The 57,020-nt window shown below is 69.5% G+C and carries 53 protein-coding genes, 2 tRNA genes and 1 pseudogene (1 of these 56 running past the window's edge); 37 read left to right on the top strand and 19 right to left on the bottom strand.

All coding sequences use genetic code 11. The features are described from left to right. Positions 1-492: the 3' portion of a 4-(cytidine 5'-diphospho)-2-C-methyl-D-erythritol kinase gene (locus tag AB0H88_RS39680; RefSeq protein ID WP_357653724.1), read on the top strand. The gene continues 411 nt to the left of window position 1, outside the view; only the last 492 of its 903 coding nucleotides appear in the window; its start codon lies off the left edge, out of view; it ends in the stop codon at positions 490-492. Between the two features lie 217 nt (positions 493-709). Here AB0H88_RS39680 and AB0H88_RS39675 read toward each other — a convergent pair whose 3' ends face one another. After that, complete coding sequence (locus AB0H88_RS39675; RefSeq protein WP_357653723.1) at positions 710-1,645, bottom strand: CU044_5270 family protein; 936 nt, start codon at positions 1,643-1,645, stop codon at positions 710-712. Beyond that, positions 1,645-2,208 (bottom strand): RNA polymerase sigma factor, encoded by a 564-nt coding sequence (locus AB0H88_RS39670; RefSeq protein WP_357653722.1) that lies wholly within the window; start codon positions 2,206-2,208, stop codon positions 1,645-1,647. The genes AB0H88_RS39675 and AB0H88_RS39670 overlap by 1 nt, the downstream gene beginning before the upstream one ends. Before the next feature lie 158 nt (positions 2,209-2,366). Between AB0H88_RS39670 and AB0H88_RS39665 the strand changes: the two genes are divergently transcribed. After that, the gene (locus tag AB0H88_RS39665) at positions 2,367-4,166 is read left to right on the top strand and encodes an ABC-F family ATP-binding cassette domain-containing protein (RefSeq protein ID WP_357653721.1); all 1,800 of its coding nucleotides are present in this window, start codon (positions 2,367-2,369) and stop codon (positions 4,164-4,166) included. A 68-nt stretch (positions 4,167-4,234) separates the two neighbouring features. On the opposite strand, the gene AB0H88_RS39660 is transcribed toward AB0H88_RS39665, so the two are convergent. Then, positions 4,235-4,735, bottom strand: a complete 501-nt coding sequence (locus AB0H88_RS39660) for a MarR family transcriptional regulator (RefSeq protein WP_357653720.1) — start codon at positions 4,733-4,735, stop codon at positions 4,235-4,237. Positions 4,736-4,843: 108 nt separating this feature from the next. On the opposite strand from AB0H88_RS39660, the gene AB0H88_RS39655 reads away from it, so the two are divergent. The 3 genes from AB0H88_RS39655 to AB0H88_RS39645 are packed head-to-tail and all read left to right on the top strand — an operon-like array spanning position 4,844 to position 7,585. Further along, complete coding sequence (locus AB0H88_RS39655) at positions 4,844-5,614, top strand: trans-aconitate 2-methyltransferase (protein WP_357653719.1); 771 nt, start codon at positions 4,844-4,846, stop codon at positions 5,612-5,614. A 22-nt stretch (positions 5,615-5,636) separates the two neighbouring features. Then, positions 5,637-5,972, top strand: a complete 336-nt coding sequence (locus tag AB0H88_RS39650; RefSeq protein WP_357653718.1) for a glyoxalase — start codon at positions 5,637-5,639, stop codon at positions 5,970-5,972. A gap of 53 nt (positions 5,973-6,025) precedes the next feature. Next, positions 6,026-7,585: a CYTH and CHAD domain-containing protein gene (locus AB0H88_RS39645; protein WP_357653717.1), complete on the top strand. Its 1,560-nt coding sequence runs from the start codon at positions 6,026-6,028 to the stop codon at positions 7,583-7,585. A 43-nt stretch (positions 7,586-7,628) separates the two neighbouring features. Here AB0H88_RS39645 and AB0H88_RS39640 read toward each other — a convergent pair whose 3' ends face one another. From AB0H88_RS39640 to AB0H88_RS39625, 4 genes are all read right to left on the bottom strand, one after another. Further along, on the bottom strand, positions 7,629-8,462 hold the full coding sequence (locus tag AB0H88_RS39640) for an NUDIX hydrolase (RefSeq protein WP_357653716.1): 834 nt from the start codon (positions 8,460-8,462) through the stop codon (positions 7,629-7,631). Beyond that, positions 8,455-10,515 (bottom strand): RNA degradosome polyphosphate kinase, encoded by a 2,061-nt coding sequence (locus tag AB0H88_RS39635; protein ID WP_357653715.1) that lies wholly within the window; start codon positions 10,513-10,515, stop codon positions 8,455-8,457. The genes AB0H88_RS39640 and AB0H88_RS39635 overlap by 8 nt, the downstream gene beginning before the upstream one ends. 53 nt (positions 10,516-10,568) lie before the next feature. Next, positions 10,569-11,435: a TetR family transcriptional regulator gene (locus AB0H88_RS39630; protein WP_357653833.1), complete on the bottom strand. Its 867-nt coding sequence runs from the start codon at positions 11,433-11,435 to the stop codon at positions 10,569-10,571. Positions 11,436-11,529: 94 nt separating this feature from the next. After that, positions 11,530-12,468 (bottom strand): acyl-CoA desaturase, encoded by a 939-nt coding sequence (locus AB0H88_RS39625; protein ID WP_357653714.1) that lies wholly within the window; start codon positions 12,466-12,468, stop codon positions 11,530-11,532. Positions 12,469-12,699: 231 nt separating this feature from the next. Between AB0H88_RS39625 and AB0H88_RS39620 the strand changes: the two genes are divergently transcribed. From AB0H88_RS39620 to AB0H88_RS39565, 12 genes are all read left to right on the top strand, one after another. After that, positions 12,700-12,771, top strand: a tRNA-Gln gene (locus tag AB0H88_RS39620). 119 nt (positions 12,772-12,890) lie between these two features. Beyond that, positions 12,891-14,342 (top strand): bifunctional UDP-N-acetylglucosamine diphosphorylase/glucosamine-1-phosphate N-acetyltransferase GlmU, encoded by a 1,452-nt coding sequence (gene glmU, locus AB0H88_RS39615; protein WP_357653713.1) that lies wholly within the window; start codon positions 12,891-12,893, stop codon positions 14,340-14,342. 64 nt (positions 14,343-14,406) lie between these two features. Then, positions 14,407-15,384 carry a ribose-phosphate diphosphokinase gene (locus tag AB0H88_RS39610; RefSeq protein WP_357653712.1) on the top strand — a complete coding sequence of 326 codons (978 nt, stop codon included), beginning with the start codon at positions 14,407-14,409 and terminating at the stop codon, positions 15,382-15,384. A gap of 93 nt (positions 15,385-15,477) precedes the next feature. Beyond that, a complete protein-coding gene (locus AB0H88_RS39605) occupies positions 15,478-16,086 on the top strand; it encodes a 50S ribosomal protein L25/general stress protein Ctc (protein WP_357653711.1) in 609 nt (202 codons plus the stop codon). A 76-nt stretch (positions 16,087-16,162) separates the two neighbouring features. Beyond that, a complete protein-coding gene (gene pth / locus AB0H88_RS39600; RefSeq protein WP_357653710.1) occupies positions 16,163-16,747 on the top strand; it encodes an aminoacyl-tRNA hydrolase in 585 nt (194 codons plus the stop codon). A 199-nt stretch (positions 16,748-16,946) separates the two neighbouring features. Continuing rightward, positions 16,947-18,299: a sugar transferase gene (locus tag AB0H88_RS39595; protein WP_357653832.1), complete on the top strand. Its 1,353-nt coding sequence runs from the start codon at positions 16,947-16,949 to the stop codon at positions 18,297-18,299. Beyond that, positions 18,299-19,075: a 3'(2'),5'-bisphosphate nucleotidase CysQ gene (locus AB0H88_RS39590; protein WP_357653709.1), complete on the top strand. Its 777-nt coding sequence runs from the start codon at positions 18,299-18,301 to the stop codon at positions 19,073-19,075. Before AB0H88_RS39595 ends, AB0H88_RS39590 begins: the two co-directional genes overlap by 1 nt. A gap of 18 nt (positions 19,076-19,093) precedes the next feature. Continuing rightward, a complete protein-coding gene (gene cysD / locus AB0H88_RS39585; protein WP_357653708.1) occupies positions 19,094-20,008 on the top strand; it encodes a sulfate adenylyltransferase subunit CysD in 915 nt (304 codons plus the stop codon). Positions 20,009-20,012: 4 nt separating this feature from the next. Further along, positions 20,013-21,275 (top strand): sulfate adenylyltransferase subunit CysN, encoded by a 1,263-nt coding sequence (gene cysN, locus AB0H88_RS39580; RefSeq protein WP_357653707.1) that lies wholly within the window; start codon positions 20,013-20,015, stop codon positions 21,273-21,275. Between the two features lie 276 nt (positions 21,276-21,551). After that, positions 21,552-22,460, top strand: coding sequence for a sulfotransferase (locus AB0H88_RS39575; RefSeq protein WP_357653706.1), 909 nt, complete (start codon positions 21,552-21,554; stop codon positions 22,458-22,460). A 199-nt stretch (positions 22,461-22,659) separates the two neighbouring features. Beyond that, positions 22,660-23,580 carry a glycosyltransferase family 2 protein gene (locus tag AB0H88_RS39570; protein ID WP_357653705.1) on the top strand — a complete coding sequence of 307 codons (921 nt, stop codon included), beginning with the start codon at positions 22,660-22,662 and terminating at the stop codon, positions 23,578-23,580. A gap of 220 nt (positions 23,581-23,800) precedes the next feature. Continuing rightward, positions 23,801-24,607, top strand: coding sequence for a WecB/TagA/CpsF family glycosyltransferase (locus tag AB0H88_RS39565; RefSeq protein ID WP_357653704.1), 807 nt, complete (start codon positions 23,801-23,803; stop codon positions 24,605-24,607). Between the two features lie 219 nt (positions 24,608-24,826). On the opposite strand, the gene AB0H88_RS39560 is transcribed toward AB0H88_RS39565, so the two are convergent. The 6 genes from AB0H88_RS39560 to AB0H88_RS39535 are packed head-to-tail and all read right to left on the bottom strand — an operon-like array spanning position 24,827 to position 31,316. Beyond that, positions 24,827-25,723 carry a sulfotransferase gene (locus tag AB0H88_RS39560; protein WP_357653703.1) on the bottom strand — a complete coding sequence of 299 codons (897 nt, stop codon included), beginning with the start codon at positions 25,721-25,723 and terminating at the stop codon, positions 24,827-24,829. Further along, the gene (locus AB0H88_RS39555; RefSeq protein WP_357653702.1) at positions 25,720-27,000 is read right to left on the bottom strand and encodes a polysaccharide biosynthesis C-terminal domain-containing protein; all 1,281 of its coding nucleotides are present in this window, start codon (positions 26,998-27,000) and stop codon (positions 25,720-25,722) included. Before AB0H88_RS39555 ends, AB0H88_RS39560 begins: the two co-directional genes overlap by 4 nt. After that, positions 26,988-27,833, bottom strand: a complete 846-nt coding sequence (locus AB0H88_RS39550; protein ID WP_357653831.1) for a sulfotransferase domain-containing protein — start codon at positions 27,831-27,833, stop codon at positions 26,988-26,990. The genes AB0H88_RS39555 and AB0H88_RS39550 overlap by 13 nt, the downstream gene beginning before the upstream one ends. A gap of 5 nt (positions 27,834-27,838) precedes the next feature. Then, the gene (locus tag AB0H88_RS39545; protein WP_357653701.1) at positions 27,839-28,744 is read right to left on the bottom strand and encodes a hypothetical protein; all 906 of its coding nucleotides are present in this window, start codon (positions 28,742-28,744) and stop codon (positions 27,839-27,841) included. Beyond that, positions 28,741-30,018 (bottom strand): hypothetical protein, encoded by a 1,278-nt coding sequence (locus tag AB0H88_RS39540; RefSeq protein ID WP_357653700.1) that lies wholly within the window; start codon positions 30,016-30,018, stop codon positions 28,741-28,743. The genes AB0H88_RS39545 and AB0H88_RS39540 overlap by 4 nt, the downstream gene beginning before the upstream one ends. Continuing rightward, complete coding sequence (locus AB0H88_RS39535) at positions 30,015-31,316, bottom strand: Wzz/FepE/Etk N-terminal domain-containing protein (protein ID WP_357653699.1); 1,302 nt, start codon at positions 31,314-31,316, stop codon at positions 30,015-30,017. Before AB0H88_RS39535 ends, AB0H88_RS39540 begins: the two co-directional genes overlap by 4 nt. Positions 31,317-31,663: 347 nt before the next feature. Between AB0H88_RS39535 and AB0H88_RS39530 the strand changes: the two genes are divergently transcribed. Beyond that, on the top strand, positions 31,664-32,707 hold the full coding sequence (locus tag AB0H88_RS39530; protein ID WP_357653698.1) for a hypothetical protein: 1,044 nt from the start codon (positions 31,664-31,666) through the stop codon (positions 32,705-32,707). Here AB0H88_RS39530 and AB0H88_RS39525 read toward each other — a convergent pair. The 3 genes from AB0H88_RS39525 to AB0H88_RS39515 form a co-directional block, all read right to left on the bottom strand. Further along, positions 32,652-33,533: a sulfite exporter TauE/SafE family protein gene (locus AB0H88_RS39525; protein ID WP_357653697.1), complete on the bottom strand. Its 882-nt coding sequence runs from the start codon at positions 33,531-33,533 to the stop codon at positions 32,652-32,654. The genes AB0H88_RS39530 and AB0H88_RS39525 overlap by 56 nt on opposite strands. Continuing rightward, positions 33,530-34,744 carry an adenylyl-sulfate kinase gene (cysC, locus tag AB0H88_RS39520; protein WP_357653696.1) on the bottom strand — a complete coding sequence of 405 codons (1,215 nt, stop codon included), beginning with the start codon at positions 34,742-34,744 and terminating at the stop codon, positions 33,530-33,532. The genes AB0H88_RS39525 and cysC overlap by 4 nt, the downstream gene beginning before the upstream one ends. 178 nt (positions 34,745-34,922) lie before the next feature. Continuing rightward, complete coding sequence (locus AB0H88_RS39515) at positions 34,923-35,639, bottom strand: methyltransferase domain-containing protein (RefSeq protein WP_357653695.1); 717 nt, start codon at positions 35,637-35,639, stop codon at positions 34,923-34,925. Positions 35,640-35,701: 62 nt separating this feature from the next. Between AB0H88_RS39515 and AB0H88_RS39510 the strand changes: the two genes are divergently transcribed. The 18 genes from AB0H88_RS39510 (at position 35,702) to AB0H88_RS39425 (ending at position 51,689) form a co-directional block, all read left to right on the top strand. Further along, the gene (locus AB0H88_RS39510) at positions 35,702-36,157 is read left to right on the top strand and encodes a signal peptidase I (protein WP_357653694.1); all 456 of its coding nucleotides are present in this window, start codon (positions 35,702-35,704) and stop codon (positions 36,155-36,157) included. A gap of 51 nt (positions 36,158-36,208) precedes the next feature. Next, positions 36,209-39,697: a transcription-repair coupling factor gene (gene mfd / locus AB0H88_RS39505; protein ID WP_357653830.1), complete on the top strand. Its 3,489-nt coding sequence runs from the start codon at positions 36,209-36,211 to the stop codon at positions 39,695-39,697. Between the two features lie 27 nt (positions 39,698-39,724). Then, positions 39,725-40,342 carry a SurA N-terminal domain-containing protein gene (locus AB0H88_RS39500; RefSeq protein ID WP_357653693.1) on the top strand — a complete coding sequence of 206 codons (618 nt, stop codon included), beginning with the start codon at positions 39,725-39,727 and terminating at the stop codon, positions 40,340-40,342. A gap of 2 nt (positions 40,343-40,344) precedes the next feature. Further along, positions 40,345-41,283, top strand: a complete 939-nt coding sequence (locus AB0H88_RS39495; protein WP_357653692.1) for a MazG family protein — start codon at positions 40,345-40,347, stop codon at positions 41,281-41,283. A gap of 42 nt (positions 41,284-41,325) precedes the next feature. Next, entirely contained in the window at positions 41,326-42,603 is a 1,278-nt protein-coding gene (gene eno, locus AB0H88_RS39490) for a phosphopyruvate hydratase (protein ID WP_357653691.1), read from the top strand. 110 nt (positions 42,604-42,713) lie between these two features. Then, positions 42,714-43,106: a septum formation initiator family protein gene (locus tag AB0H88_RS39485; protein WP_357653690.1), complete on the top strand. Its 393-nt coding sequence runs from the start codon at positions 42,714-42,716 to the stop codon at positions 43,104-43,106. Positions 43,107-43,171: 65 nt separating this feature from the next. Then, positions 43,172-43,660: a DUF501 domain-containing protein gene (locus tag AB0H88_RS39480; RefSeq protein ID WP_357653689.1), complete on the top strand. Its 489-nt coding sequence runs from the start codon at positions 43,172-43,174 to the stop codon at positions 43,658-43,660. Beyond that, positions 43,651-44,595, top strand: a complete 945-nt coding sequence (locus tag AB0H88_RS39475) for a Ppx/GppA phosphatase family protein (RefSeq protein ID WP_357653688.1) — start codon at positions 43,651-43,653, stop codon at positions 44,593-44,595. Before AB0H88_RS39480 ends, AB0H88_RS39475 begins: the two co-directional genes overlap by 10 nt. 176 nt (positions 44,596-44,771) lie before the next feature. After that, positions 44,772-46,202, top strand: coding sequence for a hypothetical protein (locus tag AB0H88_RS39470; protein WP_357653687.1), 1,431 nt, complete (start codon positions 44,772-44,774; stop codon positions 46,200-46,202). 27 nt (positions 46,203-46,229) lie between these two features. Next, entirely contained in the window at positions 46,230-46,394 is a 165-nt protein-coding gene (locus AB0H88_RS39465) for a hypothetical protein (RefSeq protein ID WP_357653686.1), read from the top strand. Positions 46,395-46,412: 18 nt separating this feature from the next. Further along, positions 46,413-47,207: a uracil-DNA glycosylase gene (locus AB0H88_RS39460; RefSeq protein WP_357653685.1), complete on the top strand. Its 795-nt coding sequence runs from the start codon at positions 46,413-46,415 to the stop codon at positions 47,205-47,207. 95 nt (positions 47,208-47,302) lie between these two features. Beyond that, positions 47,303-48,619 carry an NAD(P)/FAD-dependent oxidoreductase gene (locus AB0H88_RS39455; protein WP_357653684.1) on the top strand — a complete coding sequence of 439 codons (1,317 nt, stop codon included), beginning with the start codon at positions 47,303-47,305 and terminating at the stop codon, positions 48,617-48,619. Between the two features lie 79 nt (positions 48,620-48,698). Further along, the gene (locus tag AB0H88_RS39450; protein ID WP_357653683.1) at positions 48,699-49,211 is read left to right on the top strand and encodes an ACT domain-containing protein; all 513 of its coding nucleotides are present in this window, start codon (positions 48,699-48,701) and stop codon (positions 49,209-49,211) included. After that, a complete protein-coding gene (locus AB0H88_RS39445; protein ID WP_357653682.1) occupies positions 49,208-49,732 on the top strand; it encodes a peptide deformylase in 525 nt (174 codons plus the stop codon). Before AB0H88_RS39450 ends, AB0H88_RS39445 begins: the two co-directional genes overlap by 4 nt. Positions 49,733-49,781: 49 nt before the next feature. After that, positions 49,782-49,854 (top strand) — tRNA-Leu (locus AB0H88_RS39440). A gap of 170 nt (positions 49,855-50,024) precedes the next feature. Beyond that, positions 50,025-50,813, top strand: coding sequence for a Bax inhibitor-1/YccA family protein (locus AB0H88_RS39435; RefSeq protein ID WP_357653681.1), 789 nt, complete (start codon positions 50,025-50,027; stop codon positions 50,811-50,813). 167 nt (positions 50,814-50,980) lie between these two features. Next, a complete protein-coding gene (locus AB0H88_RS39430) occupies positions 50,981-51,214 on the top strand; it encodes a DUF4287 domain-containing protein (protein WP_225296558.1) in 234 nt (77 codons plus the stop codon). Between the two features lie 64 nt (positions 51,215-51,278). After that, entirely contained in the window at positions 51,279-51,689 is a 411-nt protein-coding gene (locus AB0H88_RS39425) for a PPOX class F420-dependent oxidoreductase (protein WP_357653680.1), read from the top strand. Between the two features lie 108 nt (positions 51,690-51,797). On the opposite strand, the gene AB0H88_RS39420 is transcribed toward AB0H88_RS39425, so the two are convergent. The 3 genes from AB0H88_RS39420 to AB0H88_RS39410 all read right to left on the bottom strand — a co-directional run bounded on the left by AB0H88_RS39420 (position 51,798) and on the right by AB0H88_RS39410 (position 55,557). After that, on the bottom strand, positions 51,798-53,015 hold the full coding sequence (locus AB0H88_RS39420; protein ID WP_357653679.1) for an acetyl-CoA C-acetyltransferase: 1,218 nt from the start codon (positions 53,013-53,015) through the stop codon (positions 51,798-51,800). Between the two features lie 156 nt (positions 53,016-53,171). Further along, entirely contained in the window at positions 53,172-54,515 is a 1,344-nt protein-coding gene (locus AB0H88_RS39415) for a PQQ-binding-like beta-propeller repeat protein (protein WP_357653678.1), read from the bottom strand. A 58-nt stretch (positions 54,516-54,573) separates the two neighbouring features. Continuing rightward, the gene (locus AB0H88_RS39410) at positions 54,574-55,557 is read right to left on the bottom strand and encodes an SGNH/GDSL hydrolase family protein (protein WP_357653677.1); all 984 of its coding nucleotides are present in this window, start codon (positions 55,555-55,557) and stop codon (positions 54,574-54,576) included. 130 nt (positions 55,558-55,687) lie between these two features. Between AB0H88_RS39410 and AB0H88_RS39405 the strand changes: the two are divergent. Beyond that, positions 55,688-56,935, top strand: a pseudogene (locus tag AB0H88_RS39405) (cystathionine beta-synthase); the annotation flags it as partial. Between the last annotated feature and the right edge of the window lie 85 nt (positions 56,936-57,020).

Below are 57,020 nucleotides of genomic sequence, written 5' to 3'. Positions count from 1 at the left end.
GACGTGCCCTTCTCGATGCTCGGGGGCACGGCGGTGGGGATCGGGCGGGGTGAGCAGCTCAGCGAGCTGCCGACGGGCGGCCGGTTTCACTGGGTGTTCGCGGTGGCGGAGGGCGGACTGTCGACGGCCGCCGTCTATGCCGAGTGCGACCGGCTCCGTGCCGCGACCGGTGCGGAGATCCCCTGGCCGCAGCTGAGCGACCCGCTGCTGGAGGCACTCCGCGCCGGGGATGCCCGCAAGCTGGGCGCGTACCTCACCAACGACCTCCAGCCCGCCGCCCTGACACTCCGCCCTCAGCTGGCCGGCACCCTCGAAGCCGGTCGCCAGTACGGCGCGCTCGGCGCGATCGTCTCCGGCTCCGGTCCGACCTGCGCCTTCCTCGCGACCGACGCCGCCCACGCCGACCGCCTGGCCGCCGACCTCACCACGTCCGGCATCACCCGCACCGCCATCCCCGCACACGGCCCGGTCTCAGGCGCGATGGTGGTCTGACGCCATCGGCTGGTCGGCCGGTTCGTTGATCGGCTTGATCTCGATGGCCAGGACGCCCCTCCAGCCCCAAAGTGCGGCGGATGTAGGTCCACCGCTGGTCACGGGCTTGGTGGGATTGACCTTCTCAGAGCGAGAGCCGCTGCCTGTGCCGTGCGCCAGGGCGGTCGGATGGACCGCCGCCCTGGGCCTCGTTGTCGTTAGCCTGCTTCCGCAGTGATCAGGAGCGTTGGCCGGCCTGGTTCACGATCTTGGCTTCGAGCTGGGCGGTCAGGCCCACCGTGCCCGCCTTGAAGGTCTCCTTGTTGCCGTCGGCCCACGTGTAGGTCCGGTCCTTCAGTCGCGTCGAGTTGGTGCCCAGGTAGCGGAAGGTCTCCGGGTCCAGGATCAGGTAGCTGCGTGCCTCGGTGTCGGCGAGGCTGAACGCCACGCCTCGCCGTCCGTCGGCGACGGGCACGTCCTGGGTCACCGTGATGCCCTTGAGCGTGGGCAGCGCGCGGAAGAGCGCGGCCCGTACATCGGGGGCGAGCCACTGCTCGGTTATGAGCTGGTTGATCTCCATGAAAAGCATCCCCGTCGGGACCTGGCCGTTCAGCTCCTGCGACCCCCGACGGTCTTCATCGAGGATGGCCGCCTTGATCTTGGCAATCACCCCGGCCGAGGTGACAGGGGGCTTGGCCAGCTCGGCGGGGTTCATGACCGCGCTGCCCTGGAACATCAACTTGCCGTCCTGGTACCAGGCCGACCGCTTGCCGTCCACGCTGGTCCACCGTTCCCAGGTGTCGCGCTGGTCTCGGTCGACGTCCCCTTCGACGCCGGTCAGCTGCAGTTCCTTGGTGTAGAGCCACTGGCCGGGGCCCGGGGCGGGGGTGGGGTCGGTCTCGGCCGCACGGGCGGCGCGCTCGCCCAGCTCGGCCACGCTGGCCACCGGTGTCATGTCCGGCTTGTCCCTGAGCGTCACGACGGTCCCGCCGACGATCAGGGCCAGCGCCGCAGCCACCGCGACCCGCCAGCTGAGCCTTCTCGCGCGGGTCGCGGTGGGCTTCCGTACGGCGTCCGGCCCGTGGATCGCCGCCATCAGCTGTGCCCTTGCCGCTTCTGCGGCTTCGACGGTCATCGCCGGGGTGTTCCGGCGAAACTCCTTGATCGCGTTCATCACAGCTCCTCGTCCCCGAGCACGTTCCTGGCCTTCTTCCGCGCCCGGTGCAGCCGTGACCGTACGGTCCCCACCGAGATGTCCAGCGCCCGCGCCACCTCCTCGTACGACATGTCCTCCCATGCCACCAGTAGCAGCACGTCCCGATATCCACGTGGCAACGACGCCAGCGCCCCCGCCAGCTCACGATCCCTGCCCTGCGCCGTCACCCGGCGCGTCACGGTGTCGGCCAACTCCTCCGGCAGAGGGTCCACCCCAGTACGACTCAGCGCCCGCAGCAGTCGCTCCTCCTGCCGTCGATGTCTGGCGATCAGCGTGGTGGCGATGCCGTACAGCCAGGGCCTGGCCAGCGCGAACGACGTGTCGTACGTCCCGCGCCTGCGGAAGGCCGCCAGGAACGTCTCGGCCACGATGTCGTCGGCGGCCTGCGTGCCGAGCCGCCGCGCCGCGTACAGGTGGATCTGCTTGGCGTAGCGGTCGAAAAGCGCGGCGAACTGCTCTGGGTCGTGCGCCGATCGGCGGATCAGTTCTCCGTCGTCGATCTCGACAGTCTCAGCACTCAACGCCTCTCCTCCGTGAGTAGGTATTTCACCGTGCTGTCTCCCGAAGGGCGTCCCCGAGTTCCCAAAGCGGCGGAGAATGTGACGTCGTCGCCCGTAGGCGGAAGGTCGGCCGGGTGTCGTCACCACAGCGCCTTCGAGGCCGATACCCTGGTAGAGCCATGAATCTGGTAAATCTCGAGTCTGTTTCCCATGCCTACGGGCCCAAACCGCTGCTCAACGACGTCTCCCTCGGGGTCGAGGTCGGCGAGCGCATAGGTGTCGTCGGACGTAACGGCGGCGGCAAGACCACACTGCTGTCGGTGATCGCGGCAGAGGTACGCCCGGACAGCGGCCGGGTCACCCATACCCGGGGGCTGCGGGTGGGCGTGCTGTCGCAGCATGACGCGCTCGATCCGGCGATGCCCATCCGGGAGATCGTGCTGGGTGAGAAGGCTGAGCACGAGTGGGCGGGAGATCAGGGCGTCCGCGAGATTCTCGGCAATCTCATCGGTGATCTCGATCTCGACGCCAAGCCGGGGGATCTGTCCGGTGGCGAGCGCCGGCGCACCGCGCTGGCCCAGCTGCTCATCGATGAGCACGACCTGATCATGCTCGACGAGCCGACGAACCATCTCGACATCGAGGCCATCGCCTGGCTGGCCGGTCATCTGGCCGGACGCAAGAGCGCGCTGGTGGTCGTGACGCACGACCGGTGGTTCCTCGACGCGGTCTCCACCAGGACCTGGGAGGTCGTGGACGGGCGGGTCGAGCGGTATGAGGGCGGTTACGCCGCTTACGTGCTCGCGAAGGCGGAGCGGGCGCGCATCGCCCAGGCCGCCGAAGAACGCCGCCAAAACCTGATGCGCAAGGAGATCGCCTGGCTGCGGCGCGGCCCGCCTGCTCGTACGTCGAAGCCGAAGTTCCGGATCGAGGCCGCGCAGGCGCTGATCGCCGACGAGCCGCCGGCGCGGGAGAGCGTGGAGCTGCTGAGGTTCGCGGCGGTTCGGCTCGGTAAGACCGTCTACGACCTCGAAGACGTCACCCTGCACGCCGGTGGCCCCGGCAGCGGGCCGCTGGTGCTCGACGACTGCACCTGGCAGTTCGGGCCGGGCGACCGGGTCGGGCTGATCGGCGTCAACGGCTCCGGCAAGTCGTCCGTACTCCGGCTGCTCGCCGACACGGTCCAGCAGGACTCGGGCCGGATGATCAGGGGCAAGACGGTACGCCTGGCACACCTGTCGCAGGAGCTGGCCGAGCTCGACCCCACCCGCCGGGTGCTGGAGACGGTCGAGGAGATCCGCAAGTACATCCAGGTCGGCAAAAAGGAGTGGTCCGCCTCCCAGCTGCTCGAACGCCTGGGCTTCAAGGGCGAGGCGCAGTGGAAGGTCGTCGGCGACCTGTCGGGTGGCGAGCGGCGGCGGCTGCAACTGCTCAGGCTCCTCATGGACGACCCCAACGTGCTGCTGCTCGACGAGCCGACCAACGATCTCGACATCGAGACGCTGAACGAGCTCGAAGACCTTCTCGACGGCTGGCCCGGCACCCTCATCCTGGTGAGCCACGACCGCTACTTCCTCGAACGTGTCACGGACAAGTGCGTGGCGCTCTTGGGCAACGGCAAGCTCTCCTTCCTTCCGGGAGGCGTGGACGAATACCTGGCCCGCCGAGCCCAAGGCACCGCCCTGACCGCGCGCACGAGCTCACCCCAGTCATCGGCTTCCGCACCGATCCAGCCCGCTGCCCCTCAGGAGGGCATGTCGGCCAAGGAAGAACGCGAGCTGCGCAAGGAGCTCAACCGCCTCGAACGCCAGCTCGACCGGCTGGGCGACCAGGAGGCCAAGCTCCACGCCGCGATGGCGGACGCGGCCAGCGACTACGCCAAACTGGGCTCCCTGGACACCCAGCTCAGGGACATCCTCGACCAGAAGGACACAGTCGAGGCCGAGTGGCTCGAACTCGCCGACCGTCTGAGCGACTGACCGCCTTGGCGTCTGACCGTCTGACCGTCTGAGCGACTGACCGTCTGAGCGACTGACCGCCTGAGCGGTCAGGAGTCAAACGGGGCGAGGAGGGTGCGGAGCAGGGCGGAGAGGGTGCGTTGGTCGGTCAAGGGCAGGCCGGCGAGGAGGTCGTGCTCGCGCCGCAGCAGCCCGGCGAACGCCGCGTCCACCCGCGCCAGCCCGCTCTCCGTCAGCGACACCAGCACCCCCCGCCGATCCTCCGGATCCGGCCGTCGCCGCACCAGGCCCGCCTGGGCGAGCCGGTCGATGCGGTTCGTCATCGTGCCCGACGTGACCAGGGTGGCCCGGATCAGGGCTCCAGGACTCAGCTCGTACGGCTTGCCCGCGCGCCGCAGCGCCGTCAGCACGTCGAACTCCCAAGGCTCCAGAGCGTGCTCGGCGAACGCCGCCCGCCTGGCCCGGTCGAGATGCTTGGCCAGCCGCGACACCCGCGACAGCACTTGAAGAGGCTCGACGTCGAGGTCCGGACGCTCTGTCCGCCAGGCCGCCACCAGCCGGTCTACCTCGTCCTGCGGCTCCTCGTTCATGACTCAGCCTTGCCATGAGATCGCCAGGTCGGGGGGAGCGCATCCTGCGTCATGGTCAGATTGTACTGTCTTGACATCGAGATACATATCTCGATATCAATTATCTCTATGTCGAGAGATATCTGGGATCCCACCATATACGCCAGGTACGCCGACGAGCGAGCACGCCCGTTCTTCGAGCTGACCGCCAGAATCGGTGCCGACAACCCTGATTATGTCGTGGACGCCGGCTGCGGCACCGGAGAACTCACCCTCGAACTCGCCCGCCGCTGGCCCCAGGCTACCGTGGAGGGCTTCGACGCCTCCCCAGCCATGATCACCAAGGCTCGCCAGCACCAGCAGCAGAGGTTCGCGGTCGCCGATGTCACGACATGGCGGCCCGACCGGCCGGTGGACGTGCTGGTCTCCAATGCCGTCCTGCAATGGGTGCCCACGCACCGCGACGTGCTGGAGCACTGGGTCGACGCGCTGAGCCCCGGCGGCTGGCTGGCCTTCCAGGTGCCCGGCAACTTCAACGCCCCCAGCCACGTGGCGATCCGCGAGCTCTGCGCCGCGCCCGCGTGGTTCGATCGGCTCGGTGACCTCAACCGAGGCCTTCCGGTGGACGACCCCATCGACTACGCCGACTTCCTGAGCGGCTGCCGGGTCGACGCCTGGGAGACGACATACGTCCATCTCCTCCAGAGCGACAACGGCGACAACGCGGTACTGAACTGGATCTCCGGCACCGCCCTGCGCCCGATCTTCGACCGGCTGGACCCCGACGAGCAGAAGAAGTTCACGGCCGAGCTGGGGCAGCGGCTCGACGAGGTCTATCCGGCCAGGCCGTACGGCACGCCGTTCCCGTTCCGGCGCGTCTTCGTGGTGGCGCAGAAATGATCGGCTACGTGGGGGCGCGGAAATGATCACCGGCCTGCATCACGTCCAGCTCGCCGCGCCGGCAGGGAGCGAGCCGCTGCTGAGGGAGTTCTACGGCGGAGTCCTCGGACTCCAGGAGGTGCCAAAACCGACTGAGCTGGACAAGCGTGGTGGCGTCTGGTTTCGTGGCCGGGGGGTTGAGGTGCATCTCGGCATCGAGGACGACTTCCGGCCAGCCAGGAAGGCGCACCCGGCGTTCCTGGTGGACGACCTCGGCGCCGTCAGCACAGAACCACCCGACGACCTCCTCCCCGGCTACCGCCGGATCTACCTCGTGGACCCCGTGGGGAACAGAATCGAGCTCCTCCAAGGCGTGTGAAGTTCGTCCAGCGGTGGCATGATTGTCCAAATCGGCCAAGGCTGTGAGGTGCTGTGGGCATCGAAATCGAGGACAAGTTCGACGTCCCCCCCGACTACGCGATACCCGACCTGAGCAAGCTGGCAGAGATCTCGGGCCCGAAGAGTTACCAGCTCGTGGCGCTCTACTACGACACGCCCGATCTGCGGCTGGCCACCCGGGGCATCACGCTCCGGCGAAGACGCGGCGGTGACGACGCCGGCTGGCATCTGAAGCTGCCCAAGGCCAAGGGCGTACGCCAGGAGATCACCCACCCGCTCACCCGGAGCACGAAGACGGTGCCCGCCGAGCTGGCCGAGCTCGTCCGCGCCTACACCCGCGGCGCCGGGCTCCAGGTGGTGGCCGAGCTCGACACGCGCCGGACCGTCACGCTGCTGCACGACGGCCCGACCGGGCTCGTCGAGATCGCCGACGACCGCGTCAAGGGCACGGTCTTCGGCGGCAAACCAGACGGCAAACCAGACGGCAAACCAGACGGCGGGCCAGACGGCGGGTCAGAAGGCGGGCCAGAAGGCAGCCCAGAAGGCGGGCCGCGGGTCGTGCGGTGGCGTGAGGTCGAGGCGGAGTTGCTGGAAGGCGACCAAGCCCTGCTCGCCAAGGTCGGTAAACGGCTCAGGAAGGCCGGCGCGACCCCGTCTGAGTCGGCCAGCAAGCTCGCCAGGCTCCTCGAACCGCCACCTGTCGCCCAGGCCCCCACGAAGGACGGCTCGGCCGGCCAGACCGTCATGGACTACCTGGCAGGCCAGGTGACGGCCCTCCTCTCACAAGATCCCCGAGTACGGCGAGCGGAACATGACGCCGTTCACCAGATGCGCGTCGCCTCCCGGCGGCTGCGGAGCGCGCTCAAGGCGTTCGGCGGCATCATCACCGGCACCAAGCGGGTCCAGGACGAGCTGCGCTGGCTGGGCACCGTGCTCGGCGAGGCGCGTGACCTGGAGGTGATCAGGGCCAGGTTCGCCCGCGAGCTGGCGGCGCTGGCCCCCGAGCTGGTCACCGGCCGCATCCTGGCCAGGCTCGGCGACGACCTGCACGCCCGCGAGCAGGAGGCGTACGAGCGCATCAAGGACACGCTCAGCGGCGAGCGCTACTACGCGCTGCTCGACGCCCTCGACACGTTGACGGCCAACCCGAAACTGACCAAGGCCGCGGCGGAGCCGGCGCACGACAAGCTCAGTGACGTGGCCGCCGAGAACTGGGACCGGGTGGCCAAGATCTACGACACCGCCCAGGCGATCTCGGACCTCGAACGCCGCGAGCTCGCCATGCACGACGTCCGCAAGGCGGCCAAACGCGCCCGCTACACCGCCGAGGCCCTCCAGCCCACGCTCGGCAAGAGCATGGTCAAGCTGGCCAAGCACGCCGCGGCCGTACAGGAGGTGCTCGGCACCCATCAGGACGGCGTGGTGGCGCAGGAGACGCTGGCCAAGGAGGCGGAGGCCGCGCGGCAGGCGGGTGAGGACACCTTCACGTACGGCCTGCTCATCGGCCTGGAACGTGGCGCGGCTGAGCGAGCACACGCGGACTTCCCCAAGGTCTGGGCCGAGACGGCGCGAGCCATTAGGAAACTACTATGAGTGGCTTACCAGTCATACCTTCGAACCCGTCATCTGGTGACTGTCAGGTCGGGTAACGCTCCACGCTGACGACCCGCTCGCCCAGCCGGTGCAGGACGGCGAACGCCCCCTTGCGCAGCTGCACGTCCTTGCCGCTGAGCGAGCGGATCAGGTCGGGCAGCACCTTGCCGTGGCTGGACACGGCCGCCGCCGTCCTGAGCTCCGCGACCAGCGCGGGCGTCTTGTCGGCGTCCTGGCCCTCCTCGCTGAGCAGCGGCTCGGTCCTGATGTCCCGGCCGTACGGCTGGAGCGTCTGAACGCATCGGAGACTGGGCGAGCTGACCAGGACCTCGGGACGGTAGGCGGGCAGCACCCGGGCGATGGTCTCCGCCTGGGCCCTGCCGTCCGCGTCGAGGGGGCGCAGGGCGTCATCACCCTTCCACGTCTGCCGGGAGCCCGCGGAGCCATGCCGTACCAGGACAAGGGGGACGGTGTCGAGCGGCGCCACCTCCAGTGAGTGGAGCAGGCCCGCGTCCCACTCCCAGGTCAGCAGCTCGCGGGCGCGGTCGAGCGGCAGCCAGCGCAGCTCGTCCACCTCGTCGCCGGGGGCGAACGCCGCGCTCTCACCCGTGGCCTGGGCCACCCAGTAGTCGACCCGCTTGAGTCTGTCCGTGATCAGGTAGTGGACGGGGGGCAGGGCGCGGCCGAGCGTCGTGACCAGGCCGGTCTCCTCGCGCACCTCGCGCAGCGCGGCGGCGATCACGTGCTCGCCCTGCTTCAGTTTGCCCTTGGGAAAGGTCCAGTCGTCGTAGGCCGGGCGGTGGATGACGGCCACCTCGGGGCGGCGCTCGTCACCACGCCACACCACGGCTCCGGCCGCGCGGAGCGGGTCAGTCATCAACGCTCCTCCAGCGGCGGGTGCCGATCAGAATGCTCTGCAGGTCCTCGCCCGGATGTCGCACCCAGGTGCCGTCGGAGTTCAGCAGCCACGCGCTCGTCGTGTCGGCGGTGGCGCGGTCCATCAGGTCGATCAGGTACGCCCGGTGCTGCTGGCTGGTCACCTTGACCAGGGCCTCGACCCGGCGTTCCAGGTTGCGGCGCATCAGGTCGGCGCTGCCGATCCACACCTCGGGCCGCCGGCCCAGGCCGAACTCGTAGATGCGGGAGTGTTCCAGGAAACGCCCGAGCACCGACCGTACGCGGATGTTCTCCGACAGGTCCGGGATACCAGGGCGGAGGGCGCAGATACCCCGAACCCACAGGTCCACCTTCACACCGGCCCGGGACGCCCGGTAGAGGGCGTCGATGAGCGGCTCGTCCACCAGGGAGTTCGTCTTGATCCTGATGCGCGCGGGGCGGCCCGCCTCCTGGTGCGCGATCTCCCGCTCGATCCTGGCCATCAGGCCGCCGCGCAACGAGTGCGGGGCGACGAGCAGCCTGCGGTAGGCCGAGTGGTTGGAGTAGCCGGTCAGGTGGATGAACAGGTCCGTGACGTCCTCGCCGACCAGCGGGTCCGCGGTGAGCAGGCCGATGTCCTCGTACTGCCTGGCCGTCTTGGGGTTGTAGTTGCCCGTTCCGATGTGGCAGTAGCGGCGCAGCTCGCCGGACGGCTCCTGCCGTACGACCAGGGCCAGCTTGCAGTGGGTCTTGAGCCCGACCACGCCGTAGACGACGTGGCAGCCGGCCTTCTCCAGCTTGCGCGCCCACTCGATGTTGGCGTGCTCGTCGAAGCGGGCCTTGATCTCCACCACCACGACGACCTGCTTGCCCGACTCGGCCGCGTCGATCAACGCGTCCACGATCGGGGACTCGCCGCTGGTCCGGTAGAGCGTCTGCTTGATCGCCAGGACGTTCGGGTCCTCGGCCGCCGCCTCGATGAAGCGCTGCACGCTGGTGGCGAACGAGTCGTACGGGTGGTGCAGGAGCACGTCCCGCTCGCGCAGCGCCGCGAAGATGTCGTCGTCGGCCAGCACGGCCTCGGCGGGAACGAACGGCCGGTAGCTCAGCTCGGCCCGGTCCAGGTCGGCGAGGGCGTGCAGCCCGGTCAGGTCGAGCGGCCCGGCGAGCTGGTAGATCTCGTGCGGCGCGACTTCGAGCTCCTCGACGAGCAGGTCGAGCACCTCGGGCGTGATGGTGTCCTCGACCTCCAGCCGCACGGCCGGGCCGAAGCGGCGGTTCTTCAGCTCCCGCTCCAGCGCCTGCATGAGGTTCTCGGTGATGTCCTCGTCCACGTCGAGGTCCTCGTTGCGGGTCACCCTGAAGGCGTGGTGCTGGACGATCTCCATGCCCTTGAAGAGCTGACCCAGATGGGCCGCGATGACATCCTCCAGCGGGACGAACCTGTCCTTGGAGGCGGTGACGAACCTCGGCAGCTGTGAAGGCACCTTGACCCGGGCGAACACGGTGTGATCGTCTACCGGATTCCGCACCAGGACCGCCAGATTCAGGCTGAGCCCCGAAATATAGGGAAATGGGTGCGCGGGGTCGACGGCCAGCGGCGTCAGCACCGGCCGGATCCGCTCCCTGAACAGCTTGCGCAGCTCCGTGCGCTCCTCGCGGCCCAGGTCGTCCCATCTGACGATCTCGATGCCCTCGGTGGCCAGCTGCGGGCAGACCTGCTCGTGGAAGACGGCCGCGTGCCGCTTGGCCAGCGTGTGGGAGATCGCGGCGATCCGGGCCAGCTCCTCGCGCGGCTTCAGCCCGCTCTTCGTCCTGAGCAGCAGTCCGGTGGCCATCCGCCGTTTCAGCCCGGCCACGCGTACCCGGAAGAACTCATCCAGGTTGCTGGCGAAGATGGCCAGGAAGCGCACGCGTTCGAGGAGGGGGAGGGAGGAGTCCTCAGCCAGTTCCAGGACGCGTTCGTTGAACTGTAGCCAGCTCTCCTCACGGTTGAGGAACCTCTCCTGTGGCAGAGGGAGGTCACTCTCGGGGTGAAGCGGTTCCGCGGACATATGAGAAATATGCCCCATTTGGTTGAACAGAACGTGAACTAAGCGGCAACGGCTTATTCCACCTGGTCAGCCTGCTCCAACCGAGTCGCGCGCTCGACCAGCCGGGCCTCCCGCTGGCGCAGCTTCTCCTCGCGCTCGCGGGCCTTCTCGGCCTCCTTCAGCAGCCGCTCGCGCTCCTTCAGCTCGCGGACCCTGGCCTTCTCAGCCTCTTTGAGCTCCCGCTGGCGGGCCTTCTCGGCCTCCTTGAGCTCCTTGTCGCGGGCCTTCTCCAGCTCGCGCAGTTCCTTCTCGCTGGCGCGCGGCGCGGCGACGACCGGCAGGGCGCGGCCGGTAGCGGTGATGGCCGGCTGCGGGTTGAGCCCGGTCAGGCCGTTCCAGGCCAGGTTCACCACATGGGCGGCGACCTCCTCGCGGCCCGGCTTGCGCACGTCGAGCCACCACTGGCCGGTCAGGGCCACCATGCCGACGAGCATCTGCGCGTACATCGGCGCCAGCTTGGGGTCGTAGCCGCGGGCCACGAACTCGTCGGCGAGTACGTCCTCGACCTGGCTGGCGATCTCGCTGATCAGGCTCGCGAACGTGCCCGTGCCCGAGGCGGCGTGCGAGTCGCGCACCAGGATGCGGAAGCCCTCGCTGCTCTCCTCGATGTAGTGGAGCAGTGCCAGGGCCGCCCGCTCCAGCTTGATCAGCGAGTGGGAGGCGGAGAGCGCCTCGGTGATCATGCTGAGCAGCTTCTGCATCTCCCGGTCGACCACGACCGCGTAGACGCCCTCCTTGCCGCCGAAGTGTTCGTAGACCACCGGCTTCGAGACCTGGGCCGTTGCCGCTATCTCCTCGATGGAGGTCCCGTCGAACCCCTTCTCCGCGAAGAGCGTGCGGCTGATCTGGATCAGCTGCTCTCTTCGCTCTCTGCCGGTCATGCGCCTGCGAGATCTGGGTTCGGTCACGGTTTCCATAATGGCGGTGCTCGAAGAAGAGCCCGTCATCAAAGGACCGGTCATCAAGGAGCCGGAATCAGCCAATGCGCTTCGCCGCCAGGCGCTCGGGAGTCGGCCAGCGCACGTCGTGGACCCAGCCGAGCCGCTCGAAGATCCGGATGACGCCGGCGCTGAGGTCGATCTGGCCCTTCAACGCGCCGTGCCTGGCGCAGGTGGGGTCGGAGTGGTGCAGGTTGTGCCACGACTCGCCGAAGGAGGGGATGGCCAGCCACCACACGTTGCGCGACTTGTCGCGGACCTGGAAGTCCTCCTCACCGAACACGTGGCAGATCGAGTTGATCGACCAGGTCACGTGGTGCAGCAGGCCGATGCGGACCAGCGAGCCCCAGAACAGCGCGGTCAGCGCGCCCTGCCAGGACCAGGTGACCAGACCGCCGAGGATGCCGGGCAGCAGGAGGGAGGTGAGGGCCAGCGGGCCGAACCACTTGTGCAGCTTGACGACGTCGTCGTCCTTGACCAGGTCGGGGGCGTACTTCTCGCGGTTGGTCCGGTCGGCGTCGAACATCCAGCCCATGTGCGCGTACAGCAGGCCCTTGGACAGCGACTTGAAGCCGGGCCCGAAGCGCCACGGCGAGTGCGGGTCGCCCTCCTTGTCGGAGAACTTGTGGTGCTTGCGGTGTGTGGCCACCCAGTCGAGCACGGACATCTCCAGCGAGAGGCTGCCCGCGATGCCCAGCGCGATCTTCAGGGGCCGCTTGGCCTTGAACGAGCCGTGCGTGAAGTAGCGGTGCAGACCGACGGTAACGCCGAGCCCGGTCACGACATAGAAGACGAACGCGATGACGATGTCGCTCCAGCCGAGACCCCATCCCCACGCGAACGGCACCGCGGCCACGATCGCGAGGAGGGGGAGCCCCACCACGAGGGCGAAGGTGACGAGTTCGGCCTTGGTCCGGGGCTCGGGTTCGACGTCGGGCTTCGGTCCGGGGGAGGTGCGCTCGGTGATAACGGTCATGGGCTACCTCTCACGACATGTATGAGGATGAATGTCCTGGCTACGCCACCGTAACCTACGCCATCGTAAGTTAGTAAGACCTAAGCGGCGAGTGTGGCGAAGGCGACTTCTGCCCTATGAGAGGAGTAGCTTCTCTACCTTGCGGCTTTTCGGGCGGTCTGTTATGTGGCGCGCGCGTGGGCCAAGGATCGGTATCGTAGGAGTGCGTCGGACGCTCAGGTGTCCGATTAGTCCCGGATCGTCTAATCGGCAGGACAAGTGGTTTTGGTCCACTTTGTAGGGGTTCGAGTCCTCTTCCGGGAGCTTGGGGGCACTCCCCGCCGCTAGAGCGCGAGTGTCGGTTGGGTATCCTCACGGTGTCGGGAGGGTGGCGGTGCGACAGCTGCCGCCCCGAACCGCCCAGCCACAGGGAGCCCCAGTCCGTGAGTGTGCCGCGCCCGGCCGCAGTCATCGTCCTCGCCGCAGGTGAGGGCACCCGGATGAAGAGCCAGACCCCCAAAGTCCTGCATGAGATGTGCGGCCGCGCCCTGGTCGATCACATGCTCACCGCCGCTCGCGACCTCGGTCCCGAACGGCTCATCGTCGTCATCGGCCATGCCTCCGAACGGGTCGGCGCGCACCTGGCGGAGACGAGCCCCGACGCGCGCGCCGTCGTCCAGCGTGAGCAGCGCGGCACCGGCCACGCCGTCCGCACCGTGCTCGAAGAGCTCGGCACGATCGCCGGCACCGTCCTCGTCACCTACGGAGACGTGCCGCTGCTGCGTACGGAGACCCTCGCCGAGCTGCTCCACCGGCACACGGGTGACGGCAACGCGGTCACCGTGCTGACGGCCGAGGTGCCCGACCCGACCGGCTACGGGCGCATCATCCGCGACCCCGGCGGCGCCGTCCTGGAGATCGTGGAGGAGAAGGACGCCAGCCCGGAGCAGCGTGCCATCACGGAGATGAACTCCGGCATCTACGCCTTCGACGGGTTGTTGCTCGCCGACGCCGTCAAACGGGTCTCGACCGATAATTCGCAGGGCGAGGAATACCTCACCGACGTGCTGTCCATCCTGAGGGAGGAGGGCCACCGGGTCGGCGCGCACATCGCCGCCGACTTCACCGAGGTCGAGGGCGTCAACGACCGGGTACAACTGGCCTTCGCCCGCAAGGTGCTCAACCAGCGGCTGCTCGACGGCCACATGCGCGCCGGAGTCACGATCATCGACCCGGCCAGCACGTGGATCGACGTCAGTGTCGAGATCGAGCCCGACGCGGTCGTCCACCCCGGCACGCAACTGCACGGCCATACCGTCATCGAGGCCGGAGCGGAGGTCGGGCCGGGCTCCACGCTCACCGACACCAAGGTCGGCGCGGGCGCGGTCGTGCGCAACGCGGTCTGCGACCACGCCGTGGTCGGCCCGGAAGCGAGCGTCGGTCCTTACGCCTATCTGCGCCCCGGCACCGTGCTCGGGCACAAGTCCAAGGCGGGCACGTTCGTCGAGATGAAGAACACCCAGGTCGGCGACCGGTCGAAGGTGCCGCACCTGTCGTACGCGGGCGACGCCACGATCGGCGAGGACGTCAACATCGGCGCGGCCGTGATCTTCGTCAACTACGACGGCGTCAACAAACATCGCAGTACGGTGCGCGACGGCGCGTTCGTCGGCTGCGACTCCATGCTCGTCGCCCCCGTGACCGTGGGCGACGGCGCGTACACCGCGGCCGGTTCGGTCATCGACGGCGACGTCCCCCCGGGGGCGATCGGCGTGGCCAGGGCGCGACAGCGCAACATCGAGAAATGGGTCTTGCGCAGGCGCGCGGGCACAAAGTCGGCTGCGGCGGCCGAAAAGGCGCTGGCCGAGCAGCAACAGCAGGAGAGTGGGGCATGACCGGGCTTGCCGAGGTCATCAGTAACAACCGCACCGTGATCACGAGACCGACGAAGGAGGTCTCATGACCAGCATCAAGCAGCCGGGCGAGAAGAACCTCATGCTCTTCTCCGGCCGGGCCTACCCGGAGCTCGCCGATGAGGTCGCCGAGCACGTCGGCGTCTCCCTCACCCCCACCAAGCTGATCGACTTCGCCAACGGCGAGATCTACGCCCGCTACCTCGAATCCGTCCGCGGCTGCGACGCTTTCGTGATCCAGAGCCACACCGGGCCCATCAACCAGTGGATCATGGAGCAGCTCATCATGGTCGACGCGCTGAAGCGGGCCTCCGCCAAGCGCATCACCGTGGTCATGCCGTTCTTCGGCTACGCCAGGCAGGACAAGAAGAGCCGCGGCCGCGAGCCGATCACGGCCCGGCTGATGGCCGACCTGTTCAAGACCGCGGGCGCCGACCGGCTCATGTCGATCGACCTGCACACCTCGCAGATCCAGGGCTTCTTCGACGGCCCGGTCGACCACCTGTTCGCCATGCCGGTGCTCGAGAGCTACCTGAAGAACCGGCTCGACCTGGCCAACACCACGGTCGTCTCGCCCGACACCGGCCGGGTCCGGCTGTCGGAGCGCTGGGCCGACACGCTCGGCACGCCGCTGGCCTTCATCCACAAGCGCCGCGACCTCGACGTGGCCAACTCGGTGAAGGTCAGCGAGGTCGTCGGCAAGGTGCGGGGACGCACCTGCGTGCTGATCGACGACATGATCGACACCGCGGGCACCATCTGCAAGGCCGCCGACGCCCTCTACGAGCAGGGCGCCACCAACGTGATCACCGCCGCCACCCACGCGGTGTTCTCCGATCCCGCGGTCGACCGGCTGAAGAACTCCCGGATCTCCGAGGTCATCGTCACCAACACCCTGCCGTTGTCCCAGGCCAACAGGTTCGACAAGCTCACCGTCCTGTCGATCGCGCCGCTGATCGCGCGCGCGATCACGGAGGTGTTCACCGACGGGTCGGTCACCAGCCTGTTCGAGGGTGACACCTGAGCCGGTAGACTTGGAGGATTGCGTTCGTAACGCCTTCCGCTAGGGCGGGTGAGGGGGAGCGCAAAACCCTGAAATGCATCCCTAGGAGATGTCGTGTCTGAAGTACGTATCGCCGCCGAGCCGCGCACCGCGTTCGGCAAGGGCGCCGCGCGCAAGATCCGCCGTGACAACAAGGTGCCCGCCGTCCTCTACGGCCACGGCACCGACACCCTGCACCTGACGCTGCCCGGCCACGAGGTGCTGCTCGCGCTCCGCACCGCCAACGTGCTGATCCACCTCAAGGGCGACAGCGTCGACGAGCTCGCGCTGCCCAAGGGCGTCCAGCGCGACCCGATCAAGGGCTTCGTCGAGCACGTCGACCTGCTCCTGGTCAAGCGGGGCGAGAAGGTCACGGTCGACATCCCGGTCACCACGGTCGGCGACGTCAACTCCGAGGGCCTGCTCGACCAGCAGCTCGTCTCCGTCTCGGTCGAGGCCGAGGCCACCCACATCCCGACGGGCGTCGAGGTCGACGTCGAGGGCCTGGTGATCGGCACGGTGATCACCGCCGCCGACCTCAAGCTGGCCAAGGGCACCACGCTGATCGCCGAGCCCGAGACCGTCATCCTCCAGGTCATCGCCAAGCCGGTCGAGGAGCCCACGGAGGCTGAGGCCGCCGAGGCTGAGGCCGCCGCCACGCTCACCGCGGAAGCCGGCGAGTAACACACCGCTGTTCGGCGACGGGGCAGCCGGCCGGCTGCCCCGTTTCGCTTGCGGGAGACAGGTTGAAGGAAGGCACATGGACCGCTGGTTGATCGTCGGGCTCGGCAATCCGGGCGCCGAATACGCCGGCAACAGGCACAACGCGGGCTTCATGGTGCTCGACGAGCTGGCCGCCAGGGCCGGCGGGCGGTTCAAGGCGCACCGGAGCCGGGCCGAGGTGCTGGAGTCCAGCCGCGCGGTGCTGGCCAAGCCGCTGACGTACATGAACCTGTCGGGTGGCCCGCTCAAGGCACTGTCCGACTTCTACAAGCTCGGCCCCGACCGGCTGATCGTGGTCCACGACGAACTCGACGTGCCCTACGGCGCGCTGCGCGCCAAGCTCGGCGGTGGTGACAACGGCCACAACGGGCTGAAGTCGATCAGCAAGGTGCTCGGCACCCGCGACTACCTGCGGGTCCGCTTCGGCATCGGGCGCCCGCCCGGCCGCATGGACCCGGCCGCCTACGTGCTCAAGGACTTCGCCACGGCCGAGCGCAAGGACCTGGCCTTCCTGGTCGACCGGGCGGCCGACGTGGTGGAGTCGCTGATGGAGCGTGGGCTCGAGACCACGCAGAACGAGTTCCACCGCGCCGATCTCCACATTTCCGGCCCTCCTCGCTGACCATCGCATAGAGGCGTTCGCGGTTTCCCGCGCCTCACTCAACGCTACGATCTGGTGACTGTCTGTTGATCAACGGTCACGTGGAGGATTCGTGCGCGACGGCGATGGGCTGCTGACCGCTGCCCGGTCCGGCCACGCCAGGTCCGGGCGGCTCAGTCCGCACCTGCCCCCCTGGATACGCGCCTACCGCGTGCGCGCCATGCTCGGCGATTTCCTGTGCGCGGGGGCGGCGTCCGGGTTCGCGTTCTTCGCCAGGTTCGGCGGTTTCACCGCCTACTCCGCGCCGTACCTCATGGTCAGCCTGGCCCTGCCGGCGCTGTGGATCTGCACGGTCGCCTTCAACCGGGCCTACGAGCCGCGCATGCTCGGCATCGGCTCCGAGGAGTTCCGCCGTGTCGTGCAGTGCGGTGTCGCACTGACCGCCGCGACGGCCATCGGCTCCTATGTGACCAAGACCGACATCGCCCGCGGCTACGTGGTCCTCGCCCTGCCGCTGGTGACACTCCTCACTCTTTTCTGCAGGTACGCCCTGCGCCGCTCGCTCCACCGGCGCCGGGCCGCGGGCGCGTGCATGCGCAAGGTGGTGGCCGTCGGGCACGCCTCCGCGATCGCCGAGCTGGTCCACCTGTTCCGCAGGGAGCCCTATCACGGCATGGAGGTCGTGGCCGCCTGCCTGCCCGACGACGCGCCCGGTGAGCGGGTCGGGGAGGTGCCGGTCGCGGGCGGCTTCAGCGACGTGTCGATCGTGGTCGACCAGTCCGGCGCCGACACCGTGGCCGTGCTGGCCTGCCCCGAGATGGACGGCCAGGCGCTACGGCGGCTGGCCTGGCGGCTGGAGCGCACCCGGACCGACCTGGTGGTCGCCCCGGCGCTGATGGACGTGGCGGGGCCGCGCACGATGATCCGGCCGGCCGCCGGGCTGCCGCTGCTGCACGTCGAGCACCCCGAGCTGGCGGGGGTCAGGCAACTGGTCAAGAACGGCTTCGACCGGGTGGTGGCCGCCCTGCTGCTGGTGTGCCTGGCTCCGCTGCTGGGCGGGCTGGCGCTGGCCGTACGCGTGAGCAGCCCCGGGGCGGCGCTGTTCAAGCAGATCAGGGTCGGCAAGGACGGCCGGCCCTTCATGATCGTGAAGTTCCGCACGATGCGGCGCGGCTCGGAGCAGCAGAAGATCACCCTCGTCAGCGACAATGACGGTGTGCTGTTCAAGGTTCGCAACGATCCCCGGGTCACGCCGCTCGGCACGCTGATGCGGCGGCACTCACTCGACGAGCTGCCGCAGCTCATCAACGTCGTGCTCGGGCACATGTCGCTGGTCGGGCCCCGTCCGCCGCTGCCGGAAGAGGTCGCCCGCTACGGCGATGACGTCCGCCGGAGGCTGCTGGTCCGGCCGGGGCTGACCGGTCTGTGGCAGGTCAGTGGAAGATCCGACTTGTCCTGGGAGGAATCCGTCCGCCTCGACCTGCGTTACGTGGAGAACTGGTCTCTCATGCTGGATCTACAGATTCTTTGGAAAACCTGGTCGGCCGTCGCCCGCGGGCAAGGAGCTTATTGATGACGATTCGGGACGACCATGCCCTCGCTGCCGATCTGGCGACGGAGGCTGGCGAGCGATTGCTGGAGGTTCGCAGGCGGTCCGGTTTCGCCGACGCGTCCGCGTTGCGGGCCGAGGGTGACCGCAGCGCGCACGTCTTCCTGATGGAGTCGCTGGCCCGGCTGCGGCCGAGCGACTGCGTGCTCTCCGAGGAGGCCACTCGCGAAGAACGCCTCGACCCGCGCAGGCAGAGCGCCTCACGGGTGTGGATCGTCGACCCGCTCGACGGCACCCGTGAGTTCGCCGAAGAGGGCCGGGCCGACTGGGCCGTCCACGTGGCGCTCTGGGAGCGGGGCGCGCTGAGCGCGGGCGCGGTGGCGCTGCCCGCGCAGGGGCGCACGCTCACCACCGCCGAGCCGCCCACGCTGCCCACCTTCGACCCTGCCTTGAACAAAGGCCGGTTCCGCATCGCGGTCAGCCGCACCAGGCCGCCCGAGTTCGTGCAGAAACTGGCCTATCTGGTCGGCGCCGATCTCGTGCCGATCGGCTCGGCGGGGGCGAAGATCTCCGCCGTGCTCACCGGTGAGGTCGAGGCGTACGTGCACGCCGGCGGCCAGTACGAGTGGGATTCGGCCGCGCCCGTCGCCGTCGCGCAGGCGGCCGGGGCCCACGCCAGCCGCATCGACGGCTCGCCGCTGACCTACAACCAAGCCGACCCCTCACTACCGGATATCCTTGTTTCCCTACCTGACTTGGCGTCTGCCCTGCTCGCCGGGATTCGGGACCTGCATCGCTGAAGGCCGGAGGAAACCCCTATGCTCCAGCGCGACTACACGACGTCGCAGCTCGACGTACTCGAAGCCGAGGCCATCCACATCATGCGTGAGGTGGCGGCGGAGTTCGAGCGCCCCTGTCTGCTCTTCTCGGGCGGCAAGGACTCCATCGTCATGCTGCGGATCGCCGAGAAGGCGTTCTGGCCGGCACCGATCCCGTTCCCGCTGATGCATGTCGACACCGGCCACAACTTCGACGAGGTCATCGAGTTCCGTGACCGCCGTTCCCAGGAGCTGGGTGCCCGGCTGATCGTGGCCAGCGTGCAGGATTCGATCGACGCCGGGCGTGTGGTCGAGGAGACGGGCCGCCGCGCCTCGCGCAACCGTCTGCAGACCACCACGCTGCTCGACGCGATCGAGGAGCAGGAGTTCGACGCAGTCTTCGGCGGTGCCCGGCGCGATGAGGAGAAGGCCCGCGCCAAGGAGCGGGTGTTCTCCTTCCGCGACGACTTCGGCCAGTGGGACCCCAAGAACCAGCGCCCCGAGCTGTGGAACCTCTACAACGCGCGGATTCGCAAGGGTGAGCACATCCGGGTGTTCCCGCTGTCCAACTGGACCGAGCTCGACATCTGGGACTACATCCGGCGCGAGGGCATCGAGATCCCCTCCATCTACTTCTCCCACACCCGCAAGGTCTTCGAGCGTGACGGCATGCTGCTGCCCGACTCCGAGGTCGTCAAGCGGGGCGATGACGAGCCGCTGTTCGAGGCGGTGGTGCGTTATCGCACGGTGGGCGACATGACCTGCACCGGGGCCGTGCAGTCCGCGGCCGCCACGGTGGAGGAGATCATCGAGGAGATCGCGGTCACCCGGATCACCGAGCGCGGGGCCACCAGGGCCGACGACCGCGCCTCGGAGGCCGCCATGGAGGATCGCAAGCGGGAAGGCTACTTCTAAACCCATGGACATTCTGCGTTTCGCCACGGCGGGAAGTGTCGACGACGGCAAGTCCACTCTGATCGGCCGCCTGCTCTTCGACTCCAAGGCGATCTTCGAGGACCAGCTGGAGGCGGTCGAGCGCACCTCGCGCGACCGCGGCACCGAATACACCGACCTGTCGCTGCTCACCGACGGCCTGAGGGCCGAGCGGGAGCAGGGCATCACGATCGACGTGGCCTACCGCTACTTCGCGACGCCGCGCCGCAAGTTCATCATCGCCGACACGCCCGGGCACATCCAGTACACCCGCAACATGGTCACCGGCGCCTCCACCGCCGACCTGGCGATCATCCTCATCGACGCGCGCAAGGGCGTCCTTGAGCAGTCGAGGCGGCACGCCTTCCTGACCACGCTCCTGCGGGTGCCCCACCTGGTCCTGGCCGTCAACAAGATGGACCTGGTCGACTACTCCGAGGAACGCTTCGAGGAGATCCGCGAGGAGTTCACGGCCTTCGCCTCGAAGCTCAACGTGGCCGACCTGACGTTCATCCCCATCTCGGCGCTCAACGGCGACAACGTGGTCTCGCGGTCCGAGAACATGCCCTGGTACCACGGCTCGTCCCTGCTGCACCACCTGGAGAACGTCCACATCGCCTCCGACCGCAACCTGGTCGACGTGCGCTTCCCCGTCCAATACGTGATCCGCCCGCAGCGGGCCACCGACCACGCCTTCCACGACTACCGCGGCTACGCGGGGCAGGTGGCGGGCGGCGTGCTCAAGCCCGGCGACGAGGTCGTCCACCTTCCCTCGGGCCTGGCCACCCGGATCGCCTCGATCGACACCTTCGACGGGCCGGTGGAGGAGGCCTTCCCGCCCATGTCGGTGACGCTCCGCTTCGAGGACGACATCGACATCTCGCGCGGCGACATGATCGCCCGGCCCAACAACCAGCCGCAGGTGGCGCAGGAGATCGACGCCATGGTCTGCTGGATGGCCGACGCTGTGAAGCTGGCGCCGCGCTCCAAGCTCATGATCAAGCACACGACGCGGACCGCTCGGGCGCTCGTCCGCGACCTGCACTATCGGCTCGACGTCAACACGCTGCACCGCGACGAGACGGCCACCTCGCTGTCGCTCAACGAGATCGGACGGGTGTCGTTGCGGATCACCCAGCCGCTGTTCGTGGACGACTACTCGCGTAACCGGCTGACCGGTGGATTCATCCTGGTGGACGAGTCCACGAACGGGACTGTCGGAGCCGGCATGATCATGGACCTGAGGTAGCCGACTGATTCGTGGCGGGCGTCCGGCGGGCCGGGCGCCCGCCACGGCGCGCCCGGCGCTGGAGGTCGGCGCAGGCGTCCGGCGAGCTGGGCGCCCGTTGTCGCGGGGTTGGCGCGGGCGTGGGCCTGGCGCCCGCAGCGGCGTGCCCGTGGCTGAGAGGTCGGCGCAGGTGGCTTCGGGTCTTAGGTAGATCCTTTGTCGTTTCGCGGATGGGATGATTACTCTCCGCGCTAGCCTCTCCACGTTCCGTATCCATGACGTGAAGGCCATTCCCCCGTGACGCACCGTTCGACCGCCTTCCGGGTGGTCTACCTGGGCGGCCTCGGCCGTAGCGGCACCACGCTGCTCGAGAGACTGCTCGGCGAGATTCCCGGCGTGGCACCCCTCGGCGAGGTCGTACACCTCTGGGCCCGAGGCGTGCTGGCCGGCGAGCCCTGTGGCTGCGGCGAGCCCTTCCCGGCCTGTGCGTTCTGGCGCGAGGTCGGTGAGGCCGCGTTCGGCGGATGGACGCGGGCCCTGGCCGAACGGGTCCTCACCCTGCGACACCGCGTCGATCGCACCCGCAGGATCCCCCGCATCGCCCACCCGGAGCTGGCGGAGTACGCCGGCACCTACCAGCGCCTGTACGCCGCCGCCGCCGAGACCGCCGGCGCGAGAGTCGTGATCGACTCCGGCAAACACGCCTCCCTGGCCTTCTGCCTGGCGGCGGCCGGGGTGGACGTACATGTGGTCCACGTGGTCAGAGACCCGCGGGCCGTCGCCCATTCCTGGCGCAAGACCGTCGAACGCCCCGAGGACGGCCGCCCGATGACCCGCTGGGGCCCCGCCCGTACGGCCGCCCACTGGACGGCCCAGAACCTCGCCCTGGACCTCCTCGCCACTCGCGGGGTCCCGGTGACGAGGCTGCGCTACGAGGACCTCCTGGCCGACCCAGCGGCCGCTCTGGCGACCTTGGCCGACATCCTGGGCCTGGGTACGGCGCTGCCGTTCCTGACCGGCACGACCGCCCACCTGACCACCGCCCACACCGCCTCGGGCAACCCCATGCGCTTCACCGTCGGCCCGGTCGAACTGCGACGGGACGACTCGTGGCACTCCGGCCTCCCACGCCACCACCGGCACCTGGTGACGGCACTCACCTGGCCGCTCAGGTCGCGGTACGGCTATGGGGAGGCGGCGGCATGAGCCAGTCTCGCGTGGTCGGGCTTCGTGCGGTCGGGCCTCGGGTGGCCGGGTCCTGTGTGGTCGGGTCTCGTGCGGTCGGGCCTCGGGTAGTCGGGTCCTGTGCGGACGAGCCTCGTGTGGTCGGGCGTCGTGTGGTCGGACCTCGTGAATCGGTTGCCGACGCCGCGGCGTGGGCCGTACCTCTCGAAGTGGGGGTCGCATGAGTGCGTCCGTCGGCGTGGTGATCCCCACGCGGGGAGACCGGCCCGAACAGCTGCGGGCGGCCGCCCGAGCCGTCCTGACCCAGGACTACACCGGCCGGATCTCGCTGGTCATCGTCGTCGACGGTGGCGATCCCGCCGCCGTCGCCGAGCAGGTGGCCGATGCGGTGACGCCGGGCGCCGCCACGAACGCCCGCCACCGCGTGCTCGTCGTGCCCAACGCCCTCAGCGCCGGGCTGCCGGGCGCGCGCAACACCGGCATCTCCGCGTGCGACACCGATCTGATCGCCTTCTGCGACGACGACGACGTGTGGCTGCCGGGCAAGCTCGCCGCGCAGCAACAGGCGATCGAGGATGGCGCCGAGTTCGTGAGTTGCGGCATCGAGATCGAGTACGGCCTACGCCGGGTGCCGAGGCTCGCGGGCAGCGAGACGGTCACGGCGGCCGACCTGGTGCGTTCGCGCATGGTGATGGTGCACTCGTCGACGTTCTTGTTCAAGCGTGGGGCCCTGTGGGTGGACGAGAGCGCCCCGGCCGGCCAGAACGAAGACTGGGACCTGGCCCTGCGCGCGGCCAAGCGGCATCCAATCGCGAATGTCGATCGACCACTTGTACGTATCCGTTGGGGCAATTCCCACTATGTCGCCTGCTGGGCCGACCGCATCGCCGGGCTGGAGTGGATGCTCGCCCGACACCCCGAACTGGCCGTGGATCCGCGCGGCGCGGCGCGGGTCTACGGCCAGCTCGCCTTCCACCACGCCGCGCTGGGGCGGCGTCGGGAGGCCGGTCGCTGGGCCCTGCGTACGTTCGCCGAGCGCATCGGCGAGCCACGCGCCCCGATCGCCCTCGCCGTCGCCGCCGGACTGATCTCCGCGCCGGCGGTGCTCGCCCTGCTCCACGATCGGGGGCACGGCATTTGAGCGTCGTCACGGTGGGTCCTGTCACGGTGGTCTCCATCACGGGGGTCCTGTCACGGTGGGCGTGGTCTTGGCGTGCGTGGTCACGGCGGGTGTCGTCACATGGAGCCTGCGATGCGGGGCTCGGCGCAGGGAGTACCGATGTCGGCCCGGCCATGCGGGGTCCGGATAGCGGGGCTTGACACGGGTGGGGTTCACGGGGGCGTTGGGAGAGGGGCCGGGGATGGCTGGGGAGCAGGAGCAGGAGCAGGCGAGGCCGGTGCGGGTGCTGGTCGGGGGTGTTGCCGTCGATCCGCTGACCGAGCGGCAGGTCGTCGAGCACGTGGACGGTGAGCTGGGTGCGGGGAGGGGCGGGCGGATCGTGACGCCGAACGTCGATATCTGCCGCGCCGTCGCGAAAGACGTCAAACTCCGTCACCTCGTCAACTCCGCGGACCTCGTCGTGGCCGACGGGATGCCGCTGGTGTGGGCGTCGCGGCTGCTCGGCACGCCGATACCCGAGCGGGTCACCGGGGCCGACCTGATCTGGTCGCTGAGCAAGCTGGCCGCTCGCCGAGGGTGGCCCGTCTATCTCCTGGGCGGCCCGCCGGGGGTGGCCGTGTCCGCCGCTCGTGAGCTCACCGCCTGCTATCCCACGCTTCAGGTCTGTGGCGTGGACGCGCCGCCCTACCGGTTCGAGAGCGGTGATGGTGAGCGTGAGCGGGTGCGGAAGAAGGTCGTGGGGGCGGAGCCGAAGATGGTGTTCGTCGGGCTCGGGTTTCCGCGACAGGACCGGCTGATCGCGCGGCTGAGCCAGGATCTGCCGGGGACGTGGTTCGTGGGGTGCGGGTCGGCCATCGCGTTCGCCGCCGGTACGGTGCCCAGGGCGCCCGAGTGGATGCGGGGAGCGGGGCTGGAGTGGGCGTTCCGGCTGGTGAGCGAGCCCGGTCGGCTGGCCAGGCGCTACCTGGTCGACGACCTGCCGTTCGCGGCCCGGTTGCTGAGCGACTGCCTGAGAGCACGAGCCTCGTCGGGAAGCACCCGCGAATAGGCCGTCTGTTGACGCTCTCGCCTTCTCCGACGCCCAGGCCCGCCCAGCCCCATCCGGGTCCTATCCAGCCCCACCCGGGCCCGCCCAGTCCCACCCAGGTCCCGCCCGGCCCCCCACCCGGGCCCGCCCAGTCCCACCCAGGTCCCGCCCGGCCCCCCACCCGGGCCCGCCCAGTCCCACCCAGGTCCCGCCCGGCCCCCCGCCCAGGCCCTCCCAGGCTCATCCAGCGGAGGTGAGCTCCCGGACGCGGGCCGCTTCCGCCCGTGTCAGGCCGAGGGTCGCCGTTTCGAGGGCGCGGCGTGAGTTCATGGGCCGGAAGGCCGTGCGTGACAGGCCCGACCAGGCGAAAGCGCTCCCTGCGCCGAAGGGGGCCGTACAGGCTCGGGTGATACGGCGCTCGGCTGTGGGTGACCAGGCGAGACCCGCGTACGCGTACAGCTGCCGGAAGCCCCGGACCGGTGCGGCGGCCAGTTCGTCGTAGGAGGTCAGCAGGATGCCGGGGGTGCGGGCGAGGATCGCCTGGGTGACCCGCCACAGCGCCGCCGCCTTGGCGATGCGGTCCTGGGAGCCGACCAGGGCGCGGAGGTCCAGGAGTTCGGGGTGGTCGCGGACGAGCAGGGGCTGTTCGAGGAGTTCGTGGAAGTAGACGGTCCAGCCCAGGCGCTGCCAGCTGGCCACGAACGCCACCGGGTCCCGGGTCAGCGCGATCACCTTGCAGCCCAGCCGCGTGGCGAACCAGCCTGCCGAGAGCACCGCGAAGGGGTCGTCGAGCAGGGCCCGCCGCCCCAGCAGGCGGCCGAGCGTGAAGGCCGTGCCATAGCGGGTCATGCGCGCCAGATCGTACGGCGAGCGGTTGGTACGCAGTTCGGCCAGGTAGCGGTAGCGAAGTGCGACCGTGTCCCGGAAGGCGGGCAGCCAGTCGGCGGCGTTGTCGTCGCAGATGTACTGGAAGCGGTGGGTGACCTGGGCCCGCAGAACCCCCGGACAGCGGCCGGGCGGGTGCTGGGGGTTGAGCGGCTCGTTGACGTAGACGAGGTCGCCCCCGGCCGCCAGCATCTTGCCCGTCCAACTCGTGCCGCTCCGGGGCAGGCCCGTCACCAGGATGGGGCCGCTCATGCCGTGGTCCAGGAGCGGAAGCGGAGTGCCGGGAGGCTGTGGCGGCCGAAGGGGTGCAGGCCGTAGCGGTGGTGCAGTTGCCAGAGCGGGAGCAGGTTCTTGGCGATCATCCCGCCCGCCCAGCCGAGCACCGCGCCGAAGGCGCCGTGGGCCGGGATGAGCGCCACATCCAGCGCGACCGTGCAGGCGATGGCCACCACCAGGTTGAGCAGGCTGGCCGTGGTGTGCCCGGCGGCGGTCAGGACGACGTCGACCATGCCGCACGCGGTCGCCATCATCATCGTGCCGGCCAGCACCAGCGCCACCGGCACGGCGGCGCCGTAACCCGGCCCGAACAGGCGCAGCAGCCACGGTGCCAGCGCGGCGTACCCCAGCCAGACGGGCCAGGTGAGCAACACCAGCCAGATCGTCGCCGCCTGGTACAGCTCCCGCGCCCGCCCCAGCTCGCCGTCGGCCAGCGCCCTGACCAGGCGCGGCTGCACGGCCTGCGCCAGCCCCTGGTTGGCGAGCTGGCCGACGACCTTGAACCGGGTGGCGGCGGTGTAGACGGCCGCCTGGACCGGGCCGCCGAGCAGTGCGACGACCACGATGTCGAGCCGCTGGAACACCGCCTGGATGGCACCCGCCACCGAGCGCGGCGCCGTGTAGCGCCACAGGTCGCGGCCGGTGCCCGGCAGGTACGGCGTACGCGGCAGACGTTCGCGTAGCTGGATCGCGGCCAGCAGCGCCACCGGCAGGTATGGCAGCGCCCACGCGAGCGGCAGCCACTGCGGCCTGACGGCGACGGCCGCGGCGGCGACGAGCAGGAGCTGGAGCGTGGGCAACGCCACCCCGTCGAGCAGCACGGTGGGCCGCATGGCCCCGAAGCCGCGGGTGGCGGCGAGCAGGAGGTCGGCGGAGACCATCACGGGCAGGGCCGCCGCCGGCAGGCCGAGTCGAGGGTAGAGGGCCGCTCCGCAAGCGGTGGCGAGCAGGACCGCCGGAACGAGAGCTACCCGGATATATCCGGAAATGCCGTGGTAGTTGGAGGTCTTGGCGCGGGCGATGAAATAGATGAGGCCGTTGCCCGCGTCGAGCTTGGCCACACCGGCCACCATGAGGGCCAGGGCGGTGGCGGTGAAGAAGGTGCCCGCCTGGTACGCGGTGAACGTCCTGGTGACCACCACGACCAGCAGGAACTGCGCCCCAGCGCTGATGACGGCCCCGGCGATGCCCGCCAGGCCGCCCCTGGCCACCTGACCGAGCGGCCCCGCCGGGCGAAAGGTCAGCGACGCCACGACGGGTCACCGCCCAGCCAGCGGGCGAGCCGCGTGTCGTACACCTCGAAGTGGTCCCTGAGCGTCTGCCTGACCGAGCCGGGCAGGGGCCGGGGCAGCGGCCGTCCGTTGTGGCGTTCGAACACCGGGTAGCCCAAGTGGGGCAGGCCGAGGAAGTCCAGGACCCGGTCGTACGTGAGCTCGGGCTCGGCGAAGAAGCGGTGGCTGTCGAGGACCAGGATGCGTTCGCGGCCGAACAGCGGCTCCAGCCGGTCGAGTTGCTCCGCGTAGCGTCCGCGCGCCAGGTAGGCGTGGTGGCGGTGCGCGTGGTGGACGGTGTGGGGCCGCTCGCGGATGCTGCGCTCGGCGCCCGCCAGCCGCCCCTCCTCCAGCTCCAGGGCCCGCTCGAAGTCGGACTCGGTCTCGTAGCCCCTGGCCAGCTCGTGGGCGTGCGCGGAGCAGGCCCGCTCGACCGGGTCACGTACCAGCACGATGAGCCTGACCCCGGGCAGGTCGGCCGCGATGCGCTCCCCGGCCAGCGGATGGAACAGGTAGTAGGGCGACGACTCGAACGCCTGCGGATGCGTGCCATGGCGGCGAGCCAGCCGCGCTGCGGCCACTCGGAGCGGGAAGTGCCCCTGGTACCAGGGCAGGCCGCGCCCGTAGTCGGCGTCGAAGTAGTGGACGCCCTTGTGCAGCACCGGTTTGAGCAGCAGCGGGTGCCGCGCCAGAGCCCGGTAGAGCGAGGTGGTGCCACACCGCTGCGCTCCGGCGATCAGGAACGACGGCAGCATCCGTACGCTCGACGTGAACCTCCCGGTGGTCCGGGAGACGGACAGGACCGACTGCTTCATCGTGTTCACGTCAGCGGCTCCTGGTGATCGACGAGGGGGTTGAGCCATGTGCTCGGAGGGCCGAGGGGTTCGTGGCCGTCGGCGGCGTGCCGGTCGGCCAGCGCGATGAGGTAGTGCAGGGCCGTCCGCCTGGCCTGCGCGGCCGACAGCCCGAGCGGGGCGAGCACGGGTACGGCCTGCGCCAGGCAGGCCCGCGCGGCCGTGGCCGGGTCCATCCGCCGCAGTGCGCGCTGGAAGAAGTGGTGCACGGCGTCGAACCCGTAGGGCACGCCGACCGCGTAGCGTTCCCAGTCCCAGACGAGCAGCCGCCCGTCACCGGAAGGGGCGATGTTCCAGGGCGACAGGTCGCCGTGCCAGGCCGCTCCCTCGCGACCGCCGGTGCCCGCGATCTCCTTGACGGCCTCGGTGAGCAGGGCGGCGGGGACCCGGCCGCGCCTGATCGGCAGCGGTGACAGGGCCAGGACCGAGTACTCGCCCCAGCGCTCGTGGCGCAGCACGGTCGGCGCGACGACCGTCTTGAGCGCCAGAGCGCTCAGCTTCTTGAGCGTGGCGGCCTCGCCGTCGACCAGCTCGCGGGCGCGCGGGGTGTCGCCGATTTTCACGAAGGCCAGGCGGGAGCCCGCGCCGTACGCCTCCAGGATGGGCTTGCGGTTGGCCCGGCGGGCCGGCCGTACGTGGAGGACGGTCTCGACGGGGACGCCGAGGATGCCGCTCAGGTACGTCTCGATCGAGCCCTCGACCGGCACCATGACCGGACGGCCCAGCAGCCCGTGCCATCGGCGCCGGGGGGCCAGGCGGCGGGGCAGCAGCCGGTGCGGCAGCACGCTGTAGGCGCGCGGCGATCCGGGGCCGGGGTAGAGCGCCCGTACGGTCTGATCGAGGTAGCGCAGCCGCCGCTTCGCGTCGTTCACGCGGTCTCCCCGGTGTTACGCCACAGGAGGGCGAAGGAGATGAGGTAGAGGCTGAGCGGCGTGACCAGGCCGTCGTACACGAACATGTAGAGCAGCACGAGGATCATGACGAGCACCCCCGCGAGCCCGATCGGGCTGCGGTCGGGCCAGTGGCGCCGGATCGCGCCCAGGAAGAAGGCCACGTAGAGCGCCGCCCCCACGAACCCCTGGGTGATGATCAGCAGCCAGAGTTGCCCGTCGCTGCCCAGCGGCGGATGGCCGCAGCCGCCGCACCACTCGGTCTTGCCGGTGGTGATCGTGCGGTGGTTGCCCATGGCGTTGCGGGTGTTGCCGTAGCCGATGATCGGGGAGTGCGTGGCCGCCGAGATGGTCGCCGACACGGTGAAGGCCCTGATGTCGTTGGAGTGCGGGTTGTCCAGGCGCTGGCCGACCAGTGAGGCGAGCGGGCTGAGCGCGAACGCCAGCGTCGCCGCCACCGCTGTGGCGCACAGGGCCAGTCTGGTGCGTCCGCCGACCCGGACGATCAGGTAGAGACCGGCCAGCCCGAGGCCGATCCAGAGACCGCGGTTGAGCGAGTAGACGATCGGGATGGCGGCCACGGCGGTCAACGCGATGGCCACCGCCTTGCGACCGCTTCCGCCGTAGACCCACCAGCCGACCACGAACCAGATGAGCAGCACCGACACGTTGCTGCCCCACGCGTTGGCCCACTCGAACGGCGCCTCGGGGCGGGGCGAGGCGTAGCCGAGCACCTTCTGGGTCTGGGCGGCCGTGGGGTGGATGAGATTCTGGACGAAGGCGTTGTCGCTGATCCACCCCGGTAGCACCATCTCCACCGGCGAGGTGAACTCCAGCCGGGGAAAGAAGACGCCGAGCAGCCCGCCCGCCACGGTCGTGACGAACAGCACCCCGAGCATCCGCACCAGCTTGAGCTGCGGCAGCTCCCGCTCGGTCAGGTTGCCCAGGTAGAGCACCATGATCAACAGTGCCGCGTAGAGCGCGAACCGTATGAGGTAGCCGATGACCCGCCCGGCGTTGAACGCCCCGTACGTGTCGGGTGGCATGTCGGTCAGCATCAGCGCGCTCACCGCGTAACCGGCCAGCAGCAGCAGCCACAGCCCGAACCCGCGCGGCACCCGGATCGGCCGGCGCCGCCAGAGCACGACGGCCATGGGCACCGCCACGACGATCACCGACAGGCCGCCGAAGCCGAGCGCCCACCACACGGGATAGCCGAGCAGGAGCGCGCCGATCGGCCACGCCGGACCTCTCATGCCGAGGTGCCCGGCGGGCGGGGGAGCGAGGTCATGGGAGCCGACTCGGCGGACTGGCCGGCCTCCAGCTCGCCGCTGGCGACCAGCTTGCCGAGCGGGTTGCCGTCGACCGGCTCGGGTCTCGGCGTCAGGTCCGTCGTGGTCACCACACCGATGATCGGTACGTTGTGCCTGCCCAGATGGCGTACGGCGGCGGCCACCTGCGTCGAGGTGGCCCGGCGGAGCCCCACCAGCAGCAAGGCCGCGTCGGCCCGGGCCAGGTCGCCCACGTCCGAGCCGGTCAGCAGCGACAACGGGGCGGTGCCGGCCAGTGGCGCGACCACCGGTGCCGCGCCGAGCTCCGCCGGGATCGCCCTGACCAGCAGCCGCTTGCCCGGGCAGGCGGCGATCACGGCCGAGGCCAGGTCGTAGGGCACGCCCTGGCGGAGCGGGTGCGACAGGTCGCCGAGCACGGGCAGCCCGGTCAGCCGCTCGACGTCGGCGGCGGTGCGCAACCGGGTGTCGAGCTGGTCGCGGGCGTAGGCGGTGGCCGTGCCGAGGAGCAGGCCGATCATGAGCCCGGTGCCGAGGTAGAGCGGCAGGCTGGGCGAGCTCGGCACGGTCGGCGGCGTGGCCTGGCTGATGACCGACCCGGGAGTGATGGCGACGGTCCGCAGCGCGTCGTACTTGAGCGTGAGGCTGTAGGCCTGCCGGTTGAGCACGCTCTGCCGGTGCGCGGCGATCGTATGCTCGATGGTGCCCTTGCCCGCCACGGCGAGCTCCTTGATCACGGCGTCCAGCGCGGTGTTGACCTGCTTGAGCTTGACCAGCATCGCCTTCTGCTGCGCGGTCATCGTCGCCTGCGCGCTCTCGGTGCGGTTGGCCAGGTAGGCCTGCGCGTACGCCCGCGACTGGGCGGCCGCGACGGCGGGGTCGGCGGCGGTGACGGAGATCCACAGCACGGCCGAGTTGGGCGGCACCGAGACCTCGACGGGCTCGGGCGTGCTCGTTTTGAGCTCTTTGGCGGCCTTGTCCGCCACCACGGACGACTGGGCGATCTGCGCCTCGGTGTCGAGGTTGAGCGGTTCGCGCTGCCGGTTGGTCACCTGGTTGCTCTGGTCCTGGACGCCCACGGGCGCGACCAGGACCTGGGTGGTCGCGGTGTAGGCGGCCGGGGTGAACCGGAGCAGCGCCAGCCCCGCCGTGCCGCCGACCAGCAGGAACCCCAGGAACAGCAGCCAGCGCCGGCGCACCAGCGACAGGTGGTCCGCCAGGTCGGTGCCGGGGCGGCGGCCCGGAAAGTCCGGCGACAGGCTCATTGGAGCGGATCTCCTTCGAGTGTGTGCGCGGTGTCGCCGATCGGCGACTGTGCGTCACAAGTCGCGGCGTCCGCCCACTATAGGCCGGACAGATATTACCCAGGTTGAATCCAGAAGATTTTCTCTTGTACGCCCAGCAGTTCACCCCAAGTTAGCCCGAAATAATGCGAAATTGAGGGCCGGTCGGATGCTTGCTGAGCTGGCGATACACCCGCTCCGGCTGAAGTTCTGGGAATGGCATGGCATGGTTCAGGTTTGATAGGACGGGGGTCCTTGGTTGAGGGGGTTGAACGGCCTTGAACCGGTGGGGAATTTCTCATAAAGCGGTAAATATCGGTGTGAAAGGTGTGGCGCTGTTGGTCGTCGCCGTGCTCGCGGGCTGCTCGGGTGCGCAGGGTTCGGGGAGTCCGGTGCAGGTCGCCCAGCCGAGCGCCAGGCCGAACGTGGAGACCTCGCCGGCCTGTGCCGTCACCGCCAGGCTCATCCCATCTTGTGGTGCCTGGTGGGGGATTGCCCCAGAGGTCTTCACCGGCACGGGCATCGAAAGGTCGCTCCACGGCGCCGAAAGCCGCATCGGTGACACCGCCGAGGTGCTGCACGTCTATCACCGGGGCAAGGAGGAGTTTCCGACCAGCGAGGAGGTCGCGCTGGCCCGCGACCCGGTCCGGCCCAGGCTGCTGCTCATCAACTGGAAGCCGTCGGTGGACTTCACCTGGGCGCAGATCGCCCGTGGCGCCATCGACCGCAGGATCGACCGGCTGGCCGACTACATCAGGCGCACCTTCCCCGAGCGCTTCTTCCTCACTCTCCACCACGAGCCGGAGAACGACGTCGACGCCGCCCCCGGCTCGGGCATGCAGGCCACCGACTACGCCGCCATGTACCGCCATGTCGTGCTCAGGCTGCGTGACGAGGGCGTCAAGAACGCGGTCACGGTCATGACCTACATGGGCGCGCCCAACTGGGCGGCCAAGCCCTGGTTCGAGCAGCTCTATCCGGGTGACGACGTGGTCGACTGGGTGGCCCTCGACCCCTATGCCGACAACCGGGTCCGCGACTTCGACGGCCTGGTCAACAAGACCCGGCCCGACTTCGACCAGTGGCCGGGGTTCTACCGGTGGATGCAGTGGCGCTTTCCCGGCAAGCCGGTCATGGTCGCGGAATGGGGCGTGTTCGAGCGGGCCGACGACCGTACGGCCAAGCGCTCGTTCTTCGAGTCGGTGCGTACGCAGATCCAGCGCTATCCGCAGATCAAGGCGCTGATCTACTTCGACTCGCCGCACGCGCCGCGCGGCGACACGAGCTTCGACTCCGATCCCGCCGCCGGGCGGGCGTTCAGCGAGCTCGCGCGAGATCCTTACTTTCACTCGACGCCCGTGCCGCGGCCCTGACGCGCCAGCGCCAGCCCGCGACGGTCGCGAGTACGGCACCCGCCAGCGCCCACACCGTCACCGTGTTGCTCACGTCGAGCAGTTTGAGCGCGGAAGCGAGCAGAACGATCCCGAGCAGCGCCCTGATGAGGCCGCCCGGCGCCCTGGAGGAGATCCGGGCGCCGAGGTAGACGCCCGGGATCGAGCCGATGAGCAGCGAGACCGTCAGAGTGAGCTGGAAATCGCCGAAGAGCAGGTGGCCGAGCGCGGCCGAGGCGACGAGCGGCACCGCCTGCACCAGGTCGGTGCCGACGAGCTGGTTGGCCTTGAGCGCCGGATAGAGGGCCAGCAGGGCCACGATGATCAGGGAACCCGAGCCGACCGACGAGATGCCGACGACGAGTCCGCCTACCGTACCGACCAGTACGGTCGGGATTGGGCGCGCGACAATATCGTGGGCGCTCGACGTGCCGCCCTTCCCGGCCAGCCACGTCTTGGCGACCAGGCCCGCGACGGCGAGCAGCAGCGCCACGCCGAGCGCGTACTTCACCGCGTCGCCGACCGCGAACGCGCGCGCGATGAACACCCCGCAGAACGCCGCCGGCACGGACCCCACGCAGAGCCAGCCGACCAGGCGCAGGTTGACCGTGCCCCTGCGCAGGTGTACCGCGCTGCCGACGGGTTTCATCACGGCGGAGGCGACCAGGTCGCTGGAGACCGCCGCCAGCGGTGGGACGTTGAAGAACAGCATCATCATCGGTGTCATGAGCGCGCCGCCGCCCATGCCGGTGAGCCCGACGACGATCGCGACCAGAAAGGACCCGGCGATCAGGGGGAAGTCGATCAACGAACCCAGCCTCCGCTCCGCAGCGCCCCCAGCACCTGGGTGACGGCCGCCTCGATAGAGATGTGCGTCGTGTCGATGATCAGGTCGGCGTCGTCCGGCTCCTCGTAGGGGTCGGAGACGCCGGTGAACTCGGGGATGAGCCCGGCGCGGGCCTTGGCGTACAGGCCCTTGCGGTCGCGGCGCTCACACTCCTCCAGCGGGGTGGCGACGTGCACGAGCAGGAAGTCGGCCCCGACCGACTCGACCATCTCGCGCACCTCCTCGCGGGTGGCCGCGTAGGGGGCGATGGGGGCGCAGATCGCCAGCCCGCCATGGCGCGCGGCCTCGGCGGCGACGAACCCGATGCGCCGGATGTTGAGGTCGCGGTCGCCCTTGGAGAACGTCAGGCCCTTGGACAGCAGGTGTCGGACCACGTCTCCGTCGAGGTAGGTGACCGTGCGGGTGCCCAGTTCGAGCAGCGAGTCGCGCAGGCCGCGGGCGATCGTGGACTTGCCGGAGCCGGACAGGCCGGTGAAGAAGACCACGAGCCCGCGCCGGTGCGGCGGCCCGGGGATGCGCACCGGTTCGGGGCCCGCCAGGTGCTCGGTCGCGCCGTAGGCGGTGGCGACGTGCTCGCGCAGTTCCAGGTCGATCTCGGGCTCCGCGCGCGGCGCCAGCGGCACCGAGACCACCAGGGTGCCTTCGGGCAGCTGCTCCTTGGCGCGCAGCGCGGCGCGTACGACGGCCGGGCCCGTCTCGCCGTACGAGAGGGGAAGCAGCAAGATCACCGCGTCGAGCTCCTTGGCGGTGGCGACGATCTCGGTGAGGTCGTCGAGCGGTCCCCGCATGGTGACGGCGAGCGCCGCCCGCCCGTCGAGCTCTTCGCGTATCTGCGCCGGGGTACGGCGAAGCCGGGCGAACGGCCCGTGCTCCGGGGCGCCCAGGCCCTTGACCGGGCCGGAGGTCAGGCCGTCGGGCTCGCGCTCGGCGACGGTGAGCACGGCCAGCGGCACGCCCTCGGGGTCGAGCAGCGTGACCTCGTCGCCGGGGGCCGCCGCTTGCGGCAGGTGGAGTGTGACGGGCGACGGCCACGGGGTGCCGTCGGCGAGTGTGCCGCGCTCATGCACCGTGTGCAGGTCGTCATGCCCGAGGAACCCGCTCAGCGGCTGGAACGCGCCGGAGAGCAGCAACTCCAGGTCGGCCAGCTCGTACGCCCCTGGGGTCCACTCCACGATCTGCCATCCCAACTATTCCGATTGACTTGGTAGGAAAGGAGTCTAGCCTTTGCTCCAAGTGTGTCGCTAGTGCGGCCTCCATTGTTCCGCTCTCCCGAAGGGAGTGTCCCTCCAGAGGGGCCCCAGTCACGACGGACCGTCACAGGGGTCGAGACGGTGGTGTGACGGACCACACCTAGATGAGGCGCGCGAAGTGGTTCTGCGGCTTTTTGATGACCATCGCGATCTCGTCGTGCGTGGCCGGAAACCGGTCGCGGGTCAGCTTGGCCGTCATCCTGACAGCCAGGCGGCCGACCCGCCCCATGGCCGGACCGCTGGTCGCCGTGTGGTCGTCGGTGATCATGAGCCCGCGCGTCAGGCAGAAGGTGTGGATCCCGTCGCGCGAGGTCACCGGCCCATAGACGGCCGGTAGCGGGCCCGGTGTGCCCGCCGACACCAGGTGCCGCCAGATCAGCCGCCGCAGCCACCACGGGGTGATCCGGTCGAGCAGGCCATAGGCGGATTTCCGGTCGCGCATGCGCAGCAGGATGAGCCCGCCGGGACGCAGCGCCTGCAGCAGCCGGTCGAAGACCAGCTCGGCGTGCTGGATGCGCTCGAGCAGGAACGACAGCTGGATCACGTCCACCGACCTCGGGGGCAGGGGGACGCAGCGCAGGTCGCCCAGTGACCACATGGCGAGGTCGGCTCGCTCGCCGACCACCCTCCTGATCGGGGGCAGGTCCTCGTCGACGCCGGTGGCCCTGGTGTCGATCCGGTCCAGGACCAGTGGCTCGTCATGCGCGCATCCGGCGACGAGCACGTCGAGCCGCCTGCCGAGCCGTCCCGCCCACTGCTCGCGGATGCGCTGACCAAAGAGATCGCCCCTCGGGGCTACCGACCGCACCTCAGACATGTCACCCAGAGTAATCAATCGACGTCAATTAGTGAGCCATTTCCCTGCTAGCGTCCTGCGCCGTGAGCGATCTCGTGTACGTAGGCAACGCGAATGTCGACGCCGCGACGGACCATGGCTGGCTTCTGGGTCACTTCAAACCCTATGGAGACCCGAGGCACAGCGACGGGGTGGAGATCAAATGGGGCACCCACTCCCCGGGTGACGAACGCGCCGAGTGGGTGCGGGGCGAGGAGCGTACGGCGCTGCTCATCCTCATCTCGGGTCGCTTCCGCGTCGAACTACCCGGCAGGAGCGTCCTGCTCGCCGAGCGGGGCGACTACGTGGTCTGGGGCAAGGGCGTGGACCACTCCTGGCGCGCGGAGGAGGAGTCAGTGGTCCTGACGGTCCGCTGGCCCTCCGTCCCGGGCTACAAGGTCCTGGAGCCGGACGGGGGCGTGGAGCCGGGCGGGGGCGTGGAGCCGGACAAGGTCCTGGAGTCGGACGGGGGCGTGGGGCAGATGCGAATAGGCTTGTAGCACAACCCCCACGCCCGCCGGCTGGGGGTAATCGTCGTGGGGCTGTCGAAAATGAGTCTGTCCGGGCTGCTTGATCTTGTCGTCACCGATCCCAAGCTGACCGCCGCTCTCGAAGAGGGCGGCGACATCGCGCTGGTGGCGCCGTCCGCGCTGCGGCCGTTCGGGGTGGCCGCGCTGGCCGGGCACGATCAGCGGACCGTGCTGGCGATCACCGCCACCGGCCGCGAGGCGGAGGACCTGGCGAGCGCGCTGACCAGCCTGATGGAGCCCAGCTCGGTGGCCGTCTTCCCCGCCTGGGAGACGCTGCCGCACGAGCGGCTCTCCCCGCGCAGCGACACCGTGGGGCAGCGGCTGGCCGTGCTCAGGAGGCTCGCGCACCCGGTCAAGGACGACCAGGCGGCCGGGCCGCTCAGCGTGGTGGTCGCGCCGGTCAGGGCGCTGCTCCAGCCGATCGTCAAGGGCTTGGGCGACCTGGAGCCGACCCGCCTGCGGGCGGGCGACGACGCCGACCTCGACGGGGTCGTACGGCGGCTGGTCGACAACGGCTACCACCGGGTCGACATGGTGGAGAAGCGGGGCGAGGTGGCGGTCCGCGGCGGGCTGCTCGACGTGTTCCCGCCGACCGAGGAGCATCCGCTGCGGCTGGAGTTCTGGGGTGACACGGTCGAGGAGATCCGCTGGTTCAAGGTGGCCGACCAGCGCTCGCTGGAGGCCGCGGACGGCGGGCTGTTCGCGCCGCCCTGCCGCGAGCTGCTGCTCACCGCGGAGGTCAGGGAGCGGGCGCGTGAGCTGGGCCGGGAGCACCCGGCGCTGGCCGAGGTGCTCGACCAGCTCGCCGAGGGGACGCCGGTCGAGGGCATGGAGGCGTTCGCGCCCGTGCTCGCCGGGGAGATGGACCTGGTACTGGACCACCTGCCCCGCAACGCCGCGGTGTTCGTCTGCGACCCCGAGCGGATCAGGGGCCGGGCCGAGGAGCTCGTCCGCACGTCGCAGGAGTTCCTGGAGGCGTCGTGGATCAACGCGGCGGCCGGTGGCGAGGCGCCGATCGACCTCGGGGCGGCGGCGTTCCGCTCACTCGACGACATCCGCGGCCACGCCGACGTGCTGGGGCAGGCGTGGTGGACGATGGCGCCGTTCGGGGCCGGGATCGAGCTCGACGCGCAGGACTCCGAGGCCTACCGGGGCGACACCAGGAGGGCGCTCGAAGACGTCAAGGGCTATCTGGCCGAGGACAAGGCGGTCGTGCTGCTGAGCGAGGGGCACGGCCCGGCCGAGCGGATGGTCGAGGTCCTCAAGGGCGTGGACGTTCCCGCCCGGTTGGTGAAATATCTGGATAAGTCGCCAGAGGCGAAGGTCGTCCACGTGTCGACGGGGTTGATCGAGCACGGGTTCATCACCCCCAACCTGGCCGTGCTCACCCACCTCGACCTGGTCGGCCAGAAGGCATCCACTAAGGACATGCGCCGCCTGCCCTCCCGCCGCCGCAACATGGTCGACCCGCTGCAGCTCAAGATCGGCGACAACGTGGTGCACGAGCAGCACGGCGTCGGCCGCTACATCGAGATGGTGCAGCGCACGGTCCAGGGCGCGACGCGCGAATACCTGGTCATCGAGTACGCCAAGGGCGACCGCCTCTACGTCCCCACGGACCAGCTGGACGAGGTCACCCGCTACGTCGGCGGCGAGGCCCCGACGCTCAACCGGATGGGCGGCGCCGACTGGGCCAAGGCCAAGACCAGGGCGAAGAAGGCGGTCAAGGAGATCGCGGGCGAGCTCATCCGCCTCTACTCCGCCCGCATGGCCTCGCCCGGTCACGCCTTCGCCGCCGACTCCCCGTGGCAGCGGGAGATGGAGGACGCCTTCCCGTACGTCGAGACCGGCGACCAGCTGGAGGCCATCGACGAGGTCAAGCGCGACATGGAGCGCGGCGTCCCGATGGACCGGCTGATCTGCGGCGACGTCGGCTACGGCAAGACCGAGATCGCGGTGCGGGCGGCGTTCAAGGCCCTCCAGGACGGCAAGCAGGTCGCCGTGCTGGTGCCGACGACGCTGCTGGTGCAGCAGCACATGTCGACGTTCACCGAGCGGTTCTCCAGCTTTCCCGTCTCGCTCAGGGCGGTCTCCCGCTTCCAGACCGACGGCGAGGTCAAGGGCACCCTGGAGGGCCTGCGCACCGGCGCCGTGGACCTGGTGATCGGCACTCACCGGCTGCTCAGCCCGGAGGTCCGGTTCAAGGACCTGGGGCTGATCATCATCGATGAGGAGCAGCGGTTCGGCGTCGAGCACAAAGAGGCCATGAAGCACCTGCGTACCCAGGTCGACGTGCTGGCCATGTCGGCCACGCCGATCCCGCGCACGCTGGAGATGGGCCTGACCGGCATCAGGGAGATGTCGACCATCCTCACCCCGCCGGAGGAGCGGCACCCGATCCTCACCTTCGTCGGGCCGTACGACGAGAAGCAGATCGGGGCCGCCATCAGGCGCGAGCTGATGCGCGACGGCCAGATCTTCTTCGTGCACAACCGGGTGGCCTCGATCAACCGGGTCGCCGCCCGGATCAGGGAGCTGGTGCCCGAGGCGCGCATCGCGGTGGCGCACGGGCAGATGAACGAGCACCAGCTGGAAAAGATCATGGTCGGCTTCTGGGAACGCGAGTACGACCTGCTGGTCTGCACCACGATCGTGGAGTCCGGCCTCGACGTGCCCAACGCCAACACGCTGATCGTCGACCGGGCGGACAACTACGGCCTCTCGCAGCTGCACCAGCTCAGGGGCCGGGTCGGGCGAGGCAGGGAGCGGGGTTACGCCTACTTCCTCTATCCGCCGGAGAAGCCGCTCACCGAGACCGCCCACGAGCGGCTGGCGACGATCTCGCAGCACACCGAGATGGGCGCGGGCATGTACGTCGCGATGAAGGACCTGGAGATCCGCGGCGCGGGCAACGTGCTCGGCGCCGAGCAGTCGGGCTTCATCGCGGGCGTCGGCTTCGATCTGTACGTCCGGCTCATGGCCGAGGCCGTGCAGGAGCAGAAGGCCAAGCTGTCGGGCCTGGAGGTGACGGAGGAGCACCCCGACGTCAAGGTCGAGCTGCCGATCAACGCGCACATCCCGCACGACTACGTCACCTCCGAACGTCTGCGCCTGGAGGCGTACAAGCGGATCGCCACCATCTCGGCCGAGATCCACATCGACGAGGTACGCGCCGAGCTGACGGACAGATACGGCAAGCCGCCCGTCGAGGTGGAGAACCTCCTGGCCGTCGCCCGCTTCCGCATCAACGCCCGCCAGGCCGGGCTCACCGATGTCACACTGCAGGGCCAGAACATCAAGTTCGGTCCGGTCAGGCTGCGGGAGTCGCAGCAGGTACGCCTCGACCGCCTGTACAAGAAGGCCATCTACAAGCAGGCGGCGGAGACGCTGCTGGTGCCCGTGCCGAAGACCAAGCCCCTGGGCGGGCAGCCGTTGCGTGACCTCGACCTGCTCAAATGGTGCGGTGACCTGGTCGAGGCCATGTTCTTGGAGCCCGCGAGGGTAAGCTAGCCGCGGTTTTGTCGGGAAAGGACGCACGTGAAGTCGATTCGAGTGGCTGTGGCCGCTGCCGTGGTGGGTGTCGCGCTGACCGCCTGCTCCTCGCCTATGGAGGCCGGAGCCGCGGCCGTCGTGGGCAGTGAGCGGATCTCGTCCCGCGACCTGAACAAGAACGTCCAGGAGTACGAGGCCGCGCTGCGGAAGGTCAACATCGAGCCGTCGCAGCTCGGTGTGTCGGTCAACCAGTTCGTTCTGTCCAGGATGGCGGAGCAGAGCCGGCAGCAGCAGCTGGCCGACAAGTTCGGCGTACAGGTCAGCGACTCGGAGATCGACGCAGCGGCCCAGGACAAGGGCGAGCAGCAGTCGGCCGAGATGAACCTGCTGTCCAAGGCGGTCGCGCCGGCCAACCCGCGTGGTTACCTGCGGGCGATGCTCGGCGTGAACAAGGTGCTGGAGAAGTTCGGCGGGTCGCAGAACCAGCAGGCCGTGGAGAAGTTCAAGGCCGAGTACAACGCGATCGCCCCGGTCTTCAGCCCGCGCTACGGCAAGATCGGACAGCAGGGCTTCGTCGACGCCGCCCGGTTCGGCAAGCCGTCGGCGACGACCGAGCAGCCCGGCCAGGGCGAGCAGCAGCAACAGCAGCAGTCGCAGGGCTAGCCGTGCCGCTGATCATCGTCACCACCTCACCGCGGGTCGCGCCGGGTCTGCTCAGCCACCAGGCATGGCAGGCGTTCGGCTCGGGCCGCGTGCTGACCGCATCAGCGGATCATCCGCAAATGCCCTACCTGGCCGAGGCCGGGATCGAGGTGGCCGTCGTCACGCCCGTCCCCGCCGAGCTGGCGCGGCGGGCGGTGACGGAGACGGTGGTCTGGCTGGCCGCCGAGGACTCCGAGGACTTCATGCGGGCGGTCGGCCACGCGGCCGTCGTGATGGCCGAGCCGCCGCTGATCGAGGTGGTGCCGGGCTCCTACGACCTGCCGGGCGCGCGGGTGCTCGACCTGGTGGCGGTGATGGAGCGGCTGCGTACCGAGTGCCCGTGGGACCGCAAGCAGACGCACGAGACCTTGGTCCCGTACCTGCTCGAAGAGGCCTACGAGGTGCTGGAGACGATCGAGCAGGGCGACTACCCGGCGCTGCGCGAGGAGCTGGGCGATCTGCTGCTGCAGGTGGTCTTCCACGCGCGGGTGGCCGACGGGTTCGACATGGACGACGTGGCCGAGGGGATCGTCGAGAAGCTGGTGCGGCGGCATCCGCACGTGTTCGGCTCGGTGCGGGCGGAGACGGCCGACGAGGTGAACGACAACTGGGAGGCGATCAAGGCGGCCGAGCGGGCGGCGAAGGACGAGCGTCCGTCGGTGCTCGACGGGGTGCCGATGGGGCAGCCCGCGCTGTCGCTGGCCGCCCAGCTGGTGCGCCGCGCCGAGCGCGGGGGCGCCCCCGACGGGCTGGCCGCCGCGATCTCGCAGGGGGTGGGGCGCGAGCTGTTCGACCTCGTCCGCCGCGCCCAGGAGGCGGGAGTCGACGCCGAAGCCGAGCTCCGCGGCGCCGCCCGCGCCTACCGTGACCGCGTGCTCCGCTGGGAGTCGGAGCACCGATAGGCTCTGAAGGCATATTGCCTTTCGATTTAGGAGCGCAAACCCGTGGCTACCATCGAGGTCGTATACGCGCGCGAGATCCTCGACTCCCGGGGCAACCCGACCGTCGAGGTCGAGGTGATCCTCGACGACGGCGGCAGGGGGCGTGCGGCGGTGCCCAGCGGCGCGTCGACCGGCCAGTTCGAGGCCGTGGAGCTGCGTGACGGAGACGAGCGCTACGGCGGCAAGGGCGTCGAGAAGGCCGTGCTCGCCGTCACCGACGAGATCTTCGAAGAGGTCAACGGCATCGAGGCCGAGGACCAGCGGATCATCGACCAGATCATGATCGATCTGGACGGGACGCCCAACAAGGCCAAGCTGGGCGCCAACGCCATCCTGGGCGTCTCGCTGGCCGTGGCCAAGGCCGCCGCCGACAGTGCCGACCTGCCGCTGTTCCGTTACCTGGGCGGCCCCAACGCCCATCTGCTGCCCGTGCCGATGATGAACATCCTCAACGGCGGCGCCCACGCCGACACCAACGTCGACATCCAGGAGTTCATGATCGCGCCGATCGGCGCGAGCACGTTCCGCGAGGCCGTGCGCATGGGCACCGAGGTCTACCACGCGCTCAAGGGCGTGCTGAAGGAGAAGGGCTACGCCACGGGGCTGGGCGACGAGGGCGGCTTCGCGCCCAACCTGCCGTCCAACCGCGACGCGCTCGACCTGATCCTGGTCGCCATCGAGCGGGCCGGCTACACGCCGGGTGACGACGTCGCGCTGGCGCTCGACGTGGCCGCCTCCGAGTTCCACAAGGACGGCGTCTACACGATCGACGGCAAGGGCGTGTCGGCCCAGGAGCTCATCGCCTTCTACGCGGACCTGGTCGACAACTACCCGCTCGTCTCGATCGAGGACCCGCTCGACGAGGAGGACTGGGCCGGCTGGAAGGCCATCACCGAGGCCATCGGCGACAAGGTCCAGCTGGTCGGCGACGACCTGTTCGTGACCAACCCCGAGCGGCTCGCCCGCGGCATCGCCGAAGGCACCGCCAACGCGCTGCTGGTCAAGGTCAACCAGATCGGCACCCTGTCCGAGACCCTCGACGCGGTCGACCTGGCCCACCGCAGCGGCTACCGCTGCATGATGAGCCACCGTTCCGGCGAGACCGAGGACACGACGATCGCCGACCTGGCCGTGGCGGTCAACTGCGGTCAGATCAAGACCGGCGCACCGGCCCGCTCGGACCGGGTGGCCAAGTACAACCAGCTCCTGCGCATCGAGGAAATTCTCGACGACGCCGCTCGCTACGCGGGTCGCGCGGCTTTTCCGCGTTTCCAGCGCTAGTTTCGGGTACGGCTCGCGGCATGGCGGGTATGCCGCGAGCCGGTCAGAAGGGTGCAAATAGCACCATCCGCTAAGTTCGGACGCCGAACTGGACACGGAGGTGTGAGCCGTTGGCGAAGAGGCCGCAGCTGACCGGGCGGGCCGCCATCCTGGCGATCGTGGTGTGCGCGATCGCGATGAGCCTGGCCTACCCTGTACGCGAGTACATCGCGCAGCGCCGCGGCATCGCGGAGCTGCGGGCGGAGAAGGCGCGGGTCGAGGCCGACCGCCAGGCGCTGGCCGAGCAGGCGGAGCAGATCCGCGATCCCAACTGGATCAAGCGGACGGCCAAGGAAAGGCTTCACTACTGCGGGCCGGGCGAGAAGTGCTACGTGGTCATGGACGCCAAGCCGGACAAGACCACGACGACGGTCAAGCAGCCCGCCGCGACGCCGCCGTGGTACCAAACGCTGTGGGAATCGGTCGAAGCCGCCGACACGGGCCAGGGCCGCAAGGCCGGATGAGCACCGACCCGGGCCAGAACCGCGCACCGGCGCGGGGAGCGTCGGCGGCGTGTGAGGGGAGAGCGTTGGACAGCAAAGACGTCGACGCGGTGCAGCGGCAGCTGGGCCGCCCGCCGAGAGGGCTGCGCGAGGTGGCGCACCGCTGCCCGTGCGGCAACCCCGACGTGGTGGAGACCGCGCCGAGGCTGCCCGACGGCTCGCCGTTCCCCACGCTCTACTACCTGACCTGTCCCAAGGCGGCCTCCGCGATCGGCACGCTCGAAGGCTCGGGGCTGATGCGCGAGATGCAGGCCAGGCTGGCCACCGATCCGGAGCTGGCCGCCGCCTACCAGGCCGCGCACGACGACTACGTGGCCAGGCGCGACAAGGCGGCGCAGGAGCAGGGCACGGAGCCGCTGCCGCGTGACATGCAGAGCACCGGCGGCATGCCGCTGCGGGTGAAGTGCCTGCACGCGCTCGTCGCGCACGAGCTGGCCGTGCCCGGAGCCAACCCGTTCGGCCGGGAGGCGCTGGATGCCCTCCCCGAGTGGTGGAGTGACGGACCATGCGTGTAGCCGCCGTTGACTGCGGCACCAACTCCGTACGCCTGCTGATCGCCGACGTCGGCGACAACGATCTCACCGAGATCGAGCGGCGGATGGAGATCGTACGACTGGGCGAGGGGGTCGACCAGACGGGACGGCTGGCTCCCGAGGCGCTGGAGCGGACGTTCGCCGCGATGCGGACCTACCGCAAGCTCATCGACCAGCACGGCGCCACGGCGACCCGGGTGGTGGCGACCAGCGCGACGCGCGACGCCGCCAACCGGCAGGAGTTCGTCGACGGAGTGCGCGAGATCTTCGGGGTGGACCCCGAGGTGGTGACGGGCGCGGAGGAGGCCGAGCTGTCGTTCGTCGGCGCGACCAGGGGGCTGGTCCGGCTGTCGCGGGAGACCGGGGTGCCGCAGGGGCCGCTCCCGCCCTACCTGGTCGTCGACATCGGGGGCGGCTCGACCGAGTTCGTGGTCGGCTCCGAGCACGTCATAGGCGCGCTGTCGGTCGACATCGGCTGCGTACGGCTGACGGAGCGGCACCTACGCGAGGCGGGCGATCCGCCGTCGGCGGAGGCGCTGGAGGCCGCGGTGGCCGACATCGAGGCCGCGCTCGATCGGGTCGCCGAGGCGGTGCCCGTCCAGGAGGCGCACACGCTGGTGGGTCTGGCGGGCTCCGTCACGACGGTGGCGGGCATCGCGCTCGAGCTGCCCGCCTACGATTCGGAGCGGATCCATCACTCGCGGATGACTGCCCAGCAGGTACACGAGGTCACGCGACGGCTGCTCGCGATGACCCATAGTGAGCGTTCACAGATTCCGGTGATGCATCCCGGACGAGTTGACGTGATTGGCGTGGGTGCCCTGATTCTGGACCGCATCGTGCGGCGTTTCGCGTTTTCGCAGGTCGTCGTTAGCGAACACGACATCCTCGACGGAATCGCCTACTCCATGGCCTGATTTTTCCGGTGAAAATCGGACAAATCTGGGATTCGGCTGTGTTGAGTGTGCAATCAGTTTTATGCTTAGGTAAAGGGGCATTGCGGGGGCTTTGTCATATTGCCGGACACGGGTGGTGTCGGCGTGGCGACCGTTCCCGAGCGCATCTTTTCCCTAACGGAATGGAGCACTCTCACATGAACTCATCTCGTCCTTTAGCGCGTAAGGCGGCGGCGTTCGGCGCCTCCGCCGCCGTGCTGGGCGCCATGGTCGCGGGGCTGGCAGCCGCTCCCGCGCAGGCGTCCACCCAGGCCACCGCGGGCAAGGCCGGCGCCGCGGCGACCACCACCAAGGCCAGGCCCAAGGTCTCGGTGTCCACGCCCAAGGCGTCGAGCCGCGACAACGACGGTTCCTGCCCGGTGAAGGTCGACATCTCGGCCAAGATCAACGTCAAGCTCGACGGCAAGACCGAACTCGCCTACCGCTGGCTCCACGGAGACGGCTCCAAGGGCAAGGTCAAGGTCCTGAAGCTCAAGGGCCACGGCACCAAGTCGGTCAAGATCGGCCAGACGCTCTCCTTCAACGAGGAGGTCAAGGGCTGGGAGGCCGTGCAGGTCCTCGGTCCGCGCAAGGTGACCTCCAAGAAGGGCTACTTCTCGGTCACCTGCCAGGACGCCGTCGTCGTCGACGGTGACCAGCTCGACAAGAAGAAGATCTCGGTCAGCGCCTGGGCCGACCCGAGCTCGTACGTCGGGCCCTGTACCCCCGGCGACAAGGTCAACTTCCTTGGCCGGATCAAGGTCAACGACCCGACGTGGGTCAAGTACCGCTGGGTGCTGAACGGTCGCGTCGTCGACTATGGCCGGACGAAGGTCTACCACTCGAAGACCGTCTCCTTCGGCTACTCGCCGCGTGACAGCCAGCGGGGCTACGCCGTCCTGCAGGTCGTCGGGCGCGGCGGCTCCTCCTCCGACCGGGCCTACTACAAGGTCTGGTGCAAGGACGAGGCTCCCTCGGTGCGGGTCTCGGCCACCAACCTGGTGACCGCGACCAACAACGACGGCTGCAAGGTCGGCGCGCACGCCACCATCAACTCGACCGGCCGCGCGCGGGTCGAGTACACGTGGTACGTCAACCGCGAGTCCGTTGACAGCGGTGTGGTCGGGTTCGGTCGCGAGGGCTCGCGTACGGTCGAGCTGTCGGACCGCGTTCTCTCCGACTCCGCGGCGAAGGGTGGCCGGGTGACCCTGGCCGTCTCCGGGCCGCGGAACAACGACTCGATCAGCCAGTCCTACGCCGCCTGCGAGGCGCCGAAGCCGAAGATCTCGGTCTCGAGCCTCTCGGTCTCCGGCCAGCGCAACGAGTTCTGCGCCGACAAGCGCGGCCCTGGCGTCGACTTCAAGGCGACGATCTCCAGCACCGTCCCGACCACCGTCAAGTACTACTGGGTGATCGACGGCAAGCGTGAGAACCCGGACCTTGAGCGTCAGGTCAACGGCAGTGTGGATGTGACCTGGGGCATCGCGGGCGCGCAGAGCGCCAGCGAGACCAAGGGTTCCGTCCAGCTCGTGGTCACCAGCCCCGACTCCGCTTCTGCTTCCACCGGCTTCTCGGTGAGCTGCCCGTAGTCGGCCGGCGCCTGATCATCAGTTGAGTTGAACCGGGTGGTGCCCTCGTGGCGCCACCCGGTTTTTCTGTCTGCGTGGTGGCCTGTCCTGGCCGGTCATCCGGAGCACGAGGAACTGCTCGAAGACCTGGACGACCACTTGGCGCAGATCGCGGCCGAGTCCGACGCCCCACTGGGGGAGCGGCCCAAGTGATCGGGCACCATCGGTGCCATGAGCTTCGTACCTCCAGGCACCGGTTGGCCCGGCGACCCGGCGACCGCTGACACCCCGGTCGCCCAGGACCCCGCGGACGTGCGCCGCCTCGCCGCCGCCGGCAGTACCCTGGCGGAGCTCACGGCCGCGCAGTCCGTCTGCCGGGCCTGCCCGCGCCTGGTGGAATGGCGCGAGGAAGTGGCCGAGGTGAAGCGGCGCGCGTTCGCGGAGGAGACCTACTGGGGGCGGCCGGTCGCCGGATGGGGCGACGACCGGCCGCGCGTCCTGCTCGTCGGCCTGGCCCCGGCCGCGCACGGGGGCAACAGGACCGGGCGGATCTTCACGGGTGATCGCAGCGGAGACTGGCTGTTCGCCTCGCTGTACCGCGCCGGACTGGCCGTACAGGAGACGAGCACGCACGCCGCTGACGGGCAGCGGCTGATCGACGCCCGGATGGTGGCCTCAGTGCGGTGCGCGCCACCCGCGAACAAGCCCACGCCCGAGGAACGGGCCACCTGCTTCCCGTGGCTGTCGCGGGAGCTCACGCTGACCGCGCCGAGCGTGCGGGTGGTCGTCGCGCTGGGCGGGTTCGCCTGGCAGGCCATGTGGCCCGCCCTGAAGGAGGCGGGATACACGCTGCCGCGCGGCAGGCCGCCGTTCGGGCACGGCGTCGAGGTCCAGGTCACGTACGGGCAGGCGGCGGTGACCCTCATGGGCTGCTACCACCCCAGCCAGCAGAACACCTTCACCGGCAGGGTCACCGCACAGATGCTCGACGACGTCTTCGTCAGAGCCAGGGCGCTGGGGGTGTGACACGTCGCACCACCTGGGGATTGGCTTTTTGGGGCGCCCTTGACGTAGCCTTGTGAATAGTTTCACAAGCGCTCCCATGGGATGGGGAACCGAGGATGAACAAGCACATTCTGATCGTCGGCGGCGGTTACGTCGGCCTCTACACGGCATTGCGGCTACAGCGCACGCTCCGCTCGGAGCTACGCGACGGCGAAGTGCGCATCACCATCATCGACCCCCACTCGTACATGACCTACCAGCCGTTCCTGCCCGAGGCGGCGGCGGGCAACCTCTCCCCACGCCACGTGGTCGCCCCGCTGCGCCGGGTCCTGCCCAAGGTGCGCGTGCTCAACGGCAGCGTCACCGCCGTCGACCACGACGAGCGGCGCGTCACCTTCCAGCCGGCCGAGGGCGAGCCGCGCGAGATCGCCTACGACGTGATCGTGATGGCCGCCGGCTCGATCTCCCGGACGCTGCCGATCCCCGGCCTGACCGACATCGGCATCGGCTTCAAGACCGTGGGCGAGGCCATCGCGCTGCGCAACCGGGTCCTGCACCTGCTCGATGTGGCCGAGTCGACCGAGGACCTGGAGGCGCGCCGCCGGGCGCTCACGTTCGTCGTCGTCGGTGCGGGCTTCGCGGGCGTCGAGGCGCTGGCCGAGCTCGAGGACATGGCCAAGGACTCCACCCGCTACTACCGCAACATCAAGCCATCCGACATCCGCTGGGTGCTGGTGGAGGCCACGAATCGGGTGCTGCCCGAGGTCGGTCCCGAAATGGGCAAGTGGACGCTGGAGCAGCTGCGCGAGCGCGGCATCGACGTGAAGCTCGACACGCGCCTGGAGTCCTGCGAGGGCGGCCACGTGGTGCTCTCCGACGGCTCGAAGTTCGAGGCCGACACCTTGGTGTGGACCGCGGGCGTCAAGCCCAGCCCGGTGGTCAACGACGGCGGCCTGCCCCTCGACGAGCGCGGCCGGATCAAGACCACGACGAGACTGACGGTCGCCGGCGTGACGGACGCCTTCGCCGCCGGTGACGCGGCGGGCGTCCCTGACGTGACCAACCCCGGCCAGTATTGCGCGCCCAACGCCCAGCACGCCGTACGCCAGGCCAAGGTGCTCGCCGACAACCTGGTCCGCCATCTGCGGGGGCAGGAACTGGTCGACTACCGCCACAAGTATGTCGGATCGGTCGCCGGTCTCGGCCTGCACCAGGGGGTCGCGAACGTCTATGGCGTCAAGCTTCGCGGATTCCCTGCGTGGTTCATGCACCGCACTTACCATCTGTCGCGGGTGCCGACGCTGAACCGTAAGGTCCGTGTCGTCGTCGACTGGACTCTGGCCCTGTTCTTCAAGCGGGAGACCATCTCTTTGGGCGAGATGGAGCACCCGCGTGACGGGTTCAGAGCCGCTGTGGCGACGACCCGCCGCTAGCCCGTGTACAGCAGCGCCCCGGTGCGGCCGCATCGGGGCGTTTCGGCATTCTCGATCTCTATCGAGAGGGGATCCACGAGTGGGGCTCTCAGCGGTGACGGTGCTCGGCGTGGACCGGCCCGGCGTGATCGCCGCGGTCACCGGCTCGCTCGCCGACTGCGGGGCGAACATCCAGGACTCGACCATGACGCTGCTCGGCGGCCATGTCGCGATGATGCTGCTGGTCTCGGGCGGCCTGAGCGCCGACGAGCTCACCAAGCACCTGTGCGCGCCGGACCTGGTGGTGACCGCCTCGGCGGTCGAGGCCCGCCGCTACTTCGGCGGCCGGCCGACCGGGCTCGGTTACGTCCTGACCGTCCACGGCCCGGATCGGCCGGGCATCATCTCGGCCATCAGCGCCGAGCTCGCCTCGGTGGGCGGCAACATCACCGGCATGAGCACCCGGCTCTCGGGCCGGCTGTACGTCCTCATCGCCGACGTCGAGCTGCCCGAGGAGGTCGACGTGGCCGGGCTGATGCGCGGGCTGGCCACGGTCGGCTCGGGCCTCGAGTCCCAGATCACCTTCCGGCCCGTTGAACCGGACCTGTTGTGACCCAGCCGGACGGGATCGCCCGCGGAGTGCTCGACGCTCCGCACCCGCTCCTGTCCGCCCGGGCCCGGCAGGTGGATCCCACCGACCCCCGCGTGGTGGCCGCGGCGGCCGATCTCCTCGCCACTCTGCGCGGCGAGCCGGGGACCGCGGGCCTGGCCGCCCCCCAGATCGGGCTGAGCTGGCGGCTGATCGCCTTCGACGCCGCCGGGCACCCAAGGGGTCGGTCGTGGGCCGGCGAGCTCGTGGTGGTCAATCCACGCCTCGCTGAGGCGTCTCACTGGAGCGTCGGGCGGGAGGGCTGCGCCTCGATCGCGGGTCTGACCGCTGATGTACGGCGAGCGACGCGTATCACAGTGCTCGGCAGCTTGCCTGGGACGGGAGATCCCGTCACCATCGAGGCGGATGCATTCGAAGCTAGGTGCATTCAGCATCAACTGGACCATCTCGACGGCGTTCTGTTCCTGGACAGAGTGCCAGGAGCCCTATCACTTCACCGCAGACTTCACAGTTGTGACGCCTGATACGAAGTTGTGCTCCTCGGAAGCATGGTCCGTTTCGTATGATTGCGGCGCCCCCGTAGCCCAAAGGCAGAGGCAAACCCCTTAAAAGGGTTGTAGTGCGGGTTCGAATCCCGCCGGGGGCACCCGCATCTACCAGAGGAAATGCCTCACTAAACAACCCTCAGTAACCGCGGGAACTCAGGAACGGATCCGTTCGTTGTCCTCCTGCTGAAGTCTCGAAACCACATAGATCTGAGTGCGTGTTGACCTAGGTGACGCCGCGTCCAATAAGCTCGGCGCACAGGAGGCAGCGATGGAGAGCAAGAACCCCGTTTTCAACCGGTCCAGGCAGGCCGGCGGGTGGCAGGGCACCACGCCCACCCCCGGACAACTGCAGAACATGTACGACTCCCCGTCGTACGCGCCCCCGGCCCCGTCCGCCTACCGGACGATGACGATCGACGACGTCGTGGTGCGCGGTTTCATGACCCTGGGCACGCTCGTCGTGGCCGCGGCCGCCGCCTGGTACCTCAATGTCCCCCTGGGTGTGGCCGTCGGCGCGGCCATCGTGGCGCTCGTCCTGGGGCTGATCGCCTCGTTCAAGATGAGCACCAACCCGGCGTTGATCCTCGGCTACGCCGCGTTCGAAGGGGTCTTCCTCGGCGCGATCAGCAGCGCCTACGAGTCCCTCTACAACGGGATCGTCCTCCAGGCGGTGCTCGGCACCGCGTTCGCTTTCGGCGGAGTCCTGACCGTCTACGCGTTGCGTGTCGTCAGGGTGACACCGAAGTTCGTTCGGTTCGTCTGCGCCGCCGGCTTCGCGGCCATCGGCCTGGTGCTCGTCAACCTGATCGCCGGGATCTTCATCCCGGGCGGCCTCGGGCTGCGCACCGACTCCCCGATCGGGTGGATCTTCAGCGTCGCGATGATCCTGCTCGGCTGCTTCTTCCTGCTGCTCGACTTCAACTCGATCGAGGAAGGCGTCCGGCAGGGCGCCCCGGAGAAGTTCGCCTGGCAGTGCGCCTTCGGGCTGACGCTGAGCCTGGTGTGGATCTACCTCGAGGTGCTCCGGTTCATCAGCATTTTCACGCGTAGCGACTGATCGTTCGCCTCCTGGACCCCGTCTGGACCCCGTCGGTCCGGCGGGGTCCTTCTCTTTGCGCGACCGAAAATCTACCCGCCGTTACAAAAACCTCGGTGGTTGGGGCTTGTCATTCGGGGGGACGTGTTGCAGTGTCGAGCAAAGGACCTTAATCCGTGGAGGTGCCCATGTCCTTGAACCACTCACCGGAGACGCAGACGAAGCTGATCGCAAGAGTCCCAACGATAACGGGACGCGAACTCCCCGAGTGGTTTCAAGCCATCGACAACGGCCCGGCCTTCCTGAGGTGTGACGAGCGGGCCAACTGGCTCGCCGACGAGCACGGGCTGTCCCATGGCTACGCCGCCGCCATCGTGCACGAACACGAGCGGTACCGCCATAACCGTATGGGCTTCCTGTAGAGCCCACCCCACCCCGACCCGACCCGCGCCCGTGCCCTAGGTACGGGCGCGGAATCATGGGTGGATGGACCTAGACGAGGCACGAGACTTCCTGCGACACAACCACCGCGCGGTGCTCCTCACCAGGCACGGCGACGGCCGCCCGCAGATGTCCCCGGTGACGGTGGGCGTGGACGACGAGGGCTACCTCGTCGTCAGCACCAGGGAGACGGCCGCCAAGACACGCAACATCCGGCGCGACAACAAGGTGACGATCTGCGCCTTCACGGACGCCTTCTACGGGAACTGGATCCAGGTGGAGGGCGAGGCGGAGGTCATCTCCCTCCCCGACGCCATGGACCACCTGATCGCCTACTACCGGGCGATCTCGGGTGAGCATCCTGACTGGCCGGACTACGAGGCGGCGATGGTTCGCGACAAGAGGGTCCTGGTCCGCGTGACTCCGACCAAGGCCGGTCCGGACCACCACGGCTGAGGAGAGTTTCTGGGGGGCGCCAACCCCGTACGGCGGTTGGCGCCCACCGGCCCGGCCGTAGAACGCCGGGCCGTAGAAACTTCGGGCCGTGGAACGCTTGTCGGGAGACTAGGAAAGGCGTTCGAGGACCATCGCCATGCCCTGCCCGCCGCCCACGCACATGGTCTCCAAGCCGATCGACTTGTCGTGGTGGCGGAGGCTGTTGATCAGCGTGGAGGTGATGCGCGCGCCCGTCATGCCGAACGGGTGCCCGACGGCGATCGCGCCGCCGTTGACGTTGAGGCGGTCGAGGTCGATGCCCAGATCCCGGTAGGACGGGATGACCTGCGCCGCGAACGCCTCGTTGATCTCCACCAGGTCGACGTCGTCGATCGCCATCCCCGCGCGGGACAGCGCCTGCTTCGACGCCTCGACCGGGCCGAGACCCATGATCTCGGGGGACAGGCCGGTGACGCCCGTGGAGACGATGCGCGCAAGCGGCGTGATGCCCAGCTCGGCCGCGCGCGTGTCGCTCATCACGATGACGGCCGCGGCGCCGTCGTTCAGCGGGCAGCAGTTGCCGGCCGTGACCGTGCCGTCGGGGCGGAAGACCGGCTTCAGCCCGGCCACCCCCTCGTACGTGGTCCCGGCCCGCGGGCCGTCGTCCTTGCTGACCACGGTGCCGTCAGGGAGCGTCGCCGGGGTGATGTCCTTCTGCCAGAAGCCGTCGGCCAGCGCCTTCTCGGCCAGGTTCTGGGAGCGGACGCCGAACTCGTCCTGGTCGCGCCGGGTGACGCCCTTGATCTGGGCGAGGTTCTCGGCGGTCTGGCCCATCGCGATGTAGACGTCGGGGATCGTGCCGTCCTCGCGCGGGTCGTGCCAGCTGTGCCCGCCCTCGGCGGAGGCCTTGCTGCGCGCGATGGCGTCGTCGAAGACCTGGTTCTGCGTCTCGGGCAGCGAGTCGGAGTTGCCCTTCACGAACCGCGACACCATCTCCACGCCCGCGGACACGAACACGTCGCCCTCGCCCGCCTTGATCGCGTGGAAGGCCATCCGGGTGGTCTGCAGCGACGACGAGCAGTAGCGGGTGACCGTGGTGCCCGGCACGTTGTCGAGGCCGAGCAGCACCGACACCACGCGGGCCATGTTGAAGCCCTGCTCACCGCCGGGGAGACCGCAGCCGAGCATGAGGTCGTCGATCGTCGTCGGGTCGAGCTGCGGCACCTTGGCGAGCGCGGCCTGGATCATCTGCACGGTGAGGTCGTCAGGACGTATGTCCTTCATCGAACCCTTGAAGGCCCGCCCTATGGGCGAGCGAGCGGTAGCGACGATCACAGCTTCAGCCATCTTCATCCTCCTGTGTCGGCCTTCAGAACTATATTCCAGTCCTGGCGGCGGAGCACGGAGGGTCCCGGCCGTCGTACGCGGGTGGCGCCCGCCCAGGGGTCGGGCGCCGTGACCTGCGTGTCCTTGGCGACTTCGAGGCCGTAGGGGGATGGACGGTCAGCCGTACATGCCGGGCGCCGTGGCCGTGCCGTCGTTGACGGCGTGGACGGCGCCCTTCTCGTCACGCCAGAGGCGCCAGCCGTCCTGGCTGCCGGTGAACCAGGGGGGCGGGGCCGTCGTGGACGCGAGCCGCTTGCCGATCGCGAGGTCGTACTCGCAGACGGCGGCTATCGAGTAGAAGCCGGGGGCCTGACCGCGGAGCGGGAGCGGCTTGGGGTCCGTGACGCAGAAGGACCAGCCGCGCTGGTCCTCGACCGGGACCGGCCCGCCCGTCGTCAGGTCGAAGGCGGCGCCCTTGGCGTCGTGCTTGAGGAAGCCGAGCTTCTCCATGCGGTCGGGGAAGGCCAGCCACCAGCCGGAGCCGGGCACCTCGGAGGCAGGGATCTGGCCGACGACCCGGCCGCTCTCCGAGTCGAGCCGGGCGAAGCCGCCATAGGTGCCCTGCCGGTCGACCGGGCGTACGACGGGGGCGTAGCCGGGGCTGCCGCTGGGGTAGACGCGGACGACCGAAGGACGCATCCAGTTGATCGTGCCGTCGCTGATCTTGATGGAGAAGAGGCCGAAGGTGGAGGCCTTCTTCGTCCGCGGATTGGTGTAGGGGGCGACGTAGCCGATCAGGTTGTCGCCGGTCGAGCCGAAGGCCCACCCGCCCGACATGTCGATGCCGGGGCCGAGCGCCTGCTCGATCGGCTGCTGCCACTGCAGCTTGCCGGTCTTGAGCTCGTACGACTCGATCATGGGGTTGGCGGCCAGACGGAGCAGCAGCACCCGTTCGGGATCCGACCACTCGACCTCGGCGATGCCGGGCAGCTTCCACAACTGCTTGCCGCTGGCCGGGTCGAGCACCACCACGCGGGCGGTGGAGAGCGCGGTGTGCTCCGACAGGCAGATGTAGGTCCCGCAGCGCTGGGGGCCGAACGTCGAATGCACCGGCCGCGTCCACTTCTGCGTGCCGGTGCGCGCGTCGCGGGCGACGATGCCGGCGTTCCAGCGGCCCTTCTTGACCGGGTCGACCGCCACGACGACGGCCTGGCCGGGAGCCGTCTCGACGATGGCGGGCGCGGAGACCCCCATGCCGGGCAGCCGGCCCGCCATGGTGGCCGGCTGGGCCCAGAGCTTGTTGCCGTGGACGAGGTCGACGGCGACGGTCTCCAGCGTGCCGTCGGGCTTCATGGAGGTGGTCGTGACGACCCCGCCCGCGGCCGACATCCGGCTGACCGCGTCGATCTCGTCGTTGTGCCAGGTCGGGAAGTGGGCCGTGGCCGCGCCGCTGTCGGAACAGCCGGCCAGGGCCAGGATCCCGGCGAGAGTGAGGGCGGCGTTCGCGAGGGGCCGAAGCACGAGCAATCCACTCCAAAGGGACGAGGAGTGACGGCTTCGGTGCGGAGGGTGGCCGGGATCAGGCGTCGTTGGGCGTCTCTCCCAGCCGGCGGCGGAACAACGTCGCCCACTTGCCGTGGAGACCCGTCGCCCGCCCGGCGACCGTGGTCGCGGAGACCTCGGTGCCGGGCTCCTCCGCGGCCGTAGCCGCCGCGAGGTAAATCGGTTGCAGTCCTTCGCCGCGCGCGGGTCGAGGCTCTGGCCACAATCCCAACGCAGCGCATACAGAAGGTAGCACTGCGTAAGCTGCCTGTGCGTAACCTCGGGCAGATGGGTGGAAACGATCGGGTCCGAACATCTCGCCCGGATTTGTCGCGAAATCCGGCCCCAGGACGTCGGCGAACGAGACCGTGCGCCCGCCCGCGTCGACCACCGCGACCGTCTGGGCCGCGGCCAGCTGGCGGCTCCAGCGCCGCGTCACCCAGCGCAGCGGCTGCGCGATGGGCCGTACGGTGCCGAGGTCGGGACAGGTGCCCACGACCACCTCGGCGCCCACCTCGCGGAACCGGCGCACGGCCTTGCTCAGGTGGCGTACGGCCACCGCGGGCGGGGTCTGGGTGGTGACGTCGTTCGCGCCGACGAAGATCACCGCAAGTTGGGGCTCCGCCTTCAGCGCCCGGTCGACCTGGTCGGCGAGTTCGGCCGACGGGGCTCCCGACTTGCCGACCACGCGGAGGCGTACCGGGCGTTCGGCGACGGAGGCCAGGCCGTGCGCGAGCAACACGCCCGGGGTCCCGGCCGGATCGGTCATCCCCAGGCCGACGGATAGGGAATCGCCCAGCAAGACCATGGTGAGCGGGGTGCCGGGGTAGTCGCCGTAGACACCGTCGGAGGGCGGCCCCTCCATGCCGTGGGGGCGGCCGATCATCTTCCTGGCCAACAGGCTCTCGGCCATCAGCAGGCCGTACGCGGTGGCGCCGAGAGCCGTCAGCCCGCCGCCGCCGAGTGCCGCCGCCGTCGCGATCTTGCGCGCCGCCCGCGCCGTGCCCGCTGCCCAGACCACGTGCGTTGCTCCCCTCTACCGAACACGGCGGTAGCGTTTGCCTTGAAAACTAGCCGAGTGCCCGCCACCCCCACGGGAGCTCGGCCCTCGGCAAGCTGACCAAGCTTCGGCAAAGAAGGTGAACACCTCGGTGCGCGTTTACGATTCCCTGGTCGAGCTCATGGGCAACACCCCGCTCGTCAGGATGCACAAGGTCTCCGCCGGCCTACCCGCCCAGGTGCTCGCCAAAGTCGAGTACTTCAACCCGGGCGGCTCGGTCAAGGACCGCATCGCGGTCCGCATGATCGACGCGGCGGAGGCGTCGGGGGAGCTGCGCCCCGGTGGCGTGATCGTCGAGCCGACGTCCGGCAACACGGGCGTGGGCCTGGCCATCGTGGCCCAGCAACGGGGCTACAAGTGCCTGTTCGTGGTGCCCGACAAGGTGGCCCAGGACAAGATCGCGGTGCTGCGCGCCTATGGCGCCGACGTCGTGGTCTGCCCGACCGCCGTGTCGCCCGACCACCCCGATTCCTATTACTCGGTGTCCGACCGGCTGGCCCGCGAGGTGCCCAACGCCTGGAAGCCCGACCAATACTCCAACGTCAACAATCCCGACTCCCACTACTACTCGACCGGTCCCGAGGTGTGGGAGCAGACCGAGGGCAGGATCACCCACTTCGTGGCGGGCATCGGCACCGGGGGCACGATCAGCGGCACCGGCCGCTACCTCAAGGAGATCTCCGACGGCCGTGTGAAGATCATCGGAGCTGACCCCGAGGGTTCCGTCTACTCGGGCGGTTCGGGCCGCCCGTACCTGGTGGAGGGTGTCGGCGAGGACATCTGGCCGGCCACCTACGACACGAAGATCTGCGACGAGATCATCGCGGTGTCCGACAAGGACTCCTTCAACATGACCCGGCGGCTCGCCCGCGAAGAGGCCCTGCTGGTCGGCGGCTCGTGCGGGATGGCCGTGGTCGCGGCGCTGGAGGTGGCGGCCAAGGCGGGGCCCGAGGACGTGGTGGTCGTCCTCCTGCCCGACGGCGGGCGCGGCTACCTGTCCAAGATCTTCAACGACGACTGGATGGCCGACTACGGCTTCCTGACCACCTCGTCCGAGGAGGGCCTGGTCCGTGACGTACTGGCCCGCAAGGGGGCGGGGCTGCCGGAGTTCGTGCACGTGCACCCGCACGAGTCGGTCGGCACGGCCATCGCCATCATGCGCGAATACTCGGTGTCGCAGCTCCCGGTGATGAAGGAGGAGCCGCCGGTCATGGCGGCCGAGGTGGTCGGCTCCATCGTCGAGCGCGACCTGCTCGAAGCCCTCTACCGCGGCCGGCTCTCCTCCGAGGACACGATCGCCGAGCACATGTCGTCGCCGCTGCCGATGATCGGCAGCGGGGGGGGGGGGGGGCGCGCGGGGGGGGGGCGGGGGTAGGGGGGCCCCGCCCGGGGAAACGAAGTGGGGCAGCCCGGCGGGCGAAAGA

It is taken from the genome of Nonomuraea sp. NPDC050680, assembly GCF_040654555.1.
Taxonomy (GTDB): Bacteria; Actinomycetota; Actinomycetes; order Streptosporangiales; family Streptosporangiaceae; genus Nonomuraea.
This window is presented reverse-complemented; position numbering and strand designations above follow the sequence as displayed.

Coding starts and splice junctions, on each gene's coding strand:
- AB0H88_RS39460 (WP_357653685.1), top strand. CDS start 46,413: ATGAGCTTCGTACCTCCAGGCACCGGTTGGCCCGGCGACCCGGCGACC.
- AB0H88_RS39430 (WP_225296558.1), top strand. CDS start 50,981: ATGTCCTTGAACCACTCACCGGAGACGCAGACGAAGCTGATCGCAAGA.
- cysN (WP_357653707.1), top strand. CDS start 20,013: ATGGACATTCTGCGTTTCGCCACGGCGGGAAGTGTCGACGACGGCAAG.
- AB0H88_RS39470 (WP_357653687.1), top strand. CDS start 44,772: ATGAACTCATCTCGTCCTTTAGCGCGTAAGGCGGCGGCGTTCGGCGCC.
- AB0H88_RS39650 (WP_357653718.1), top strand. CDS start 5,637: ATGATCACCGGCCTGCATCACGTCCAGCTCGCCGCGCCGGCAGGGAGC.
- AB0H88_RS39550 (WP_357653831.1), bottom strand. CDS start 27,833: ATGAAGCAGTCGGTCCTGTCCGTCTCCCGGACCACCGGGAGGTTCACG.
- AB0H88_RS39675 (WP_357653723.1), bottom strand. CDS start 1,645: ATGAACGCGATCAAGGAGTTTCGCCGGAACACCCCGGCGATGACCGTC.
- AB0H88_RS39425 (WP_357653680.1), top strand. CDS start 51,279: ATGGACCTAGACGAGGCACGAGACTTCCTGCGACACAACCACCGCGCG.
- mfd (WP_357653830.1), top strand. CDS start 36,209: ATGAGTCTGTCCGGGCTGCTTGATCTTGTCGTCACCGATCCCAAGCTG.
- AB0H88_RS39590 (WP_357653709.1), top strand. CDS start 18,299: ATGACGATTCGGGACGACCATGCCCTCGCTGCCGATCTGGCGACGGAG.
- pth (WP_357653710.1), top strand. CDS start 16,163: ATGGACCGCTGGTTGATCGTCGGGCTCGGCAATCCGGGCGCCGAATAC.
- AB0H88_RS39595 (WP_357653832.1), top strand. CDS start 16,947: ATGCTCGGCGATTTCCTGTGCGCGGGGGCGGCGTCCGGGTTCGCGTTC.
- AB0H88_RS39570 (WP_357653705.1), top strand. CDS start 22,660: ATGAGTGCGTCCGTCGGCGTGGTGATCCCCACGCGGGGAGACCGGCCC.
- cysD (WP_357653708.1), top strand. CDS start 19,094: ATGCTCCAGCGCGACTACACGACGTCGCAGCTCGACGTACTCGAAGCC.
- AB0H88_RS39560 (WP_357653703.1), bottom strand. CDS start 25,723: ATGAGCGGCCCCATCCTGGTGACGGGCCTGCCCCGGAGCGGCACGAGT.
- AB0H88_RS39665 (WP_357653721.1), top strand. CDS start 2,367: ATGAATCTGGTAAATCTCGAGTCTGTTTCCCATGCCTACGGGCCCAAA.
- AB0H88_RS39435 (WP_357653681.1), top strand. CDS start 50,025: ATGGAGAGCAAGAACCCCGTTTTCAACCGGTCCAGGCAGGCCGGCGGG.
- AB0H88_RS39635 (WP_357653715.1), bottom strand. CDS start 10,515: ATGTCCGCGGAACCGCTTCACCCCGAGAGTGACCTCCCTCTGCCACAG.
- AB0H88_RS39455 (WP_357653684.1), top strand. CDS start 47,303: ATGAACAAGCACATTCTGATCGTCGGCGGCGGTTACGTCGGCCTCTAC.
- AB0H88_RS39640 (WP_357653716.1), bottom strand. CDS start 8,462: ATGACTGACCCGCTCCGCGCGGCCGGAGCCGTGGTGTGGCGTGGTGAC.
- AB0H88_RS39475 (WP_357653688.1), top strand. CDS start 43,651: ATGCGTGTAGCCGCCGTTGACTGCGGCACCAACTCCGTACGCCTGCTG.
- AB0H88_RS39610 (WP_357653712.1), top strand. CDS start 14,407: ATGACCAGCATCAAGCAGCCGGGCGAGAAGAACCTCATGCTCTTCTCC.
- AB0H88_RS39655 (WP_357653719.1), top strand. CDS start 4,844: ATGTCGAGAGATATCTGGGATCCCACCATATACGCCAGGTACGCCGAC.
- AB0H88_RS39535 (WP_357653699.1), bottom strand. CDS start 31,316: ATGAGCCTGTCGCCGGACTTTCCGGGCCGCCGCCCCGGCACCGACCTG.
- AB0H88_RS39630 (WP_357653833.1), bottom strand. CDS start 11,435: ATGACCGGCAGAGAGCGAAGAGAGCAGCTGATCCAGATCAGCCGCACG.
- AB0H88_RS39540 (WP_357653700.1), bottom strand. CDS start 30,018: ATGAGAGGTCCGGCGTGGCCGATCGGCGCGCTCCTGCTCGGCTATCCC.
- AB0H88_RS39565 (WP_357653704.1), top strand. CDS start 23,801: ATGGCTGGGGAGCAGGAGCAGGAGCAGGCGAGGCCGGTGCGGGTGCTG.
- AB0H88_RS39625 (WP_357653714.1), bottom strand. CDS start 12,468: ATGACCGTTATCACCGAGCGCACCTCCCCCGGACCGAAGCCCGACGTC.
- AB0H88_RS39660 (WP_357653720.1), bottom strand. CDS start 4,735: ATGAACGAGGAGCCGCAGGACGAGGTAGACCGGCTGGTGGCGGCCTGG.
- AB0H88_RS39420 (WP_357653679.1), bottom strand. CDS start 53,015: ATGGCTGAAGCTGTGATCGTCGCTACCGCTCGCTCGCCCATAGGGCGG.
- AB0H88_RS39515 (WP_357653695.1), bottom strand. CDS start 35,639: ATGTCTGAGGTGCGGTCGGTAGCCCCGAGGGGCGATCTCTTTGGTCAG.